Here is a 57671-nt window from a genome sequence, read left to right as displayed (position 1 = left end):
CGTGCATCAAGATTTTAATCAGTTAATCTCTGGTGTTCGAGTGATGACGACGCCTTCAACCTGTGTACAGTTTAAACCAAATTCTAAAGATTTTTTACTGGATACCCTTACTCCGGGGTGGAGAACATTAGAGTTGTTCGATGATGGCTCGTTAGAAACGAAGGTTGGACGGCTACGAAATGGTCAGTTTATACCAGATTTTAGTGCAGGAGGATATTGATGAAACCTTCATTATTGCTATATATCCATGGCTTTAATAGTTCTCCTCAATCGCTGAAAGCAAATGTTATAAAACAGTATTGCGAGGTTAATCGACCAGATATAAAAGTCGTTACGCCTCAAATGCCTTGTTTCCCGGAACAGGCTAAACAACGGTTGTTAGAACTCATTGGACGATACAAAGACGATTACCGCATTGGATTGGTTGGCAGCTCTCTTGGTGGGTATATGTCCACCTGGTTGAACAGTCTTTATGGTTTTCCCGCCGTTGTTGTAAACCCTGCAGTAAGACCCTATGAACTATTGCAAGACTATTTAGGCGAACAGACTAACCCGTATACAAACGAGACATATGTACTGCAAGAAAAGCATGTTGAGCAACTAAGAGAATTAGATGTGTTAACACTCGCGAAACCAGATAAATTTTGGTTACTTCAACAAGAAGATGATGAAGTTTTAGATTTTCGTCAGGCGGTAGAGAAATTTTCTGGCTCCAAGCAAACAGTAGAAAAAGGTGGCGATCATAGTTTCGTTGGCTTTGACCGATATCCAGAACAAATAATTGCATTTTTAGAGCTTTAATTACCTATATTCATGCGGGAAATGTCATAAAATTTCTAACCCGTGAGCAATGCGCTTGACAACGGAGCCCTTGTTCCAGACTATGTTCCCTTGTATTTACTCTGCGTGAACCCAACGTTTTTATATCTAAAACACCGTTAGTAGCGGGTTGTTACGAATTGAATTCAAAACGTGGTGTTTTCACGGCAAAGTACCCCTAAACTTATAAGACTATTTCCGTATTATGACTGAACAATATAATGCTGGGGCCATTGAAGTTCTTAATGGCCTAGAGCCGGTACGTCGCCGACCAGGGATGTATACAGATACCGTGCGCCCTAACCACTTAGGTCAGGAAGTTATCGATAATAGTGTCGATGAGGCACTGGCTGGCCATGCATCCAAAGTGCAAGTTATTCTTCATGCTGACCAATCATTAGAAGTTATTGATGATGGGCGAGGCATGCCTGTGGACATTCACCCCGAAGAGAAAATATCTGGCGTAGAGTTGATATTTTGTAAGCTTCACGCAGGTGGTAAGTTTTCTAACAAAAGCTATCAATTCTCCGGTGGTTTGCACGGTGTTGGTATCTCGGTTGTTAATGCACTCTCTAAGCGAGTTGATGTTACCGTTCGGCGTGATGGACAGGTGTATGAAATTGCCTTCGAGCATGGTGACAAGGTGTCTGATTTAGCGGTTACTGGGACGTGTGGTCGCCGAAATAGTGGTACTAGCGTGCATTTTTGGCCTGAACCAAAATATTTTGATTCAGGTAACTTTTCTGCCACTCGACTTATTAATAATCTTCGTGCGAAGGCTGTGCTTTGTCCCGGGCTAGAGATTGAATTTACAGATAAAATTAGCGGCAATGTACATCAATGGCTGTATGAAGATGGTCTTAAAGATTACCTTGTTGAAGGTGTTAAAGGTTATACCTTACTACCTGAATCACCACTCACGGGTGAATTTAAAGCAGAAACAGAAGGCGCGAGTTGGGCCTTAATCTGGCAACCTGAAGGCGGCGACCTCATCACAGAAAGCTATGTGAACCTGATACCAACGCCTCTAGGTGGTACTCATGTAAACGGATTACGCCAAGGGTTGTTGGATGCAATGCGTGAATTTTGTGAATTCCGTAACTTGCTTCCTCGTGGCGTAAAGCTAACCGGTGATGATGTTTTTGACCGCTGTTCATATGTGTTGTCAATAAAAATGCAAGACCCTCAATTTGCAGGGCAAACAAAAGAGCGTTTGTCGTCTCGTCAATGTGCTGCATTTGTTTCTGGTGTGGTTAAAGACTCTTTTAGCCTATGGCTCAATGAACGCCCTCAATTAGCTGAATTAATGGCTGAAATGTGCATCTCGAATGCGCATCGACGTATGCGTGCCAGCAAAAAAGTGGTACGTAAGAAAGTCGCTTCCGGCCCAGCGTTGCCGGGGAAACTTACCGATTGTTCCGTACAAGATTTAAGTCGTACTGAGATATTTTTTGTGGAAGGGGACTCTGCCGGTGGTTCAGCAAAACAGGCGAGAGATCGTGAGTTCCAAGCTATCATGCCGCTTCGAGGCAAAATATTGAATACGTGGGAAGTCTCAGCCGATCAGGTTTTGGCGTCTCAAGAGGTTCACGATATTTCCGTCGCATTGGGTATAGACCCGGATACGGATAGCCTTGAAACGTTACGCTATGGCAAGGTATGTATCTTAGCGGATGCGGATTCCGATGGACTTCACATTGCTACGTTGCTTTGTGCTTTGTTTACTCGTCATTTTAGATCCTTAGTTGCTCACGGCCATGTCTATGTTGCCATGCCTCCACTGTTTCGAATTGACTGTGGCAAAGAGGTTTTCTACGCACTCGATGAGCAAGAAAAAGAAGGCATTCTAGAGCGATTAAGCAAGAAAAAAGCGAAGATAAACGTGCAACGATTTAAAGGTCTGGGTGAGATGAACCCACTGCAACTTCGTGAAACTACAATGGATCCTAATACTCGTCGTTTGGTGCAACTTACCATTGACGATGATGATCTTACCGACGAAATGTTAGACATGTTACTAGGTAAAAAGAGAGCGGATGACCGCCGTACTTGGTTGCAAAGCAACGGCGATTTAGCAGAGGTTTAGAAAGATGTCCAATGAAATAACCTATGAAGGCATTGAGCAAATGCCGATGCGCAAGTTTACGGAAGATGCGTATCTGAATTATTCTATGTACGTGATTATGGATCGGGCATTGCCTTATATCGGTGATGGATTAAAACCGGTTCAAAGACGTATTATTTTTGCCATGTCCGAGTTAGGGCTATCTGCTTCCGCCAAATATAAAAAATCAGCTCGTACTGTTGGTGATGTACTCGGTAAGTACCACCCTCACGGGGATTCAGCGTGTTACGAAGCGATGGTATTGATGGCACAACCCTTTACTTACCGATATCCATTAGTTGATGGGCAGGGTAACTGGGGGGCACCGGATGATCCAAAATCCTTTGCGGCGATGCGTTATACCGAGTCAAAATTATCTAAATTCGCAGAAGTTTTATTAGGTGAGTTAGGTCAAGGTACCGTGGACTGGCAGCCAAACTTTGATGGTACAATGAAAGAACCATTAATGTTGCCTGCTCGATTACCACATATTTTGCTTAATGGTATCACCGGTATTGCCGTGGGGATGGCGACAGATATTCCGCCTCATAACGTTCGTGAAGTAGCCAATGCAGCTATACATATATTAGAAAACCCAAAAGCTGAACTGCTAGAGATAATGGATTACGTAAAAGGACCTGATTACCCGACAGAAGCGGAAATCATCTCTCCTAGTAGCGATATTCAAAAAATATATAAGACAGGCCGTGGTAGCATTAAGATGCGTGCAGTTTGGCATAAAGAAGCTTCCGATGTCGTCATTACAGCGTTACCTCATCAAGTTTCTGGTTCCAAATTGTTGGAACAAATAGCGGCTCAAATGCGAGCCAAAAAATTGCCAATGGTGGATGATCTCAGAGATGAGTCTGACCATGAAAATCCGACACGAATCGTCATTGTACCTCGCTCAAACCGAGTTGATTGTGATCAACTGATGAACCACCTTTTCGCCTCAACAGATCTAGAAAAAAACTTCCGAGTAAACTTGAACATGATTGGTTTAGACAATCGTCCACAAGTTAAAGGGTTAGTGCAGATACTGTCTGAATGGATAGAGTTTCGTCGTTTAACCGTACGTCGCAGGTTGCAGTATCGTTTGGATAAAATCCTTGCTCGACTGCACATCCTAGAAGGTTTGCTGGTTGCCTACCTAAACCTTGATGAAGTGATAGATATCATTCGTACCGAAGACCACCCAAAAGTGGTCTTGATGGAACGTTTTTCTATCACGGATATTCAAGCCGACGCTATTTTAGATATAAAACTTCGTAATCTCGCTAAGCTAGAAGAGATGAAGATACGTGGTGAGCAATCAGATTTAGAAAAAGAGCGTGATAAATTACAACTGCTACTCGGTTCTGAGCGACGTATGAACACTCTGCTTAAAAAAGAGATTCAAGCGGACGCAGAAAAGTATGGTGATGACAGACGCTCTCCGCTGATTGAGCGTGCTGAAGCCAAAGCATTAACAGAAAGAGATCTTGTACCGAGTGAGCCTATTACTGTTGTTCTTTCTGACAAAGGTTGGATACGACATGCGAAAGGCCATGATGTTGATGCCGCGAATTTGAACTATAAATCGGGCGATAGTTATCTTGCACAAGCATGCGGTAAGAGTAGTCAACAGGCGGTATTTTTAGGCTCAGATGGTCGTAGCTATTCTTTGGAATCACATTCGTTACCATCGGCTAGAAGTCAAGGAGAGCCCATAACAGGGCGTTTAAATGTCGCTGAAGGGACATCTATCCGTCAGGTTATTATGGGGGAAAACGAGCAACTATGGCTCGTTGGTTCCGATGCCGGATATGGCTTTGTGTGTAAAGGCGCCGATCTGCTTTCTAAGAATCGCAGTGGTAAGGCATTGGTTAGCCTGCCGACGAATTCTGAGGTGTTGACGCCGAAACCTGTGAGCAACCTTGATGAAGATGACATATTGGCAATAACCAACCAAGGTAGAATGTTGATCTTCCCAATTAAGGACTTACCTCAGTTGGGCAAAGGTAAGGGTAACAAGATAATCAATATTCCTGCGGCAAAAGCGAAAGTTAGAGAAGAGATTGTTTCTCATTTAATCGCTTTACCTCAGGGAGCAAAGGTTACGCTTCATGCTGGGAAACGTAAGTTGGGTCTGAAACCAGCCGATCTTGAAAATTTCAAAGGGGAAAGGGGACGCAGAGGTAACTTGTTACCTAGGGGCCTTCAGCGTGTGACCAATATCGAAATTGAAATAGGGCCAACAGTAGAAACATCTAGCCCTGAAGAATAACCCTTAAGCGACAGATGAAGATTAAAAAAGCCCAACTCGTCGAGTTGGGCTTTTTGTTGGTGTCTTTTCATGAAGAGAACGATGACCGACGGGTCACACTAAACAACTTATCAGATGAAATGTATTCGATAGAGCAGACAGCAAAGGGCATGGATGGCCTTTGCTAAGCGAACAAGGACGTCTTAATCGGTTTGTGAAATCGAGTTCATTTCGAACACATAATTAATGTAACTAGTATTACACTTTTATTCTGGGTCAGTTGATTCGCCAACTATAATCGGAATGGAAAGCGTTTTGCCATCTCTAAGGATGGTCACATTAACGGTGGTTCCTGGTCGAAGATCGGCCACGATGTCCATTACACTTTGGCGACCATGGATGGTTTGTTCATTGATACTCAGAAGAACATCGTTCTTCAGTAAACCTGCATCTGCCGCGGGACCTCCGGGGGCGATGCCCAAGATTATAATGGCCCCAACGTAATCGCCACCTAATAACCGTGATGTCATCGTATTAACATCTTGACCATCAGCTCCGATGTAACCTCGAATAACTCGTCCATCAGCAATGATTTTTTGCATAATACGATCTGCCAAGGCGTAAGGGATTGCAAAGGAGATTCCGTAGGTTTCCAGGTCGGTCGCCTGTTGGAACGACGCGGTATTAATACCAACCAACTCACCATAGGTATTAACCAAAGCACCACCAGAATTACCTTGGTTGATTGCTGCATCGGTTTGAATGAAGGCTTGTCTACCATCGGCGCTGATAGAAGAACGCCCAGTCGCTGAGATAATACCGAAGGTGGTGGTTTGACCTAGATTATAAGGGTTACCTATCGCCAATACGATATCACCTACATGAGCATCATAGTCTGAATTAAGCGGTATTGTCGGTAACTCTGTCATTTCAATACGCAATATAGCGATATCGGTACGACGGTCTTTGCCAACAAGTTGCGCGTTCGCTATTCGGCCATCTTGCAGTGCGACGATAATCTGATCGGCTTTTGCTATCACGTGGAAGTTAGTAATGATGTAGCCTTTGTCGCTAACAATAACGCCCGATCCAAGGCCCTGAGTTTTTAATGTAGTGCGATCTTCCGCCGTGTATTTTCTGCTATAGATATTGACGACAGCAGGCGCCGCTCGGAGAACTGCATCACTGAATGAAACTCGAAGCTCTTGAAAAGCACTCACGTTATCAACAATATTTTCTGGAATAATATTCGATCTTAGTGAGGGTACGGCGAGTAAAACAATCAACGCAGTTACTAAGCCTAAACCAACAGAACGTAACAAAAAATTCAGCATGTATCCCCTAATGCTGTAAAAGCACAACCACGATATTTAAGTATAGGTAAGATAAATCGTAAAAGATAAGGATACAGATAGGTGTTTGTAAAAGAAAGGGAAGATTACAAAGTAACCTTCCCGCTAGGATTGACGAAGAGTACTTCGTTATCGGACGACTAAGTATATGGTACGGTCGCCACGTTGAACGTTGAGTGCGAGTACGTTTGGTTTTTGTTCTAATACGGTTCTTAATTCACCAAGGTTGTGCACTCGTTGACGGTTTACGCCGACAATGATATCACCAAGTTGAAGTTGGAACGCCTCTGCAGAAGACCCTTTCTCAACCGAACTTACTTTTATACCTTCAACCGTGTCATCTGTCGTTGTGTTAGCAAGTTCAGCACCTTTAAGGCCGTCGTGTAAGGTTTCTGCCTTGGTTTTGCTATCAGAGGCTTCTCCGAGCGTTACGTCGAATTTTTTCTCTTTACCGTCGCGAATCACACTAAGGGTTATCTCTTTTCCTGCCCCAAGCGTAGCAACCTTGGCTCTAAGCCCACTAAAGGTTTTAATTTCCTTGCCATTGATTTTGACAATGATATCTCCTGCTTCTAAACCCGCTTTGTCGGCGGCACTATCCGGAACGACCTGGCTAATAAATGCGCCTTTACTCGCCTCATAACCCAGAGCTTCAGCTAACTCTGACGTCACTTCCCCACCTTGAACGCCCAACATGCCGCGTTTAACCTCTCCAAACTCTAGAATTTGATCAGTGAGATTAATAACCATATTGGAAGGAATCGCAAAGCCGATACCTATATTGCCACCATTAGGACCCAAAATTGCTGTATTGATACCGATAAGCTCGCCACGTAGGTTAACTAATGCACCACCAGAATTACCGCTGTTAATTGCGGCGTCGGTTTGAATGAAGTTTTCGAAGTTTTCAATGTTCAATCCGCTTCTGCCAAGAGCTGAAACGATACCTGATGTAACGGTTTGACCGAGACCAAACGGGTTGCCTATCGCGACGCTAAAATCACCAACTCGAAGTTTATCTGAATCGGCAACCTTAATCTGCGTAAGGTTTTTGGTAGATTCTAGTTTTAGCAGTGCGATATCGGACATCTGGTCACCGCCGACAAGTTCGGCGTCATACTCTCTACCGTCATGCAGTTTGACTTTAATTTCGTCAGCGCCATTAATGACATGGTAATTGGTAACGATATAACCTTTTTTCGCGTCAACAATGACACCTGAGCCTAATCCTCTAAACGGACGTTCTTGAAGTTGTTCTGATGGGAAATCGGGACCGAAGAAAAACCGAAAGGATTCCGGTAGTTGCTGCTTCGACGTTTGTTTTCCTTCTACAGCAATACTAACAACGGCCGGAGTAACATGTTCTAACATTGGAGCAAGACTCGGTAATTGTTCATTCCCTACACTGAGGGGAAGTGCTGCAAAAGCAGGTGCTGGGGTGATGACAGTGTTTAAACTTAGAGCCAATACACTTAAGGCAAGCATAGATTTTTTCATCGTTTACTCCTCTTTATTGTTATGGAGTTTATGACTCAAAAACTTGACTCTAGTTCAAATTAAACACGAAATAAAATTACCGTGAATATTAGACGACAATTAATTAGACGCTTTGACGGCTTCTGGAGCTTCAATTATTTCTTTCTTCTCTGGTGTCAGTAACCCCGTTGCACCCTTAGCGTAATCTTTAGGTTGTATATTGGTCTCTTGTTCTGAGCCCGATACTGTTTGGGTGAGTTTATTGGCAAAAGGTTGGTCTTGTTCAGGTACGTTAGCCAGCAATTCCGAAGATGTATTCGCCATATGCTGATACAGTTTGGTGTAATCTTTTCCTAATACATCAAGTAGTTCAGCCGTTTGTGAAAAATGGTCAGTCAATTCTTGTCGTTGTTGCTCCAGTTCGAACTTGGTTGTCGCGAGTTCCTTTTTCATTTGTTGATGTTTTTTGTACTGAGGGGTTTTGATTCGCGAAATGACAATACCCAAAATCGCCCCTACGAGAAGGCCTACAAGTCCGTAAATCCAAGGCATAACAGCTCCTTTCTAAATAGTCGGGGATAACATATTGTTTACATACGAATTACGCACGCTTATTTCTCATGTTACTATGAGTATGCGATTGGATAAAGAAGATACGTAATAGAATAGTGTTTTGTATAACAAGTAATAGTTTTAGGTAGCGAAGTAGATGACGCCAATAGAGAAGTATAGAAAGGATATTGAAGAGTTCGGTTTTCAAAAAGATGCGGCGCAAAGCAACGCTGTACAACAACTTGACCAACTTTTTTATCTTTATAAAGATTACTTGGAAAGCCCAAAACCGCAATTGAGCAGACTGCAACGTTTAATCGGAAAAAAGAACGAACCGCCAACACTGCCGCAAGGTATTTATATGTGGGGAGGCGTAGGTCGAGGAAAGACCTACTTGATGGATACTTTTTGCGAGACAATGTCAGACTCTAGAGTAATGAGGGTGCACTTTCATCGTTTTATGTTACGTGTTCACGATGAGATGAAAAATCTATCTGACGTCTCGGACCCACTTGAGAGGGTTGCGGACATATTTAAATCTGACACCGATATTATCTGTTTCGACGAGTTTTTTGTTTCAGATATTACTGATGCAATGATTTTAGGGACACTATTTCAAGCGTTGTTTAGAAGAGGGATTGTTTTAGTGGCAACCTCAAATATCCCACCTCAAGATTTGTATCGAAATGGATTGCAACGAGCTCGCTTCTTACCTGCAATCGATTTGATTGAAAAACATTGTCAAATTGTGAACGTCGATAGTGGTGTGGATTACCGATTAAGAACCTTAGAGCAAGCGGAGATCTACCATTATCCTCTTGATGATGTGGCTGAAAATAATCTGAATAGATATTATGGACAGTTGACGACCGACTGTAAAAATACTCTTTTTGAAATCGAAATCAATCATAGGAATATCCCGGTCAGACGAGCTTGCGACGGTGTGCTATTCGTTACGTTTGAGCAGTTGTGTCAGACAAGTCGAAGCCAGAATGATTATATTGAGATGTCACGTATTTATCACACCGTGTTGTTGTCCGGTATGGTTGCAATGAATGCTCAACTTGATGATGCCGCGAGACGATTTATTGCGTTAGTGGATGAGTTTTATGAAAGAAACGTCAAGCTGATAATCTCTGCTGAAGTAGACATGGATAATCTCTACTCTTCAGGCCAATTGGCGTTCGAATTCAGACGTTGTTTATCTCGTTTAGTTGAGATGCAAAGCCATGATTATTTGGCCAAAGAACATTTAGCTTAAAAGGCCGTTAAGAGTGTTCTGTGCTTTTTTTGATGTTTAGTCACAAAAAAGATGATTTTTTCCTCACACTTCTCTATAATCCTGCGACCCACCGTTACTGCAGGTCTATTTTTTCCAAAATATGGCCGAGAGTGCCAACACTCGAAGGGGTGATGATATGGGCTCTTAGACAGTGGGAGTATAACTACTCCTTGTGTGTAATATTTAATTAACGGGTTATTATTAGCATGAAAACTTTCGTTGCTAAACCAGCTACAGTAAAACGTGACTGGTATGTTGTAGACGCTGAAGGTAAAACTCTTGGTCGTCTTGCAAGTGAAATTGCGTCTCGCCTTCGTGGCAAGCATAAAGCTGAATACACACCTCACGTAGATACTGGTGATTACATCATCGTTATCAACGCTGAGAAAGTTGCCGTAACTGGTAACAAAGCTAAAGGTAAAGTGTATTACCGTCACTCTGAGTTCCCTGGTGGTCTAAAATCAATTACTTTCGAAAAATTGATTGATAAGAAACCAGAGATGGTTCTTGAACTTGCTGTTAAAGGTATGTTGCCACGTGGTCCTCTTGGCCGTGCTATGTACCGTAAGCTAAAAGTTTACGCTGGTACTGAGCATAACCATATTGCTCAACAACCAACAGTATTAGACATCTAATCGGGGATTATGACAATGGCAGAGAATCAATACTACGGCACTGGTCGTCGCAAAAGCTCAGCTGCTCGCGTTTTCATTAAACCAGGCAGTGGTAACATCGTAATCAACAAGCGTAGCCTTGATGTTTACTTTGGTCGTGAAACTTCTCGTATGGTTGTTCGTCAACCACTTGAGTTAGTTGATATGTTAGAAAAACTGGATCTTTACATCACTGTTAAAGGTGGTGGTATTTCTGGTCAAGCTGGCGCGATCCGTCACGGCATTACTCGTGCTCTTATGGAGCTCGATGAAACATTACGTCCTACTCTACGCGCTGCGGGTTATGTTACTCGTGATGCACGTAAAGTTGAGCGTAAGAAAGTCGGTCTACGTAAAGCACGTCGTCGCCCACAGTTCTCAAAGCGTTAATCTTCCTTCGGGATTTTACGTTCAGGCTTCGGCCGAATTGTGGCACCAAAAGCTCGGTTTTATACCGAGCTTTTTTGTATCAAAAATTCAGTTATTTCGTGCTGAATATTCGTTTACAACATCATTGGTTCATTACTCAAAGTTCAATTCAATAACCTTAACGAAGGATAAGCGACCTATTTCAATCACGCACTTTTCATCCTTCTCGCGTTAAGTTCGTTTGTGATAGCTCCCAATGCCTTCATTAATGTGCCGTGATAATGACAAAACAATTGACATTGAAGTGTCTGCCTTGATTCATTTAGAGGAATAATACTCACTGTTGGGGGCTCAGGTTAAATACAACAACTGTGAGACAAAACACTAACGTGATATTAATTCATAGCTAGATCTTGAATCTATTCAGTTTTTTGTGAACCAATGAGCGAATTTTTGTTATAAATGTTAACAAAAGGTGTAAATTTACTTATCATGCACCGTTATAAATACAATAATTTTAATTTCTGTTAGCCATGCCCTACTCAAAGCATAATGATAAAGTTGGGCAAATGGGAGATATGCTGGATATGAGCAATGCGCCTTTAAACAGTGGACGTAGGCGCTTCTTAACTGCAACAACAGCTGTTGTTGGTGGTTTGGGAGCTGCAGCCGTAGCTGTTCCTTTTATTAAATCTTGGAACCCAAGTGAAAAAGCGAAAGCAGCGGGTGCGCCCGTTGAAGTCGACATAAGTAAACTCGAAGAAGGCCAAATGGTCCGCGTCGAATGGCGTGGTAAACCTGTTTGGGTCGTTCGTCGAGCTGAATCTGTTGTGTCTGCATTGAAAGATGCTGACAGTCAACTTAGTGATCCTTCTTCAAACGAAGAGCAACAACCTTCTTATGCTCAGAATGAGTATCGCTCAATTAAGCCTGAGTATTTCATAGCGGTTGGAATATGTACCCACCTTGGTTGTTCACCAACCTATTTACCTGACAGTTTTAGTGAGCAAGTTCAAGGGGTGAGTTCTGGATTTTTCTGCCCATGTCACGGCTCTAAGTTCGATATGGCTGGACGAGTATTCCAAGGTGTACCTGCACCCTATAATTTGGTTATTCCGAAGCATATGTATTTGACGGATACCAGAATTATTATCGGTGTTGATGAAGAGGGAGAAGCCTAATGCAAGGATTAGCTGAGTGGTTTGAAAAGCGTCTGCCTTCAATAAATGCGTATAAAAAGCATTTGTCAGAATATCCGATGCCTAAAAACTTTAACTTCTGGTACTTATTTGGTTCGTTAGCCATGCTCGTGCTGGTTAATCAACTTGTTACCGGTATATGGTTAACAATGAGCTACGAACCATCAGGTGATGGTGCGTTCGCTTCTGTAGAATACATCATGCGCGATGTCGACTACGGATGGCTGCTGCGTTATATGCACTCTACAGGTGCATCAGCGTTCTTTATTGTTATTTATCTGCATATGTTCCGCGGGCTTATTTATGGTTCATACCAAAAGCCACGTGAATTAGTGTGGATCTTCGGTATGTTAATCTTCCTCGTGCTGATGGCAGAAGCCTTTATGGGATACCTACTTCCTTGGGGACAAATGTCTTATTGGGGAGCGCAGGTTATTATTTCCCTATTTGGTGCGATACCCGTTATAGGTGATGATTTAACCTTGTGGATTCGTGGAGATTATGTGATCTCTGGGGTGACATTGAATCGCTTCTTTGCACTTCACGTTGTTGCACTACCTATTGTTCTGCTTCTTTTGATTGTATTGCATCTCCTAGCACTACACGAAGTAGGCTCAAATAATCCAGATGGCATTGAAACAAAACTGCCTAAAGGAACCATGGGCGACGATTACGAAAGTTCATTTAAATTCCATGAGTATTACACAAAGAAATACGACATTATCGATTCCATTCCATTTCATCCTTATGGAACGGTAAAAGACTTTATTGGTATTGCTGGGTTCTTATTCCTGTTTTGTTATGTGTTGTTTTTTAACCCTGAAATGGGCGGCTATTTCCTTGAGCCACCTAACTTTGAGGCAGCAAATCCACTAAAAACTCCAGAGCATATTGCCCCGGTATGGTATTTCACACCATTCTACGCGATTCTTCGTGCTGTGCCTGACAAGCTATTAGGTGTTGTCGCAATGGGTGGCGCTATTATTGTGTTGTTCTTGCTACCATGGTTAGACCGTTGCAAGGTGCGTTCATATCGCTATCGTAGTAAGTTCCACTTATTTAACATCGCTCAATTCACGGTGAGCTTCATAGCCCTTGGTGTCTTAGGTGCGTTGCCTGTTACAGATTTGTATACGTTCTTGGCTCGCTTATTCTCATTAGGATATTTCATGTTCTTTGTATTGCTGTTCATTTACAGTAAACGTGAAGCAACGAAACCATTACCAGAAAGGGTGACATTCAAATGAAGAAGTGGATTGTAGTACTTTTTGCATTGTTACCATCTTTGGCTCTAGCGAGCGGTGGCAGTGTTCATTTAGATAAAGCAAATAACGACATTAGTGATAAAGCGTCTCTACAAAATGGCGCCAAGCTATTTATGAATTACTGTTTTGGGTGTCACTCAACACAATATCAACGTTATCAACGTGTTGCTACGGATCTGGATATTCCATTGGATCTGATGAAACAAAATATGGTGTTTGATCCTGAAGCGAAAATAGGTCAGTTAATGGAGAATGCCATTCCCGATGATTCAGCGGCTAAATGGTTTGGTGCTCCACCTCCAGACCTATCACTTGTTGCTCGTGTGCGTGGTGCGGATTGGTTATATACCTACTTGCGTTCGTTTTACGCCGATCCATCTCGTCCGTTTGGTGTGAACAATATTGTTTTTCCAAGCGTAGGTATGCCACATGTACTTGAAGAACTTCAAGGCATCCCAACAGCAATAGTTGAGACGCATAGTATTGATGGTGTCGAGAAAACATCTGTTGTTGGTGTTGAGACAGATGGCAGCGGTGAAATGAGTACAAGTGAATATGATAGCGCTGTACGCGATATCGTAAACTTCCTTGACTATTCAGGTGACCCAGTGAAGTTAGAGCGTGAAGCCCTAGGTTGGTGGGTGATGGGATTCCTTGTTCTGTTTACCATTGTCGTGGTTCTACTTAAGAAAGAGTATTGGCGCGATGTGCACTAAATGTGCTACCATACCGTGCTAATTTTCATGTAATGGAGACAACAGTCTCCATTCTTTTTTCTGTTTGTAAGTGTACTGGAGTTCTCGATGGCTGTAGCTGCCAATAAACGTTCTGTAATGACTCTTTTTTCAAGCGCATCTGACCTTTATAGTCATCAGGTTCGTATCGTTTTAGCTGAAAAAGGGGTAAGTGTTGAAGTCGAATTGGTTGATGATGCCAATTTGCCTAATGAACTCATTGAGCTTAACCCGTATAAGTCAGTACCAACTCTAATTGATCGCGAGTTAGCACTTTATGACTCGAAGATCATTATGGAATATCTAGACGAACGCTTTCCTCACCCACCGCTGATGCCTGTGTATCCAGTGGCGCGTGGTAATAGCCGTCTAATGATCTACCGTATTGAGCGTAATTGGTATTCACTAGCGAAGAAAATCGTTGCTGGTAGCCCTGAGCAAGCAGAATCTGCTCGTCAAAAGCTACGTAATGATCTACTGACTCTTGGACCTGTTTTTGCTGAATATGAATACTTCATGAGTGAAGAATTTAGCCTTATTGATTGCTATTTGGCTCCATTATTGTGGCGTCTACCAACCTACGGTATCGAGTTAACTGGTCCTGGTTCTAAAGAGCTTAAGATATACATGAGTCGTGTATTTGAACGTGATTCATTTTTGGCTTCTTTAACGGAAGCTGAACGCGAGATGCGTTTGGTTCAATAGTAAAGGCTGATTCGAAATATATGGATAGCAGCAATATGACCCCTCGGCGCCCTTATATGTTAAGGGCGTTTTATGAGTGGTTGGTTGATAATGATTTGACCCCCCATTTAGTTGTGGAGGCCGATCTCCCCGGTGTACGTGTACCAGATCAGTTCGTTCAAGATGGTCAGATTATATTGAATGTAGCGCCGCGAGCCGTTGGTAATTTAGAAATGAGTAACGAAGCGGTTACCTTCAGTGCTAGATTTGGTGGTAAGCCTCATTCTGTTATCGTTCCTTTATATGCGGTTCAAGCTATATACGCCAGAGAAAATGGCGCAGGCACTATGTTTGAACCTGAAGATGCATATACAGGAGCTATCGAAGAGGGCATTGTTGACGAACCTTTTGAGATTGAAGAAAGTGGACCAATAATCGGCCTAGCTGAATCTTTTGATGGAGATAACGAACCTGATAATGACCCTGATAATGATCCGCCTACACCTAAAAAGCGACCAAGCTTGAGAGTTGTTAAATAATTAAAAAGCCGTTTCATATGAAACGGCTTTTTTGACTCTGGTGTATCTAATTAGTCTAAGCAAGTCAGTATCGATTACTCTTCTGTTGGTTCGATAAAAGGTACGTCCTCTTCAAATACTGCAGTATCAACCTGAGATTCGCTAACATCAACCACCTCTGCTTTGATCTCCTGTTGCTGTTCTTTCTGAACGTCTTTAGCATCAGGCTCTTCACCATAATAGAATGCTCGTACAACCTTACTTACCCCTGAAATATTTCTAGCAATATCAACTGCTTTATCAGCATGATACGGCGACATAGAGCCTGTTAAGAAGACTTCAGTATCCTCTGTGTAAACGGTGATTTTTATTTCTCTTAGCTCGCTGTCAGCGATAATAGCTGACTTGACCTTAGTGGTTATCCACGTATCGTTACTTATCGCACCGATGGAAAGTAAAGGTTTTACTTTCATCTGGTTGTAGACAACTTTAACGCCTTTGATTTTACGAACGTCTGCTTCAACAGAGTTCATTAACTCTTGAGATACCGCTTGTCCCATCAGAAGCACTTTGCCTTTAAATGTATTTGCGGTGATACGGATGTTAAATTGATATGGTGCTTTGTTGCCAAGAGCGCCGACTTGCAAAGAGATATTTTGATCCGTTGCTAATTCGCGGCTGTCTCTCGGATCAGTGACGACATATACCGCTGTTGCTGCCCCTGCAATAAATAAACCTGCGCAACCAGAAAGTAGAATAGTGATGAGTGGAACCAGCAAAAAACGCATTTTCTTCATGTTGTTATTCCTCATGAGCAGGGAAAAGTACTTGGTCAATCAAATCACACAGGCAGTGGAGTGTCACCATATGTACTTCATGAATACGCGCGGTTCTATGTGAGGGAATGCGAATTTCCACATCATGCTCACCAAGTAAACCTGCCATCTCGCCACCATCTTTTCCTGTCAGCGCAATGATCGTCATATCGCGTGTTACTGCCGCTTCCATCGCTTTAACTATATTTTGACTGTTACCGCTGGTGGATATAGCCAACAATAGATCACCAGCTTGTCCAAAGGCTCTAACTTGATTGGAAAAAATTTGTTGGTAGTCATAGTCATTTGCGACAGCCGTTAAGGTCGTATTATCTGCGGTGAGAGCCATTGCAGGTAAGCTTGGTCTTTCTGTTTCAAAGCGATTGACCATGCAGGAAACGAATTGTTGGGCGTTGGCTGCAGAACCGCCATTACCGCAACAAAGTATTTTATTGCCGTTGAGTAGGCTTGTAACCATGGCCTGCGCGGCATGAGTGATCGCATCTGGTAACGCCTCAGCAGCGGCGATTTGGATCTGAATACTCTCGGTAAAACTTGCTTTGATACTTTCTTGCATGGTTATGTTAATCCTGCGTTATAGCGTTCTTTATCCAATTAATGTCTGTTCCATCTTGATGAATAGCAACAACATCAAATCTAAAACTAGTTGAATGAGGTGAGCGATTTTGGCGACTTAACCACACGTAAGCAGTCTTAATGAGTTTAAGACGCTTAGAGTGGTTGACGAACTCAGCAGCGTCGCCAAATTTGTTATGTTTTCGGTATTTCACCTCAACAAAGACGGTTGTGTCTTTGTCTCGCATTATTAGGTCAATTTCGCCAAATTTGGTGGTGAAATTATGTTCTATTAAATTTAAGCCTTGGCGACTCAGGTATTGATTCGCCAAGGCCTCATACTTGTTCCCGATCTCTCTTTTATTAAAGAGCGTCATGCTCCGCCCAACTGATCTCTCGTTGTACGACGCATTGTTCATCTATGCTCAGTGTACCTGTTTTACCTTGTACTTTGTGATCTTGTACTACCTTCATTTGAGGCAATTCATTGATCAATTTATAAGCGTCCATTCCTAGTGCCTGTAAACGCTTTTGACCGTTACTTTGTTTTGGCCACAGTTCATCTATTTGTGATAGTAGATCTGTATTATTCTCTATTAGCATAGGAATATCACTGAAGATAACACCGGATAGGTCTTCAAACTGTCGTTTCCCATGGTTATTGCTTCTAGAATTTGCAAATAGCTTAGGTGGCTTGGCTTCCGGGTTAATCGCAACCTCGATAAATGGTTTGATGAGCGTAAGTTCAGAGCTATTTGCGACAATATACACTGAATCGATGTCTCTTCGACTTCTCGCTTGATGTTCCAACTCCATGCCTGTTAAGTTTTCCATCTGCACGATTCGACTTTGACTTGCATTAATACCAAAAACGGAATTTATGTTTTTTTGCAACTGAGCCTTAGTTCCAAAGTAGCTTACTACGGCTAGGTTGTTGCTGTATTTCTTCCATTCGTTTTGAAACGCAGTTGCTACGCGAGTGCCTAAAGTACCTTTAGGTGCCAAGATTAATGGGTATTGAAAGCCTTGAGCAAAGAGATGCTTGGCTGCTTGCTCTACTTCTTGTTCCGGAGACAAAGTTAAGTAGCAAGTGTTTAACGTTGTATCTAACTCATCAGGGATATTAAGGGCTAGCATAGGGATTTTTTGTTCACGAAGAGCTTGAGTTTCTGTCACTTCTTCTATTTTTTTCTTCATCAGAGGGCCAACGATGAAATCAATATTCTTATTGTCCAAAGTTTGAGCTAACGCCTCATTTGTTACTTTATTCGTATCAATGACCGTAAGAATAGCATCGTCTGCTCTATTTGAATCATTCATTAGTGCCATCAAAAAGCCGTCGCGCACTAATTTAGCCTGCTTTTCATATTTTCCAGACAAAGGTAACAATAAAGCCGTGCTTTTAGGTTGAATGATTTCAAGATCAAGTATGATTTGAACATCCGTTGGTATATAAAGCGCGGCTAAATGATCTGGATTTTCAAGCATCCAAGTCTCTAGTGCATTTTTAAGCTGACCAACATCTGTGTCGAGTGTTTTCATATAAACGGTGAGCTGTAACCATGCTGCTAAGTCTTGTTCGCCTTCCTGTGCAGACAGCCTACTGATTTCAAACTGAGAGTATTGAGAAAGATTTCGCCATACTTGCTCGGAAATCGCAGCTTGTTCTGCTGGTTCTGCATACTTGCCAAGTAGGATAGTTTCGCGACTGGCATTAATATAGTCTTGAAGTTGGGAAAACAATTGAGCGCGTGTAGCGTGGTAATCTTTCCACTGCTCTTGAGGGAGTGTCCACCATTGAGTGAAGTTAAGCTGCTGTAACGCTTCGTTTGGTTGCTTCATTAATATAAGGTGGTTGGCTCTAGCAAGTTGCCACTCAGCCTGTTGTACTTCGGATAACTGTTGTTTTTCAAGTCTAGTTATTAAGAAGCCGGCCTGTTCTGTGTTCCCTTCTGCTAACGCTGCTTTCAATGCCATAATTAGCCAGTCGTTTTGAATGCTGCCTTGGATAGAGTCCGCCTTGACGATATAAGCTTGAGCCGACAGCGTAGGATCTAAGGTAATATCAATCTTTTCTGGTGCGTTTGGTTGAGAAGAACACGCTGCAAGGACAATTGCTAGTGCAATTGGAGTTACAAGGCGTGGTACACTGATTCGTTGCTGGTTCTTTCTAGCCATAAGTTATTATTCAACTATGTGTAAAATTATCTCTATATTAATCGCTGAAGTGATGGTAAACAAATGACAGATAACAAAACTTTCCCGTCAGAGATCCCAACTCTCTACATTGTACCCACCCCAATTGGAAATTTGGGAGATATAACTCAGCGTGCCATTGAGGTCTTGTCCCGTGTAGATGTCATTGCCGCGGAAGATACTCGACATACAGGCAGGTTACTTTCCCATTTTAACATCCCAACGAAGACCTATGCCCTACATGATCATAACGAACAACAAAAAGCGCAAGTATTAGTTGATAGATTATTGCAAGGACAGTCAATTGCGCTTGTTTCTGACGCTGGTACACCACTAATAAGTGACCCAGGGTATCATTTAGTCAATAAATGTCGTCAAGCTGGTGTAAAAGTTGTTCCTCTACCAGGGGCATGTGCTTTTGTGACGGCGTTAAGTGCATCGGGTTTGCCTTCTGATAGGTTTAGTTTTGAGGGGTTTCTTCCCGCAAAAAGTAAAGGTCGTCAAGACAAGTTCAGGGAAATAGAGCGGGCTGAGCGAACCTGTATTTTTTATGAATCACCTCACCGTATAATGGATTCCCTCCAAGATATGCTTACGGTATTAGGGCCAGAGCGCATAGTGGTATTGGCCCGTGAACTGACGAAAACCTTTGAAACAATTCAAGGAATGCCTTTAGGGGATCTTATACCGTGGATCGAAGAAGATGATAATCGTAAGAGAGGTGAGATGGTTCTGCTTATCCATGGTTATCGAGAAGATGTTAAAGATGAAATTCCTGCAGAAGCATTGCGATTGTTGACATTACTCGTGGCTGAACTGCCTTTGAAGAAGGCCGCAGCTATCGTGGCTGAGACCCATGGATTGAAGAAAAATTTACTGTACAAATGGGGTTTGGAGAATTTCAGCTCATAATTTGGATTCTAAAATTCATTCGATTAAGAATTTGCTGTGCTATAAGCTCGACATCTCTAGTGGCTTCCGCTACAATCCGCGCCGGAGTTGACTGGGTAGTCGCCGCTTCGTTGATGTCCTACGGTTTATCCTGTGGAGACTGACGAAGGGGAGGAAAGTCCGGGCTCCATAGAGCAGGGTGCCAGGTAACGCCTGGGGGGCGCAAGCCCACGACAAGTGCAGCAGAGAGAAAACCGCCGATGGCTTTTCTTTTCGAAAGAAGAGACAAGCACAGGTAAGGGTGAAAGGGTGCGGTAAGAGCGCACCGTGCGTCTGGCAACAGTTCGTAGCAAGGTAAACTCCACCCGGAGCAAGACCAAATAGGCTTCCACATAGCGCGGCTCGTGTTAGGGAGCGGGTAGGTTGCTTGAGCCAGTGAGTGATTGCTGGCCTAGACGAATGGCTATCACCGCGCAAGCGGATACAGAACCCGGCTTACAGGTCGACTCCAACCATTTGTATTCACAAGGCCTCGCAGCTAATGCGAGGTCTTTGTGAAACAATCCCAATTGATACCTACCTTCGCATTTTGTCTAATTTAACCATTCAAAAAATTATGAATTAGTATTTAAAGACTTGTCTGTAATAATCACGACTCGACCATCTGAATAGTAATCATGTTGTTCGTCAAGAACCGTTGCTGCTATTGGCTTGATATAATTCGCCCCCCATCGCTCCGAGACCTGATGTATTCGCATTGCTATGGCGTCACGTTCCTGATCAACATTCGGTTCTATTTTGTGTAACACAGTGATTATTCCAGAGTAAGGCGTGATTTTTAATCCGTTGTCATAGCTAGCCGCTCCAACCCATATGGTTTGATTCGTTTTACTATCGATGCCAGCAAGCCACCATCGAATATGGTTGCGTTTCATTAAATCGCCGGGTAACTGAAAAGCCATGAGTTGTGGTGAACCTTGCCAAAATAGGTCCGATACAGGTGGCGTTTGGGCCTTAAGCAGTTCGAGGTAATCCGTCCATTCGATTTCATTACGTGAGAAAGTTTTGTTTTCTATCCAACCCAACGACAGCATCATTGGTTTTGGAGAGGACCCTATGTACACAATATTGATGGCTTGGGCATTGAAGTACGAGGATTTTCCTGGATAAGCTTTGTAGTCAAATTTGATTAATTCAATTTTTTCTGGTGGCTCACTGATTTTTTTCGATTGTTCTAAATCATCGGAGAACCAAAAAAAGTGACTGTAATTTGTAAACAGTAATGCCGCGGAAAAAATGGAAAATGACTTGATAGCCAAATATCGCCATTTTCTTTTATAACCGAAGTATAGAGTACCAATGAACAACATTAATGCGAGTATGCTGTATTTATGTTCAGCAATAAATATTTGTACGTCTTGTAGTATAGATAACTTCTCTAACCCATACGCTGCAAGGTAACCCCAAAGGACAAATTGTCCAACACCCAATAATAAACCAATCATGGAAAATAAAGTAAAACGTGGCCAAGTTATTCTGTTGCTCCCTGCCATAAATGGTACGACCCAAGCGATAGGTCCAAGTAAGCGAGCAAATGCCAATATGACATTCCCTTTTTTATACATCAAGCGTCGACAGCGGGCAAAAGCACGACGAGTCTTAGGAACGCATCGTATTAGTTTTTTTTGAACGGGCGAACCTACTTGATGACCAATAAAAAAACTAATCTGGTCGCCAATAAAGCCTCCGAGTAAAACAGCGATCACGCCTGACCAAACTCCTTGATGAAGTTGATAGCCCGCTGCCAACATGAAAGGCTCTCCGGGCACAAGTAGATTGGGGCCGATTACCGCATCTAGTAGTGCGCCAATAAAAAGGGTTGTTCCTTCAAACATTGTGCTGTCCTGACGTTATACACTTTCTTTGTAATGGCCGAATTTGTATTCCATTTCATTATTACGCATTTCGCCAAAGAAAAAACGACGTAGGTTGGCTTTCAAATAGGTTAAGCCCGTTTTGAAAGCACCATCTTGATCTAGTCGACGGGGGTCAAAATGAAATGTTAAAGGCAGAAGGCGGTAACGCCATGTTTTGCTAGCTTTTTTTACGTATTCACAATCTTCACAGAGTGTAATTTGCTCATCAAACCCTCCGATCTCTTGATGTACGCGTTTTGTCGCGAAAAGGCATGCCCCTACCGCTGTCGGGAAAAAAAACTGTGTGATGAATAAACCAAAATTAAAGCAGTAGTAGCCTAGTTTATATATCATCGGTAGGTCCTTGGCTCCCATATAGAATCCTGCTACCTCCAGTTTTTTTGTCTCTAGCTGATACAATGTGCGACTTAAAAAATCGGGTGGTAGCCTTACGTCTGCATCCAAAAAAAGCAACCGATTGTGCTTCGCTATTGATGCACCAGTATTCCTACCGAGGCTCACGCCTCTGGTTTCCATCTTGTGGATGGTAAGGTCGGGTAGGGTTTCTTCGTATGAACTTGCGATTTCTCTGGTTGTATCATCACTGTTTGAGTCGACTAGAATGACTTCGAAATCTTGATGACATTGTTTGCCAAGGTCTTCTAATAAATGACCAATTCGTTTTTCTTCATTAAGTGTAATGACGACGATGCTGATTGAGCTCATTGTTAACCCCATAGATATTGTTAATGACTATGGGAACAAAGGTACACCCCTATTCGTTAATGATTGTTGAACAGCTTATTCAGGTTAGGTTCATCTAGAAAATAGCGCAAAGAGGTTGTGATAGAAGCGGGTAGGATGGTTGAGCTCGGAAATAGACGAATAGTCATTACCTCGCGGTATTTTGCGAGGTCTTACCTTTACGAATTATATTACTGTTCTTGTGACTTTTTACTATCCAATATTGCCTGGATTCGGGGATTGATTTGGTTGCCGTGCTCTTGTCGATATTCTTCTTGTTTCTCATCGTTAAGGTTTCTAACCGAATTGGCGGCAAGAGCTTTAGGCATCTCTGTTCTAAGTTTACCTTTCTCCTGAAGCTTCATTGCCTCTAGGTAGAATTCTTTAAATCGTTTCGCTAGTTGGGTTTGTGAGAGCCGGCGTAGTTCGAAGCCTTTGTTCTGAATTATCCATTTTTCTATCTGACTTTGAGGTTCTTTATTGATGACTCTCATCTGAGCATCCATAAGTTCTGAAACGGTTAATTGGCCTTTTAATATGGTTAATTCACCCATAATAGGTGGCCAAGTCTCACCTCCTTGAAGGCGTTCGCGACAGTGCTGAATAATGCGCATTAACTCTTCTTCACTGAGACTATCAGCGAAATCAAGAAAGCGGCCAGTAGGACGTCCACCATAAGATTTTATCCATGTCGATTCATAAATACTTAGAAGTGTACCAAATATGTAGTTGCACCAATCGCTGGGTACTCTATCGCTTTCGTCTTGAATCGCGAGTTGACTTGGTACTTGACGAGCTTTACCCGGTGTTTTTTTAGATGGAGTGACCGGATGTTGCTTGCCTGAATCAGACGAAATGGCGGTATTTTTAGCTTTGCTAAGATGACTAATGCCATTATCAATACCGAGTTCACGCAGCTTTTTTTCCATCGAGGAAAAATCCATATTTTCAGGTTTTTTTGATTTGTTCATATTCTCGTCCGTAAACTGGCTTGGGTTAACTAGCCTTAGCAGCTAACTTGGTGTCGTGGCACCAATAATTGATGGCTAAAAATTTGGTTTTTTGCCTTGTGCTCTTAGGTACTCTCTAAACTCTTCTGAGGGACTTAAGTTTTTCCGCTGATTATTATTTTGATAGGTAAGCTGGCGGCGTTCTTCTGATTGCTTGCGATTTTCAACCGACTGCTTTTCGTTCACTATCCAGTATCGCAGCTTATTTAATAATTGGGTAATGGAGATATATTCATTGGCTCTAGACTTGTAGTAAACCACAAATTTTTCCCAAAAAAGCTTAGGATCAATCTGAAGACCTGCATGCATCAGCGTTTGTTGTGCCCATTCCGGAATATCATATTCATCTAGGTCATGTGTAGATAGGTAATTACTACCGCTATGCTTCGGTTTCGCTACCTTACTTCGTTTTTGAATAGGTTTAACATCGCCAACAAACGTTTTTAAATCGCCCGCTTGCTTAGCCTGATCAAGCCAGCCTTCAAAGTCACGTTCCAGTCTAATTAAGTTTGTGGTTTGAGTGTTGTTTTCTCGAGCAAATTTCTGCCAAATAGAGTCACGACTTGCCATTGGAATATTGTAAAGGCCAAAAAATCGACCAGTCCAACTAGGTGCGTTAGATTGCTCCATTGGTTTAATTGTTGCGGGGGCGTTTTGAACCATATCTGTCGGAGTATAAACGGGTAATTGAACAGTCGTTGAATTATCCGAAAGAAGCAATTTAAACCAATGAACCTCACGGCCCATTCTTCTCTCTACTTGGGTTTTTTCTAGGAAACCTTGATTGGCGATTGAAGTAAGAGTGTTGGCCAACTTAAATTCGTTGGAAAGACATTCTTGGGCAATGTCCTTTAGTTCAAACGAGACCATGCCCTCATTATTGGCCATATCTGCCAATTTCAATAACACCAATTTTTCATCGGTAGATTCTAGGGATTTGTCCCATGCATAAAACGTGTATTTTGAACTCAAAAAATATCTCCTCGGCAGAGTTCTAATTCTAACCTCTGAGCTCAATATAAACAAACTTACATGGCTCCTCACAACCTCTATTATTTAGGTATAAATATGTATCATTGGAATGAGGCTCGTGACCGTATCTGTTTGCGGGACAAAGGAGATCGTTGTTATACTCTGGCCTTTGCTGTTGTTAGCTATACTATTAGCAGGCATTAGATATAAAGGTGAAAAACCGTTCTGAAAAGTCTGTTTTGAGCCGTTAGACTCACAACTCAATAGTGAGTTACCCATATATAGTGATTTATTGCAGAGAATTTACTTTAATAAACGTATTGTTACTGGCTAGAACAGAGCAATTCGGTACACTATAACGTTAACACTCCAAACTGAAGCCCCAAGGAAACGAGCACCTGTCATGACCGAACCATTCCAACATATTTCTGTATTACTTAATGAATCTATCGATGGTTTAGCGATTAAACCAGACGGCGTATATATCGATGGTACATTTGGTCGTGGAGGGCATAGCCGCACTATTTTGTCTAAACTAGGTGGAAACGGCCGTCTTTTTAGTATTGACCGAGATCCAACGGCTATAGCGGAAGCGAATAAAATAAATGACCCGCGCTTTACCATCATTCATGGGCCTTTTTCTAAAATGGCCGATTATGCTGAAGATTTCGGCCTTACCGGTAAGGTCGATGGTGTTTTGCTTGATCTTGGTGTCTCTTCACCACAGTTAGATGACGCTGAACGTGGCTTCAGCTTTATGAAAGATGGTCCGCTAGATATGAGAATGGATCCGACGACAGGTATTTCTGCGTCTCAGTGGTTAATGCAAGCCGATGTCGATGATATATCCTGGGTATTAAAAGAATTTGGTGAAGAGAGATTTGCAAAGCGTATTGCCCGCGCCATTATTGCGCATCGTGAAGATGATGAAAAAGAACCGCTAAGCCGTACTAGCCATTTGGCTAAACTTATTTCAGATGCCTCTCCGTCAAGAGAGAAAAAGAAACATCCTGCCACACGAAGCTTTCAAGCAATTAGAATCTATATCAATAGTGAGCTTGAAGAAATTGATACCGCACTTAAAGGTGCACTGAGCGTTTTGGCTCCAGAGGGAAGACTTTCTGTTATCAGTTTTCATTCTCTAGAAGATCGAATGGTTAAACGCTTTATGAGAAAAGAGAGTCGAGGACCTGAAGTTCCACACGGGATACCACTGACTGAAGACCAAATAAAAAAATTGGGCAGTGCTGCACTTAAAACGGTCAGCAAGGCGATTAAACCATCGAGTCAAGAAGTAGAAGTAAATAACCGTTCTCGTAGTTCAATGCTAAGGATTGCAGAGAAATTATAATGGAGAACAAGCCTAATCTTGCCAAGCTTATTGTATTCGATATATTCAGGATTGGAGTAGTCCCCTTTATTTTGCTGGTGGCGATATTTATCACCGCCATGGGGGTGGTATTCAATACCCATGAAACTCGACGCTCTATAACAGAGAAAGATCAGGCCTACGAAGAGCGGGAACGTCTCGATAATGAATGGCGAAATTTGATATTGGAAGAAAATGCACTTGCGGAACATAGCCGGGTTCAAAAAATGGCGGTTGAAGACCTAGAAATGAAACGTCCTGATGCGGATAAAGAAGTGGTGATTTCTTCCAAATGAATACAAAAAAAGTGGTAAAGCGAGCGAAAAGTTCTGCGAATAAAAAGCCAATAAATAAACGCATAGAAAAAAAAGAAGAGGTACTTCTGATACCTTGGCGTTTTTATATCGTTATCGCTTTTGTGTTTATCGTGTTTTCTGCGCTTGTAGCGCGAGTGGCTTATATTCAGGTTATTAAGCCAGATGATCTGATTAGACAAGGTGACTTACGTTCAGTCCGTGTTAAATCCATTCCTTCAGCCCGAGGCATCATATCCGATAAAAATGGTGAACAACTAGCGGTAAGCGTGCCCGTACAGGCTGTTTGGGCCGATCCTGTCGCCATTTTTAAAGCGGGTGGTTTTGAAGAATTAAACCGATGGTATGCCTTAGCTGATGTGCTGGGGATAAAACGCGACGTGTTACTGAAAAAAATAGAGGGCAACAAGAAAAGGCGCTTTATCTATTTGCAGCGGCAAGTAAGCTCAGCGATGGCAAATTATATAAGTGAACTTAAGTTGACGGGAGTTGGCTTAAACAAAGAATCTCGTCGTTATTATCCCACCGGTGAAGTGAGTGCTCACGTTATTGGTGTAACTGGTATTGATGACCATGGTTTAGAGGGTGTTGAACGTAGTTACGACTCATACTTGACGGGTGAGGCGGGTAAGAAAACGATACGGAAAGACAGACACGGTAGGGTGGTTGAAAATATTGCTCTCAATGAGCGAAAACAAGGTAAACCAATACAGCTAACCATAGACCAACGTCTTCAGGCTATATCCTATCAAGCGATCAAACAAGCGGTTGCAGATTACCGTGCAACATCAGGTTCAATTATTATTTTAGACGTTGATACTGGTGGGGTCTTGGCGATGGTGAATGCACCATCCTATAATCCCAACAATAAAGGTCAGTTGCAAAGCTTTAAGATGCGAAATCGAACCATTACGGATTCTATGGAACCGGGTTCCACCATGAAGCCATTTGTCGTATTGGCTGCGCTAGAAAACGGTACCGCAGACTATGAAACGGTTGTTGATACCGGTAACGGTCTTATGCAGATTGGCGGCAGTCGCGTTAGGGATAGCTCTAAAGTTGGTAAAGCGAACCTTGCTACTATACTGAAAAAATCAAGTAATATAGGTGTCGCAAAACTGGCGTTAGATATGCCATTGGATGCCCTATTAGGAATGTACAGCTCTGTCGGTTTTGGATCGGTAAGTGGTGTTGATCTTATCGGTGAAACCGAGGGGCTTTTTCCTGATCGCCGCCGTTGGTCGAAATTTGAGATCGCCACATTAGCATTCGGCTACGGTATTGCCGTTACGCCCATTCAACTAGCACATGCCTATGCTACGCTTGGTAGCCATGGCCTGTACCGAGCGCTTCATATCGTCAACGATAATAAATTTGAACACTCTCAACGTGTGATGAGTGAAGAGCATTCTATGAGGGTATTAGAAATGCTCGAAGGTGTGACACAACAAGGTGGCACCGCCACTCGAGCCGCTGTGTCAGGTTACCGAATTGCTGCGAAAACAGGTACCTCTAGAAAAGCAATCGCTGGTGGTTACAGTGATGAGTATGTGGCAATCGTAGCGGGTGTCGCACCTGTCAGTAACCCGAGAGTTGCCATGGTTGTTGTCGTTAATGAACCTCAGGGCGACCAATACTATGGCGGTACTGTTGCAGGACCAGTGTTCTCGGATGTAATGAGGTCAACACTGCAAATTCTAAACGTGGCTCCGGATGCCAAATAAGCGGTAGGGTTTCGTTGTAAAATTTAGACTAAATATTGAAGGACAAACTTTATGCTTAACAAGCAAAGTTTACTGTCGCTTTTATCTCCTTGGTTAGAGAGTCATGAGAAAGAGAATAAAGAGTCAGCGAGTAAAGTGTTTGATGATAAGAATGACTTTTTGCAAGGAATAGAAGTCGTTAACTTGGAGTTAGATAGTCGCAAAGTTCGCAAAGGTGATACCTTTGTTGCGATCTTAGGGCATGCAATCGACGGTAGAGCGTTTATTGATAAAGCGGTCGAAAAAGGCGCGAATGCTGTGATCGCTCAGGCCTGTCAAGAGCATGTTCATGGTACGGTGGAGTATCATAATGGCTGCCCAATTATCTACATTGAACAACTTAATCTTCATTTATCTGATTTGTCTAGTCGGATTTATTTGTGTAATTCAAAACTGATTGCTGTGACTGGGACGAATGGAAAAACAACCATTACTCAGCTTATTGCCCAGTGGATCGAATTAGTAGAAAAACGTGCGGCGGTGATGGGTACGACAGGGAATGGTTTTCTAGAAAACCTGCAAGTATCAGCCAATACGACAGGCAGTGCGATTGATATCCATAGAACATTAGCACAACTTTCCGATTTAGGTGCCGATTATGCAGCACTTGAAGTTTCCTCCCATGGATTGGTTCAAGGACGAGTAAAGGCCTTACCTTTTTCAGCTGGCGTATTTACCAATCTAAGTAGAGACCACCTTGATTACCATGGGACGATGGAAGCGTACGCAGAGGCTAAACTGGCGCTTTTTACACAGCACCATTGTAACAAAGCAATCATCAATGCTGACGACGAAGTTGGTGTTCAATGGTTGACTCAACTTCCGCAAGCCGTTGCCGTTTCTATTGAAAGTCAGCCATCTCATGTGCTTTCTTTATGGGCGAGAAGTGTTGAGTATTCTGACTCTGGGATCCGATTGTCTATTGACGGCAGCTGGGGGGACGGTGAGTTTACCGTACCATTGATAGGTGAGTTCAACGCCTCTAATGTATTACTCAGTTTAGCTACCTTGCTGTCGTTAGGTTTTGACAAGCAAGTGTTATTAGATTGCGCTAAAAACCTGCAACCCGTCATCGGAAGGATGGAGCTTTTTCAGGCTGAAAATAGAGCCAAAATAGTGGTTGATTATGCACATACTCCAGATGCCTTAGAAAAGGCATTGATGGCACTTCGAGTGCACTGTGTAGGCCAACTATGGGTTATTTTTGGTTGTGGTGGAGATAGAGATACTGGTAAACGACCTATGATGGCCGAGATAGCGGAACGTTTGGCAGACCATGTGATTTTAACTGACGATAACCCACGTAATGAAGATCCTAGAAGTATATTTAAAGACATGCTTGCTGGGCTAAATACTCCTCATCTTGTTCAGACAGAGCATGACCGATATCAGGCGTTACTATTGGCAAGTGACAACGCCAATAGTAACGACATTATTCTTTTAGCAGGTAAAGGGCACGAAGATTATCAAGTGCTCGAGAATGAAACCATACACTATTCTGATCGCGAATCTGCTTTTAAGATATTAGGAATAAATCAATGATTGCTACCTCATTAAGAGCCATTGCTGACGCCTTAAATACAGAAACAATAGGGGGAGATACGCTCATAAATTCGGTATCTACGGATACGAGAACGATTCATCCAGGATCGTTATTTATTGCATTAGTGGGTGAAAACTTTGATGCACATAATTTTTGTCAAAAAGCGAAGGAAAGCGGAGCCAGCGCGCTTTTAGTGGAAAGGAAATTACCTGTAGAACTACCTCAAATAGTGGTTCAAGATACCCGGTTGGCGTTAGGTAGATTGGCGTCTTGGGTTCATAAACAGTGCGATATAAAAACTGTTGCGATTACAGGAAGCTGTGGAAAAACGACCGTTAAGGAAATGGCTTCTTCCATCTTAAGTTTAAAAGGTAAGGTCCTAGCTACCGCTGGAAACTTTAATAACGACATTGGTGTCCCATTAACATTATTACGTTCTCAGCCAGATTTTGACTATGCAGTTATTGAATTAGGCGCTAATCATCTTGGTGAAATTGCCTATACCACCGATCTGGTTAGGCCAAGTGTTGCACTAGTAAATAATGTAGCTGCAGCGCATTTAGAAGGCTTTGGTTCTATAGATGGTGTTAAGGAGGCGAAAGGCGAGATATATAACGGTCTTTCTGCTGGTGATATCGCCATCGTTAATTTAGATAGCCAGGGAGAGGAGCTATGGGAACAGGTGCTATCAAATAAGCGCATTCTCTCTTTTTCCATGTCGAATATCTCGGCAAATTACTATGCGAAAAATTGTCAATTAAACAACCAAGGGTATGCGAGTTTTACAATGCATACTCCTGTGGGGGAGATTGACGTTCAGCTCTCGGTTGTTGGTGAACATAATGTACCCAATGCTTTAGCAGCAACAGCGTTAACTATGGCATTGGGCTCTTCACTTACAGATGTGGCTAAGGGTTTGGCTACGGTAGTGAACGTGAAAGGCCGTGTAGAAATCATCCAACTAAGTGATGCAATTAGGTTAATAGATGATAGCTATAACGCGAGTGTTCCTGCTATGAGAGCCGCCGTTAAGCTGCTTTCTTCATATATGGGCACTCGTTGGCTTGTTCTCGGTTATATGGCTGAATTAGGTCAAGAAAGTCTTGAATTTCATCGTCAACTCGGAGAATATGCAGCTCAATTTAATTTTGAGAATGTGCTGACCTTTGGTGATGAAGCAAAAGTGATTAGTGATATTTGCCAAGGCCTACATTTTTCTACACACAGTGAGTTGATTGATTATATGTGGCAGCAGTTGCAAAAAACACCGAAGCACGTTCATACTGTGTTGATAAAAGGAGCAAACGGCGCACATATGAGTGCTGTGGCCGAAGCTTTAAAGGAGAAGCATAAATGATCATCTGGCTTGCGGAATTACTACAGCCATATTTCTCGTTCTTTCGACTATTTGAATATCTATCGTTTAGATCAATCTTAAGTGTAATCACCGCTCTCAGTCTCTCTTTGTGGATGGGACCTAGGTTGATAGCACGGTTACAGCTGTTGCAGATAGGTCAAATAGTTAGAAATGATGGGCCTGAATCTCATTTCAGCAAACGTGGTACACCAACAATGGGCGGCATAATGATTTTGGCCTCCATTATCATCACTGTTCTTTTATGGGCCGATCTTTCCAATATCTATGTTTGGGCTGTGATATCAGTACTTTTAGGTTATGGTGCAGTAGGGTTTGTCGACGACTACCGCAAGGTAGTAAGGAAAGACCCGGCAGGTTTAATCGCGAGATGGAAGTATTTTTGGCAATCTGCCATTGCTTTGGTTGTTGCTTTTGCACTTTATGCACACGGCAAAGATACATCTGCTACCCAGCTTGTTGTTCCATTTTTTAAAGATGTTATGCCTCAATTAGGGTTGCTTTATATTGTTTTGACCTATTTTGTGATCGTTGGCACCAGTAATGCGGTGAACCTTACTGATGGTCTAGATGGTTTGGCAATTATGCCTACGGTGTTGGTGTCTGGTGGATTTGCCGCCATCGCTTGGGCAACAGGTAATGTTAATTTTTCTCAATACTTACATATACCTCATATTCCATTGGCCAGTGAGTTAGTCATAGTATGCACTGCGATGGTTGGTGCTGGTTTAGGTTTTCTTTGGTTCAATACCTACCCAGCGCAAGTATTTATGGGTGATGTTGGTTCATTAGCATTAGGTGGTGCGTTAGGTACTATTGCTGTGTTGGTTCGCCAAGAGTTCATCCTTGTCATCATGGGTGGCGTTTTTGTGATGGAAACCTTGTCTGTTATTTTGCAAGTGGGCTCCTACAAATTGCGTGGCCAAAGGGTCTTTAGAATGGCACCAATACACCATCACTATGAACTTAAAGGCTGGCCTGAACCTCGTGTTATCGTTCGGTTTTGGATTATATCCATTGTTTTAGTTTTAGTTGGTTTGGCCACACTGAAGGTTCGATAAGAAATGGATCATTGGAACGGAATTAAAAACGTCGTTGTTGTAGGGCTCGGTATTACCGGGCTCTCTGTCGTTAAGCACCTATTGAAACTGAATAAAGCTCTAAATATTAAGGTAATAGATACAAGAATAAACCCTCCAGGCAAAGATAAACTTACCAGCAATATTGAACTGCATACGGCAAGTTGGAATATTGATTGGTTACTTGCTGCGGAACTAGTGGTTGTTAATCCTGGGATCGCGTTGGCGACACCTGAAATACAGCAAGTGATTAATAAAGGCATACCTGTAGTTGGAGATATTGAACTGTTTGCTTGGTCTGTTGAAGCCCCAGTTATTGCAATTACAGGTTCAAATGGTAAAAGCACAGTTACGGATCTGGCGGGTGTGCTTGCACAAACCTCAGATATGAAGGTCGGTGTTGGTGGTAACATTGGTGTTCCAGCTTTAGAGTTACTTAATGAACCATGTGATTTATATATTCTTGAATTATCGAGTTTTCAGCTAGAAACGACTTCTAATCTAGATCTTGTTGCTGCTGCATTTCTTAATCTGTCTGAGGACCATATGGATCGCTATGATGGAATGGCTTCGTACAGAGGTGCAAAATTAAGAATATTCGATCATGCCAAGAATTTAGTGGTGAATGAAGGTGATAGTCAAACGTATCCAGATCATCTTGCTCCAGATCAAAATCTGGTTAGTTTTGGACTGGAGTCTGGGCAATTTACTATCTTATCTATTGATGGCGTTGATTGGTTGTCTAATGGCTCCGCCGCTATTATGCCTGTGAGTGAACTGTCTTTGGTCGGTAAACATAACGTGGTGAACGTATTGACCGTTCTTGCTCTGTTAGACTGTGTCGGTATTGAAAATAAAAAAGTGTTACCAGCACTTAAGTCTTACAATGGTTTGACACACAGATGCCAGGTAGTGATGGATAATCGAAATATTCAGTGGGTTAATGATTCTAAAGCAACAAACGTTGCCAGCACATTAGCGGCACTTTCAGGGTTAGCTATTCAAGGGACGCTTCATCTGTTAGTCGGTGGCATTGGAAAGGGAGCTGACTTTTCAGAGCTTGCTCCAGAATTAGCCAAGTTGAACGTGAAACTTTACTGTTTTGGTCAAGACGGCGATCAATTGATGGTGTTACATTCATCTGCCACTCGTTGGAATAGTATCGATGAAATTATTGAGGCAATTGTACCGAAATTAGAGAGTGGTGATATGGTGATGCTCTCTCCAGCTTGCGCGAGCCTGGATCAGTATAAAAATTTTATGGCTAGAGGGGATGCGTTTACCCAGTTAGCGAAACGATACGCTTAGGAAGAGTGATTGGTGTCGAGATTAGGGTTTATTAAAGAGAGAATAAGAAACTTAGGACGCTCTAACGCTCCAGAGGTTTTATTTGATCGTCAATTGGTCTGGATTTCTCTTTGCTTAATGCTTGTGGGACTGGTAATGGTGACCTCTGCGTCATTTCCAATTAGTACGCGTTTAACCGAGCAGCCTTTTCATTTTATGCTCCGCCATGGTGTTTTTCTCTGCTTAGCGCTGTCGGTTTCCGCTGTGGTATTGCAGATCCCTTTAGAAAAATGGCTTAGGTATAGCACGCTGTTGCTTTCCGCCTCAATAGTACTTTTGGTTATCGTATTAATAGCTGGCAAGTCGGTGAATGGCGCGTCGAGATGGATTTCTCTTGGTATATTTAATTTACAGCCAGCTGAGGTAGCAAAACTCTCTTTATTTATCTTTATGGCTGGGTATTTTGTTCGAAAAGGTGATGAGATAAGACGCACCTTTTTTAGCGGGTTTATGAAGCCGCTTATTATTTTTGGTGTGCTAGCCGTGTTGCTTTTAGGGCAGCCAGATCTCGGTACTGTCGTTGTTATGCTGGTTACTTTGTTCGCAATGTTATTTATAGCAGGAGCGAAGTTATGGCAATTTATTGCGTTAATGATGGTTGGGATTGGTGGTGTCGCACTGCTTATTTTTATAGAACCTTATCGAATGCGCCGAGTCACCTCTTTTTGGGACCCGTGGGATGACCCGTTTGGCAGTGGTTACCAACTAACTCAGTCACTAATGGCCTTTGGGCGTGGTAACTGGTTTGGACAAGGGCTCGGTAATTCTGTTCAAAAGTTGGAGTACCTTCCGGAGGCTCATACCGATTTTGTTTTTGCAGTTATAGCCGAAGAGCTAGGATTTGTTGGTGTTACTATCATTCTAATATTGATCTTCGCTCTAGTGGTTAAGGCCATTTTGATTGGTAAAAAAGCCCTAGAAGCGAATGAACAATTTGGCGGCTACCTTGCTTTTGGAATTGGTGTGTGGTTTGCGTTTCAATCTATGGTTAATGTGGGGGCTTCGGCGGGAATCGTTCCAACTAAAGGATTGACGTTACCACTGATTAGTTACGGTGGTTCGAGTCTAATTATTATGTCTATCGCGGTATCTATATTATTGCGTATCGATCACGAATGTCGCCTCTCGGCGCTAGACACACAAAATAAAGAACAGATTAATAATGAAGAAGAATAGTAAACGATTACTTGTTATGGCCGGTGGTACTGGCGGCCATGTTTTTCCTGGACTAGCGGTTGCAAAACAGTTACAGCAACAAGGTTGGGAAATCCGTTGGTTAGGTACGGCTGATCGCATGGAGGCCGATTTGGTGCCTCAACATGGTATTGAGATTGACTTTATTAAAGTAAAAGGTCTACGCGGGCAAGGGGTCAGTAAGCTACTCAAAGCGCCGTTTCAGATCGTGAACGCTATCATTCAAGCCAGACGTCATATTAAGAAATGGCAACCTGATGTCGTGTTAGGTATGGGCGGTTACGTTAGTGGGCCGGGTGGTATCGCGGCATGGCTTTCTGGCATCCCAGTTGTCCTGCATGAACAGAATGCCGTTGCCGGATTAACGAATCAATGGCTATCCAAGATCGCCAAAAAAGTCTTTCAAGCCTTTCCTGGCGCATTTAGCCAGGCTGAAGTGGTTGGAAATCCAGTAAGAGAAGACGTCACGGAACTAGTAAGCCCTGAAGAGCGGTTTTCTGCACGCTCAGGGCCATTAAGAATCTTAGTTATGGGTGGCAGTCAAGGTGCACAAATTCTCAACACGACACTACCCGAAGTAATGAAAAATCTTGGTAATGACTATACAATTTGCCACCAAGTAGGTAAAAAAAATAAAGAAAAGGTTCAGTTAGCTTATCGGGACATGGGCGTAACGCAAGCGGAGGTGACCGAGTTTATCGATGATGTTGCCGCTGTTTACGCATGGGCTGACATTGTCGTTTGTCGATCAGGGGCTTTGACGGTCTCAGAGGTATCTGCCGCAGGCGTAGGTGCTATCTTCATTCCTTTTATGCATAAAGACCGACAACAAGCTTTGAATGCTGACCACTTAATCGAGTGTGGTGCAGCAAAAATGATAGAACAACCTGATTTAAGCGTTGGTAGCTTAACAGAGGTTATATCAACACTGGACAGAAATGATTTGTTAACAATGGCTATCAATGCAAGACGAGCTGCCAAGCTCAATGCAGATAAAACCGTTGCAAAGGCAATCGTCGCCTTAACTGAATAATGAGAAAGATTTAATGACCCTAGACCATACTCAAGACCTATCAAAAATTAGAGCTGTTGTCCCTGAAATGCGCAGAGTGAAATGTATTCACTTTGTTGGCATCGGGGGAGCCGGAATGAGTGGTATTGCTGAAGTTCTTCTTAACGAAGGCTATCAAATTACTGGTTCTGACTTAGCCGCCAATCAAGTGACTGAGAGATTAAGTAGTAAAGGTGCGGAAATTTTCTTTGGTCATTCCGAATCGAATATTGCAAAAGCGAGTGTTGTCGTTGTTTCTACTGCAATTACAAAAGACAATCCAGAACTTGTAGCCGCGAAACAAAAACGTATACCAGTGGTTCAGCGAGCGGAAATGCTTGCCGAACTTATGCGCTTTCGACATGGTATTGCCGTTGCGGGTACACATGGTAAAACAACCACAACCGCGTTGGTCACTCAGATTTATTTTGAAGCAGGGATGGACCCTACTTTTGTTAATGGTGGCTTGGTGAAAAGTGCTGGTACTAACGCTCGTCTTGGTTCAAGCCGAATCTTGATTGCAGAAGCGGATGAAAGCGATGCTTCCTTTCTTTACCTTCAACCAATGGTCAGTATTGTGACCAATATAGAAGCTGACCATATGGACACATATGGCGGTGACTTTGAGGTTCTCAAGCAGACCTTTATCGATTTTTTGCACAATCTTCCCTTTTATGGACAAGCGATTGTTTGTATTGATGACCCGGTCGTACGCGACCTTATTCCTCAGATTAGCCGCCAAGTGATTACCTATGGCTTCTCTGAAGATGCCGACGTCCGTATAGAAAATTATTCCCAAGAAGGTCAACAAGGAAAGTTTACAGTTAAACGTGAAGGAAAAGCGCCTTTGCGTATTACTCTAAATATGCCTGGTAAACACAATGCCTTGAACGCATCAGCCGCCATTGCAGTTGCAACAGAGGACGATATATCTGACGAAGCAATTATGAATGCAATGGTCGATACGGAAGGAACCGGTCGTCGATTTGAACATCTAGGTGAATTCAACACGGGTAACGGCAATGTAATGCTTGTTGATGATTATGGTCATCATCCAAGTGAAGTCGATGTTACGATTCAAGCTGCACGAGCAGGCTGGACAGATAAACGATTAGTTATGATTTTCCAACCACATCGCTATAGCCGTACCCGAGATCTATATGACGACTTTGCAAATGTTTTGGAAAATGTGGATCTTCTTATCATGCTTGATGTTTATTCGGCCGGTGAGAAACCAATTAATGGTGCCGATAGCCGGGCTTTGTGTAGGACGATTCGTTCTAGAGGGAAAATCGACCCTGTTTTTGTCGCAAATCAGAACGCATTACCATCAGTATTAGCGAACCTAATGCAAGATGGAGATTTGATTTTAACTCAAGGTGCTGGTGATGTAGGTAAAGTAGCCAAGAGTCTGGCCGCGTTAAAACTTGATATAAACGACATGCAAAGTAATAAGTCGTCTTAGATTTGTTCCAAATGCTATTTTTTAAGGCAGTAAGATCGAATATTCTTCTGCTAAGGGTAGATACTTTGGGCAGTCTAAGTATAATTTGTTAGTTAAATTATACGCATTATTAGTTAAGTCTATTGATATGGATATCACTTATTAAAGCTAATGAATTAAATTTGATGAATAAAGCGGTAAGTGAATTTGACTATGAAGGTCTAAATACCACCAGTCAAATAAGTAAAACAAAAAAGCATGCTGTTGGTGGCATGTTCTTGCTGTTAGTATTGTTGTCCATAGGTTTATTGTTGCAATCAACCATAAGTTGGATGCTTGATGAACAACGTCTCCCCTTATCAAAATTAGTGCTGCAGGGTGAACTTGAATACGTTTCAGGTAAAGATGTACAGCTTGCGTTACGAAGTATGGATAACGTGGGCACGTTCATGTCGCAAGATGTAGATGTATTGCAACAAGTCATTGTTGCAATACCATGGGTTGCTCAGGCTTCAATTAGAAAACAATGGCCGGATTTAGTTAAAATATATTTGGTAGAGCACAAGGCTTCTGCTATTTGGAATGGCAATTCGCTACTGAATACGTCTGGTGATGTATTTAACGCTGACATTGCTGAGTTGAAAGAGGATAGAGTCAAGCTCTATGGTCCAGAAGGTAGTAGTCGCGGTGTACTGGATACATGGCGGCAAGTTAGCCCGATGTTCGCACCTTTAGGTCTCAAAATTACCTCTTTGGTGCTTAACGACCGTCATGCTTGGCAAATTATATTAGATAATGGTATTCGTCTTGAATTAGGCAAAGAATCATTGATTGAACGGGTGGCGCGTTTTACGTCACTTTATTATCGGTTAGGTAATGAGTCTCAGCGCGTTAGCTATGTCGATCTTAGATATGATACCGGGGCGGCAGTTGGCTGGTTTCCGGATAATGAATTAGAAGAAGAGCAAGAGAAATTAAATGACTAAAAATGCAGACGATAATATTATTGTTGGTCTAGATATTGGCACTGCAAGCGTATCTGCATTAGTTGGTGAATTATTACCCGACGGTCAAGTTAACATTATAGGCGCGGGTAGTAGTCCTTCTCGTGGAATGGATAAGGGCGGAGTCAATGATCTAGAATCCGTTGTGAAGTCAGTACAAAGAGCGGTAGATCAAGCCGAGCTTATGGCTGAGTGTAAAATTAGCAACGTATTTATCTCGTTGTCGGGCAGACATATTGCCAGTCGGATAGAAAAAGGAATGGGGACAATCGCTGATGAAGAGGTTTCCCAAGATGACATGGACAGAGCAATTCATACGGCTAAGTCGATTAAAATTGGTGAAGAACAGCGAATTTTACATGTCATACCTCAAGAGTTTACGATTGACTACCAAGAAGGGATTAAAAACCCACTAGGTTTGTCTGGTGTACGCATGGAAGTTAGCGTTCACTTGATTTCTTGCCATAATGATATGGCAAGAAATATTATAAAAGCCGTTGAGCGATGCGACTTGAAGGTTGATCAACTGGTTTTTTCTGGTTTAGCGTCAAGTAATGCAGTGATTACTGAAGATGAAAGAGAGTTAGGCGTCTGTGTTGTTGATATCGGAGCTGGTACTATGGATGTATCCATATGGACTGGCGGCGCATTGAGACACACTGAAGTATTTTCTTACGCGGGTAACTCAGTAACGAGTGATATAGCTTTTGCTTTTGGTACGCCGGTTGGTGACGCTGAAGAGATTAAAGTAAAATATGGCTGTGCATTGAGCGAGTTAGTGAGCAAAGATGACACGGTTAATGTACCAAGCGTTGGTGGGAGACCATCAAGAATTTTAAAGCGTCAGGAACTTTCTGGCGTTATTGAAGCACGTTATGCTGAATTAATGGGCTTCATCAATCAGTCTGTTAATACCGTTCAAGCTCAATTAAGAGAAGATGGTATCAAGCATCACCTAGCGGCAGGCATTGTATTAACCGGTGGTGCTTCGCAAATGGAAGGTCTGGTTGAATGCGCTGAACGAATTTTTGGCGCAAATCGAGTTAGAGTCGGTAAGCCTATAGAGGTTAGCGGACTTACAGACTATGTTAAAGAGCCGTATCATTCTACGGCTGTGGGATTACTTCATTACGCAAAAGATAGCCAAATGAATGACGATGGTGAATATAGTGAACCAAAACGTTCCTCATTTACTTCATTCTTTAGTAGAATGCGTAATTGGATACAAAAAGAGTTTTAACCTGATAGCAGGAAAAACGGAGACAACACATGTTTGAACCGATGATGGAAATGTCTGACGATGCTGTAATTAAAGTCGTTGGTGTTGGTGGTGGTGGCGGTAACGCATTAGAACACATGGTTCGAGAATCCATCGAAGGTGTGGAGTTTATTAGTATTAATACTGATGCTCAAGCCTTACGCAAAGCTAGTGTGAGTACTGTTATCCAAATTGGCGGTGACATTACTAAAGGACTAGGCGCAGGTGCTAACCCTCAAGTTGGCCGTGATTCAGCTATTGAAGACAAAGAAAAACTTAAAGAAATCCTTAGTGGCGCCGATATGGTATTTATCGCTGCTGGTATGGGTGGTGGAACGGGTACAGGTGCAGCACCAGTCATTGCTGAAGTTGCAAAGGAACTAAATATCCTAACTGTTGCCGTAGTAACGAAGCCATTTGGGTTTGAAGGTAAAAAGCGTCTTGCTTTTGCTGAGCAAGGTATTGAAGAGCTTTCTAAACATGTTGACTCTTTGATAACAATACCAAATGAAAAATTACTTAAAGTATATGGTAGAAGCGTAACGCTATTAGAAGCATTTGGTTATGCGAACGATGTTCTAAAGAATGCCGTTCAAGGTATCGCAGAGCTAATTACGCGACCTGGTATGATCAACGTCGACTTTGCAGATGTAAGAACAGTTATGTCTGAAATGGGTCATGCAATGATGGGTAGTGGCGTTGCAAGCGGTGAAGAACGTGCAGAAGAAGCGGCAGAAGCAGCAATATCGTCACCACTTTTAGAGGATATTGATTTAGCGGGTGCTCGTGGAGTATTGGTTAACATTACTGCTGGTTTAGACATGCGTTTGGATGAGTTCGAAACGGTAGGTAATACAGTTAAAGCATTTGCATCGGATAATGCAACGGTTGTTATTGGTACTTCTCTTGACCCAGATATGACAGAAGAGTTCCGCGTAACAGTGGTAGCAACAGGCATCGGTGCAGAGAAGAAACCTGAAATCACATTAGTTGCAGGTTCTGCGGCAAAACCGAAACCAGCAATGGCGGCAACCCCGGTTTCACAACCAGTTGCAGCAAAAGTGGATGAAAAAACGGCACAACCTTTGCATAAAAAAGAAGGGGTGAAGCCGCAAGCGACAGCACCGTCAAATAGTGGTCAGTCGCAAGGCAGTTCAAACCAAAGCACGGCTCCTAAGACGGAAAAAGAAAGTGGCTATTTGGATATACCAGCATTTCTTCGTCGTCAAGCCGATTAAGAAATAGTCATAATTTGACAGAAGTCTTATTTATGATAGTATCCGCGGTCAGTTTCAACGCTGACCGTGATAAATAACACTAATTAGAGGCAAGGTAGATGATCAGACAACGTACTCTGAAAGAGATCGTAAAAACGACTGGAGTTGGTTTACACTCTGGGCGTAAAGTTACGCTTACCTTGCGTCCAGCAGCAGCAAACACTGGTGTTATCTATCGTCGTACCGATTTAGAACCTGCGGTTGATTTCCCAGCAGATCCCGCCTCTGTTCGTGACACAATGCTCTGTACTGCGCTTGTAAACGACGAAGGTGTACGAATTTCCACTGTTGAGCACTTAAATGCTGCTTTAGCGGGCATGGGAATCGATAATGTTATCGTAGAAGTTGATGCTCCAGAAATACCGATTATGGATGGTAGTGCGAGTCCCTTTGTGTACTTGTTACAATCAGCGGGTATTGAAACACTGAATGCACCAAAAAAATTCATACGCATTAAGAAACCAGTGCGCTTCGAAGATGGTGATAAATGGGCAGAGCTTGTTCCTTATAACGGTTTCCGTATGGATTTCGAAATTGAGTTTGAACACCCTGCTATTGACGCTGATGAACAACGTCTTCTGTTTGATTTTTCTTCAAACGCATTTATTAAAGATATTTCGCGGGCTCGTACATTCGGGTTTATGCATGATATCGAATATTTGCAATCGCAGAACTTATGCTTAGGTGGCAGTTTCGATTGTGCAATAGTGCTAGACGAATACCGCATCCTTAATGAAGAAGGTCTTCGATTTGACAATGAATTTGTCACCCATAAAGTTCTTGATGCCATCGGCGATCTTTATATGTGTGGTCATAGCATTGTCGGTGAGCTTCGTGCCTATAAGTCAGGTCATGCATTAAATAACCAATTGTTGCGTGCTGTTCTTGCTGATCAAGAAGCGTGGGAATGGGCGACATTTGAAGAAGAAGCTGGTTCACCTGTTGCATTTGCTGAACCCAATATGGTTCTAGCATAATAAAATACAATTATTCGTTTTGAAAAAACCAGACATGAAGTCTGGTTTTTTTTTATCCTAATTTAATCGTGTATTTCGTGATCTTATCTTATTTTTTGCGAGTTTACGGCGGCTTCGAAAGTGACAAAAATTGCCGCATGGCAATTTTTTGTTATCTTAATTTCCATATTTGATGATCTATCACATTCGCGTTGATATGAAAGAACCAGTACACTTGTTCGCTTAGTGACCATCAAGGGACAAAAAAGTCAATCTTGGTCAAATTAATATAAATGCTAATGGAATAAAAAAAATTATCGCTTAAAATGTTGAGAACTTTTAAAACATAACTTGAATTTCATTAGGTAAGCCACAATATCTGACCATATAATATTGTTTCAGTTTTCTTGTTTTAAATAAGACTCATCGGTCTATAAGAGACTAAAAGCATTGGAAAGGCTTAAAGCCAAACAACATGAGATAAGCAAAAAATGATAAGTAAGATACTGACTAAAGTTGTTGGCAGTCGTAATGATCGAACTCTGCGTCGATTACGAAAGATTGTAAAACAAATTAATAATTTTGAACCAGATTTTGAAGCTTTTTCAGATGAAGAGCTACAAGCTAAAACCGTTGAATTTCGTGAGCGCTTAGATAAGGGTGAATCACTAGACCAGCTCCTTCCGGAAGCTTTTGCGACGGTTCGTGAAGCGTCTAAACGTGTTTTTGGCATGCGTCATTTCGATGTTCAGCTTATTGGTGGTATGGTCCTCAACTCAGGACAGATTGCCGAGATGCGTACTGGTGAAGGTAAGACACTTACTGCGACCCTGTCAGCCTATTTGAATGCGTTACCTGGAAGAGGTGTTCATATCGTAACGGTGAACGATTACCTTGCGAGCCGCGACGCAGAAACAAACAGAGCACTTTTTGAATTCTTAGGTATGACCGTTGGTGTCAATATTCCCAATATGGCACCACCAGAGAAACAACAAGCGTATCAGTGCGATATTCTTTACGGAACAAACAATGAGTTTGGCTTTGATTATCTTCGCGATAACATGGCATTCCGTAAGGAAGATCGCGTACAAAGAGATCGTTTCTTTGCGGTTGTCGATGAAGTTGACTCCATCCTTATTGATGAAGCACGTACACCACTCATTATTTCTGGTCCGGCTGAAGATAGTTCAGAACTCTATTCAAAAATTAACACCTTAATTCCTTCTCTCAAGCTGCAAGATCAGGAAGATACAGAAGAGTATCGAGGGGATGGACACTACACGCTTGATGAAAAATCTAAGCAGGTTCACCTGACTGAAACAGGGCAAGAGTTTGTAGAAGAACTACTCGTTAATAATGCCATGATGGAAGAGGGAGACACCCTCTATTCTCCAACCAATATTAGCCTACTTCATCATGTCAATGCAGCACTTCGTGCCCATGTATTGTTCGAAAGAGATGTTGATTACATCGTAAAAGATGATGAAGTCATTATAGTCGATGAACATACGGGTCGTTCTATGCCGGGACGTCGCTGGTCTGAAGGTTTGCATCAGGCGGTTGAAGCAAAAGAAGGCGTTAAGATTCAGAATGAAAACCAAACATTAGCTTCTATTACTTTCCAGAACTATTTCCGCTTGTATGAAAAACTGTCAGGTATGACTGGTACTGCGGATACAGAAGCGTTTGAGTTTCAATCTATTTACAATCTAGAGACTGTTGTTCTTCCAACGAATCAACCTATGGTTCGTGATGATATGCCGGATGTGGTGTATCGTACAGAAGAAGAAAAATTTGCAGCGATCATTGAAGACATTAAAGAGCGAGTGATAAAAGGCCAACCGATACTTGTTGGTACTGTTTCAATTGAGAAATCTGAACTACTCTCTAATGCCCTCAAAAAGTCTAAAATCAAACATAACGTTTTGAACGCTAAGTTCCACGAGCAGGAAGCGGATATCGTTGCCTTTGCAGGGGCCCCTGAAGCCGTGACGATTGCTACCAACATGGCGGGTCGTGGTACAGATATCGTATTGGGCGGTAGCTGGTTAGCGGAATTGAATAAGATAGAAAACCCAAGCGAAGAACAGATTCAGAAAATAAAAGATAACTGGCAGATGGAGCACGACAAAGTACTTGCGTCTGGAGGTTTACACATCATTGGTACAGAGCGTCACGAATCTCGTCGTATCGATAACCAGTTGCGTGGCCGTTCAGGTCGTCAAGGTGATGCTGGTTCTTCTCGTTTTTATCTATCAATGGAAGATTCACTCCTTCGTATCTTCACTTCTGATCGTATGGCTGGTTTGATACAAAGCGGTATGGATGAAGGTGAAGCGATAGAAAGTCGTATGCTTTCTCGTTCTATTGAAAAAGCTCAGCGTAAAGTAGAAGGCCGTAACTTTGACATTCGTAAGCAGCTTCTCGATTACGATGATGTTGCTAATGACCAACGTAAGGTCGTCTATGAACTACGTGACGAGCTTATGGAAGTGGACGATATTAGTGAAATGATCGACCACAACCGCCAAGATGTATTTGATGCGGTCATGGATGAATATATTCCACATCAATCACTTGAAGATATGTGGAATATAGAAGGCTTGCAAGATCGTCTTAAAAACGACTTTGATCTTGATCTACCAATTCAAACTTGGTTAGATGAGGACGACAAGCTTTACGAAGAAGCACTTCGTGAACGTATCCACAATACAGCAGTAGAAGTTTATAGATCAAAAGAAGATACGGTGGGGGAGCAAGTCCTTCGTAACTTTGAAAAATCTGTCATGTTACAGACACTTGATAACCTATGGAAAGAACACCTAGCCGCAATGGATCACCTTCGTCAAGGTATTCACTTGCGTGGCTATGCACAGAAGAACCCAAAACAAGAATACAAACGTGAGTCGTTCGAACTGTTTGAAAACTTGTTAGATATGCTTAAAGTTGATGTGATTATGATCTTGAGTAAAGTACGTGTTCAACAACAAGAAGAAGTTGAACGTATGGAAGCGCAACGTCAGGCTCAAGCAGAAGAATCTGCCCGTAGACAACAGTTTGAACACCAGTCAGCGGAAAACCAATTAGGCGATGATTCCGAAGGTAGTGAAGGTGCGCAGCAGCCAATGGTGCGTGAAGAACGTAAAGTAGGCAGAAATGAACCTTGTCCATGTGGTTCAGGTAAAAAATATAAGCAATGCCACGGTAAAATTGGTTGATTTTATAAAGTGAAAAATTTATAAAATGAAAGAAGGGCCGCGTGAAGCGGCCTTTTTTATACACAAAATATTTAAAATTATAACAAGAGTCAGATATGAAACGCTTACACATAGTTGCAGCAATCATCCTTAACGGTGAGAAAGATAAAATCTTTATTACTAAGCGCCATAAAGATGCGCATAAAGGAGGGTTTTGGGAGTTTCCTGGCGGTAAAGTCGAGTTAAATGAGACCCCAGAGAATGCAATGAGCAGAGAATTGTTTGAAGAGATAGGCATTGAAGTGACTCAGCAATCACTCTTTGAGCATTTGGAATATGATTATCCAGACAAATCTCTGAAGTTTGATTTTTTTACTGTGACGGGGTTTGAACATGAACCTTACGGTAAAGAAGGTCAGCTAGGAGAATGGGTGGAAATAGGACTATTAGAAGATTATGCTTTTCCTGAAGCCAATATTTCTATTCTAAAAAAAGTAATGAAACAATACGGATAAATAAGTGAGATTAATAAGATTCAAGTAACCCATAAGGTGAGTGGTTTCACTCTCGCCTTAAAAACAAGATTAAAAAAATCAATTTTTAAGATACCTTGAAGCGATTACTCATTTCAGTTAAATTGGATTTCACTCAAATGTACGGAGATTTACGCAATGGTTCGAATTGCGATTGCAGGAGCAGCGGGTCGAATGGGCCGCAATTTAGTGAAAGCTACCCACCATAACTTAAACTCATCAGTTGGTGCTGCCTCTGAGAGGCCAGAATCCTCACTTGTTGGCGTTGATGTTGGAGAGTTATGTGGCGAAGGGCATTTAGATATTTCTCTTGTAGATAATCTTGAAAAATCGATATCTGATTTTGATGTAATTGTCGACTTTACCGTGCCAAAAAGTACGCTAGCGAATATTGAACTTTGTAAGCGGCACAATAAAAAGATGGTTATTGGTACGACGGGTTTTACTGAAGAAGAAAAAGAAATCATCGATGAAGCGGCTAAGCATATCTCAATCATTATGGCCCCTAACTACAGTGTTGGCGTAAATCTAGTCTTTAAGTTGCTAGAAAAAGCAGCAAAAGTAATGGGCGACTACTGCGATATAGAAATAGTGGAAGCTCACCATCGATTTAAAATAGATGCACCTTCTGGTACTGCTATTGGAATGGGTGAAGCAATCGCGGACGCTATGGATAACAAGCTGAGCGATGTTGCTGTCTATGCACGTGAAGGGATAACTGGCGAACGAACGAAAGACGAAATCGGCTTCGCCACTATTCGAGCTGGCGATATTATCGGTGAGCATACGGCTATGTTTGCAGATATTGGTGAGCGAGTTGAGATTACCCATAAAGCAACAGATCGAATGACTTTTGCTAATGGTGCTGTAAAAGCTGCAATCTGGTTGAATCAAAAGCAAGCGGGTTTTTATACCATGTCCGATGTGTTAGGGCTAAACGAGCTTTAACTACATAATTATGCGCCAACACTGGTTGGCGCAATTCAAATTCCTTCTTTGTGATTGAATTTTATGCTGGTGATTAATTCACCTTTATCCTCTTTTTTACCGTTCCTTTTTAGGCTTCTAGCTCATAAGTAGATAATTCCCTCCAAAAATCACACTTAAGTCGATAGCGTTAACGTTTGCTATTCTAATTTAATGTTGAATTAGCGAAACTAGCGTTGAACACGTATTCGTTTGAGTTTTGATGAATGTATTTGTGTTTAAACATGGACTTAACTTGGTTTTTTAAGCCTTCTGGCTAACTTGTGCCTCATGTGGTTGAAAAAAGACAGAGTAGTTGTCGGTATGTTGTTGACACATATCACACCGATCTCTAGAATACCGCCAATTTGTCTAAATTCCATAATGCTGTTGTAATCAGCGGTAAGGAAGGTAGAATTGCAAATTAATACATAATTTATGCATTTTTATTCTGGAGGTTGTCTTGAGTAAGTCAGCAATGCTCGTCCTAGAAGATGGGACAATTTTTAACGGAGTTTCCATTGGGGCACAAGGTTCTGCAGTCGGAGAAGTCGTTTTTAATACCTCGATGACGGGGTATCAAGAAATCCTCACTGATCCTTCCTATTCCCAACAAATCGTCACCTTAACTTATCCTCACATTGGTAATACTGGCACTAACTCAGAAGACGAAGAATCTTCTTTGATTCATGCACAAGGCCTTGTGATTCGTGACCTTCCTCTTATCGTTTCTAACTTTCGTAGTGAGCAGACTCTGTCTGATTATCTGAAGTCACAAAATATCGTCGGCATCGCGGATATAGATACGCGTAAATTAACGCGTATCTTGCGAGAAAAAGGCGCACAACATGGTTGTATCGTTGCCGGTGACAGTCTTGATGAGTCACTCGCTTTAGCGAAAGCAAAAGCGTTTCCCGGCCTCAAAGGCATGGATTTAGCCAAAGAAGTAACAACGAAAGAACCATTCTCTTGGAAGCAGGGCTCTTGGCAATTAATTGGTGGGCTACCTGAAGCGAAAGATGATAGTGAACTCCCTTACCACGTAGTGGCATACGATTTCGGGGCAAAACGAAACATACTGAGAATGTTGGTGGATAGAGGCTGTCGTTTAACGGTTGTTCCTGCACAAACATCAGCTGAAGAAGTGTTAGCCATGAATCCTGATGGTATTTTCCTATCTAACGGTCCTGGTGATCCTGAACCATGTACCTACGCGATAGAAGCGACGAAAATTTTTCTTGAAAAGGGTTTGCCAATATTTGGTATCTGTTTAGGACATCAAATCCTTGCGTTGGCGTCTGGTGCAAAGACTAAAAAAATGAAATTTGGGCACCATGGTGCAAACCATCCAGTTAAAGATTTGGATAGAGACGTAGTCATGATTACCTCTCAAAACCATGGTTTTTCTGCTGACGAAGCAACATTGCCTGAAAACCTCAGAGCAACACACGTTTCGCTTTTTGATGGCTCTTTACAGGGTATACATCGTACAGATAAACCCGCATTTAGCTTTCAAGGTCACCCAGAAGCAAGCCCTGGTCCAGCAGATGCTGCACCATTGTTTGACCACTTTATTGAACTTATTGAACAGCACAGCGCATAAACGGAGTCGAGAAGAATGCCAAAACGTAATGACATCAAAAGTGTTCTAATCCTAGGTGCTGGGCCGATTGTTATCGGTCAGGCGTGCGAATTTGATTATTCTGGCGCACAAGCTTGTAAAGCGCTAAGAGAAGAGGGTTATCGAGTTGTTCTTGTTAACTCTAATCCTGCAACAATAATGACTGACCCAGATATGGCGGACGCAACATATATTGAGCCGATTCATTGGGAAGTCGTTCGCAACATTATTGAAAAAGAGCGTCCAGACGCGGTATTGCCTACTATGGGTGGTCAGACGGCGCTTAACTGTGCGTTGGATTTAGAAAAACACGGAGTTCTGGCAGAGTTCGGTGTTGAGATGATAGGCGCGACAGCTGACGCGATTGATAAGGCAGAAGACCGTTCTCGCTTTGATAAAGCAATGAAATCTATTGGATTAGAATGTCCAAGAGCGGATACCGCTAAAACGATGGACGAAGCACATAAAGTCCAAGAAATGGTCGGTTTTCCATGTATTATCCGCCCTTCTTTTACCATGGGTGGTTCGGGCGGCGGTATTGCTTATAACAAAGAAGAATTTGAAGAGATTTGCCGTCGTGGCTTGGATCTCTCTCCAACCAACGAACTCTTAATCGATGAATCTCTTATCGGTTGGAAAGAGTACGAAATGGAAGTAGTTCGAGATAAGAATGACAACTGTATCATTGTTTGTACCATTGAGAATATTGATCCAATGGGTATTCATACAGGTGACTCAATAACCGTTGCTCCGGCTCAAACATTAACGGATAAAGAGTATCAGTTAATGAGAAATGCGTCTTTAGCCGTACTTCGTGAAATTGGTGTTGAAACGGGCGGTTCTAACGTACAGTTTGGTATTGACCCTAAAGATGGCCGCATGGTCATCATCGAAATGAACCCTCGTGTATCTCGCTCTTCTGCTCTCGCTTCAAAAGCAACAGGGTTCCCAATTGCGAAAGTCGCCGCAAAGCTTGCAATCGGTTATACCCTAGATGAGTTAATGAACGATATCACGGGAGGAGCAACTCCGGCTTCTTTCGAACCAACCATCGATTATGTCGTGACGAAAATCCCTCGTTTCAATTTTGAAAAATTTGCTGGTGCGAACGACCGCCTAACCACCCAAATGAAGTCGGTTGGTGAGGTTATGGCAATAGGTCGTAACCAACAAGAGTCTTTGCAAAAAGCGCTTCGTGGATTGGAAGTTGGTGTAAACGGCTTAGATGAAATGGTCGATCTTGATGCACCTGATGCACTCACGACTATTCGTCATGAATTGAAAGAAGCGGGTTGCGACCGTATTTGGTATATCGCCGATGCATTCCGTGCTGGTTTATCGGTAGATGGTGTATTTAATCTTACGTCGATTGACCGCTGGTTCTTAGCCCAGATTGAAGAGCTGGTTAAAATCGAAGAGCGAATTAAAGCAGGTGGATTTGCTGGATTAAATAAAGATTTACTTCGTCAAGTAAAACGCAAAGGTTTCGCTGATGCTCGCTTGTCTGCTTTACTTGGCGTTGCTGAAAGCGAAATCCGTCGATTACGTTACCAACATGATATACACCCAGTGTATAAACGCGTTGATACTTGTGCTGCCGAGTTTTCTTCGGATACCGCATATATGTACTCTACGTATGATGAAGAGTGCGAAGCAAGACCGACGGATAAAGAAAAGATCATGATTATTGGTGGTGGTCCTAACCGTATTGGTCAGGGTATTGAGTTTGACTACTGCTGTGTGCACGCTTCTCTTGCGCTTAGAGAAGATGGTTATGAAACCATTATGGTTAACTGTAACCCTGAAACCGTATCAACCGATTACGATACGTCAGACCGACTTTATTTTGAACCCATAACCCTCGAAGATGTGCTTGCGATCGTTCGTGTCGAAAAGCCGAAAGGTGTCATTGTTCAGTATGGTGGTCAAACGCCACTGAAACTTGCTCGTGCTCTCGAAGCGGCAGGTGTGCCAATTATTGGTACCAGTCCTGATGCTATAGACCGAGCGGAAGACCGTGAACGTTTTCAAACGGCGGTTGACCGTTTAGGACTTAAGCAACCTGAAAACGCCACAGTAACGGCAATGGAACATGCCATCGAGAAGTCGAAAGATATCGGTTTTCCACTCGTTGTACGTCCGTCTTATGTACTGGGTGGTCGTGCAATGGAAATCGTCTACGATGAAATTGACTTACGACGTTATTTTAATGAAGCGGTAAGTGTCTCAAATGAATCTCCAGTTCTTTTAGACCGCTTCTTAGATGATGCTGTCGAAGTCGATGTTGACGCTATTTGTGATGGTGAGCGTGTTGTTATCGGCGGTATTATGGAACATATAGAGCAAGCGGGTGTTCACTCTGGTGATTCTGCATGTTCATTACCTGCTTATACGTTAAGCCAAGAAATACAAGATGTGATGCGTGAACAGGTAGAAAAACTGGCTTTCGAACTCGGCGTTCGCGGTTTGATGAATACCCAGTTTGCGGTAAAAGATAACGAAGTTTACCTTATTGAGGTAAACCCTCGCGCGGCTCGGACTGTACCATTTGTATCTAAAGCAACGGGAGCTCCACTGGCTAAAATTGCCGCTCGTGTTATGGCCGGGCAATCTCTTGAATCACAGGGGTTTACTAAAGAGATTATACCACCGTATTATTCGGTCAAAGAAGTCGTGTTGCCGTTTGATAAATTCCCTGGTGTTGATCCCCTACTTGGACCAGAGATGCGCTCTACTGGTGAAGTAATGGGCGTTGGTGCCTCCTTTGCCGAAGCGTTTGCTAAAGCAGAGCTTGGCTGTGGCAAGGAGTACCCGGAAGGTGGACGAGCTCTACTTTCTGTACGTAATGATGATAAGCAGCGTGTTGTTGACCTTGCTTCTAAGTTGACCAAGCTTGGTTATCAATTAGACGCGACCCACGGCACAGCCGTTATCCTTGGCGAAGCGGGTATTAACCCTCGCTTAGTAAATAAGGTGCATGAAGGGCGTCCTCATATTCTTGACCGAATCAAGAACAATGAATATACCTATATCATCAATACAGCTGCGGGTCGCCAAGCGATTGAAGACTCAAAGGTCTTACGACGTGGCGCATTACAAGAGAAAGTGAACTACACAACCACGCTTAATGCTGCGTTTGCGACTTGTATGGCGCATACGGCAGATGATCGTCAGACGGTCACTTCTGTACAAGAGTTACATGCAAAGATAAAAGAAAGCCTAGCTTAAACGCTTTTGTAAACGAATTCACAAAGGTTTATTCGTTTACAAAGATGCGATAGAACGCTGTTAAAGCTGAATAAAGAGTCGTCGTAACGTTCGTTTCGGCGACTCTTTTTAATGTTGAGTAACGACAACTTTATATCCAACATTCTGTTCATCAGGAACAAAATCCACGAAGTTATGGATGTTTTCTAATGTGTCTTGTTGATAATGGGATACGTACAAAAGTTGGCTTAGATTCTCTTTTGCTATCATATCTAAGGTATTCATGACCAGTCTTCGCCCAAGATTATCTAAACCTTGGTATGGTTCATCGAGAATAAGGAGGGCAGGTTGTTTTACCAATGCTCTAGCGATCAAGAGTAGTCGTTGTTGCCCATATTCCAACTGCTTAAACGGCGTCTTAATGAACGTGGTCATGTGCAGTATTTCAAGCCACTCTTTTGCTATCTCTATCTGCTTTCTTGAAGGTTGGCTATACAGGCCAATTGAGTCATAAAATCCAGACAAAACGACTTCTAAAGCGGTGCAACCTACTCGATATTGAAGGTGGATTGCAGATGAAACCATGCCGATATTTTGTTTTATCTCCCAGATAGTTTCTCCCGATCCTCGTTTTTTACCAAAAATATGAATTACGTTGCTATAACATTGAGGGTGGTCACCAAAAATCAGGCCTAGTAAGGTGCTCTTCCCGCATCCGTTAGGGCCTCTAATCTGCCAATGTTCGCCGTTATTAATGCGCCAATTTACACCGGTAAAAATGACCGAATCACTGTAAGCGACTTTTCCGTCTTCCAGCTCAAAGAGTGGGTTGTCAAAATAACTGGTATGTTGGTGTTTATGTATCAGTGCTATGACTTGTTCACTCTGTTTTTGTGATTGAGCGGTTATCTGACTTATAATGGGGTGCCCGTCCCATTCTGACTTACTCATAATCTCACAGAGTTTACCTGAAGAAAATAAAGCCACTTTGTCAATCCAAGTGGGCATCTCATCTTCTCGTGATACCACAATAATCAATTGTATTGATGCGCTTAGGTGCTCAAGATAGCGAGTGAGGTGCTTTCTGTGTTCAACATCTAAGCCTGCATAAGGTTCATCGAGCAGAAGTCGTGTTGGTTTAGACGCGAGAACACGCGCCAGCATTAATCGGCGCGTTTCTCCGGTAGACAAAACTCGAAAGCCAGTGTCTTTTAAATGGGTCAGGTCGAGTTCAAACATAAGTTCAAGGGTTTGTTCATCATCATGGCATTGTTGATAAATAAGAGAATAAACAGGCGTGCCGGTGTCTATCTTGTCTATAAAATCCGTATCGTCATCGGCGAGTTCTGATTCTAACAAACGTTGTTGTTCGACAAGTGAAACCTGAGCAATGTTTTGAGATAGCCCCTCTATAGTCCCTGCACCTGGATGCCGTTCTTGGCAGAGTAAATCACCAAGTATTGAACCTATATCACCTTCGGTACTAAATATGCCCCATGATTGGTTAGAAAATATATGCCAATCTTCTATTTCTAAATAGGTACCTGTAGTTTGAAGTGTAACTTGGTGAAAAGTAATATCCATATCCATTTGTTTCCTTAATGTTCTATTGCGCATCTTTATTAGAGCATGAGTTACGGTAGTATTAGGAAAAAACTTTCACATAGCTATAGACACTGTATGAATCTACAGTATAATTAACCTTAATTAAGAAGTAACACGCGAATAATCAAATAGTGCGGAGAAAGTAATGGATGAGAACAAAAAGAAGGCGCTTTCAGCGGCTCTAGGTCAGATTGAAAAACAATTTGGTAAAGGTTCAATTATGCGTCTTGGCGATAACCGCACTATGGACGTAGAGACCATCTCAACAGGTTCTCTAGCTCTGGATATAGCGCTAGGCGCTGGTGGGCTTCCTATGGGGCGTATCGTAGAAGTCTATGGTCCTGAATCATCAGGTAAAACAACCCTAACACTTGAAGCAATTTCTGCGGCGCAAAAACAAGGTAAAACTTGTGCATTTATTGATGCTGAACATGCCCTAGACCCAATTTACGCTAAGGCGTTAGGTGTAAATATTGATGAGTTACTTGTGTCACAACCAGATACTGGTGAGCAAGCCTTAGAAATTGTTGATGCACTTGCTCGTTCTGGTGCTGTTGATGTTGTTGTTGTCGATTCCGTCGCGGCGTTGACACCTAAAGCTGAAATTGAAGGTGAGATGGGTGACAGCCACATGGGCCTTCAGGCTCGTATGCTTTCTCAAGCAATGCGTAAGTTAACGGGTAACCTTAAACAGTCAAATTGCATGTGTATTTTCATCAACCAAATCCGTATGAAGATCGGTGTTATGTTTGGCTCTCCAGAGACGACAACGGGTGGTAATGCCCTTAAATTTTATGCTTCTGTTCGCCTCGATATCCGCCGTACTGGCGCCATTAAAGATGGTGATGAAGTTATTGGTAACGAAACACGTATCAAGGTTGTTAAAAACAAAATAGCAGCACCATTTAAACAAGCTGAAACACAGATTCTTTACGGTAAGGGTTTCAATCGTGAAGGTGAATTGATTGATTTGGGTGTTAAGAGCAAAATTGTTGAAAAAGCAGGAGCTTGGTACAGCTATAAAGGCGATAAAATTGGTCAAGGTAAGGCTAACGCAGGTAAATACATGCGTGAGAACCCTGCGACTGCACTAGAAATTGATACGAGACTACGAGAGCTTCTTTTAGCGCCAGTTGTTGAAGAAGTCGTAGAAAAGCAAGTTCCTCAGGAAGAGTTGTAAAAGCAACTAAACGCTTAAGTATCATGAATAAAGCCTCGCTAATGCGGGGTTTTTTTATGAGTGAGAGTGACAGATTAAAGCGGAAGCTATGCCCTATGCTTATGAGCAATCGAATCTGAACGAGCAATCCAATATCGTGCTGGCATCCATTATTGAGGCGAACGAGTATAGGCTAAAGTAGCGTATGACAACATAATACCAAGAAGCATGGATAAATCAGAGATCTTGATTTAATCTTGATCTTGAGTGCCTCCTCGTAACTGTTTAACTCCTTTTTGGATCGGATTTTCCCACTGACGCAATGTCGGTGGCTTTTCATCTGATGTTACGGGCATTTTCGTTGTATTGCACATCAGGGCGTAGAAAGTGTGGTCATCGATAGTAGCGGAAATAGGCGCATTACCAAAATGAATAAGTTCTTTTGACACTCTACCTTTTCGTGCTCTTTCCGATACAACTTTAGAATTTTGAAAGTAGAGCGCACCATTGGTAGGGTCGGACAAATAACCATTTTTGGCCAGATCTAAAATGGTCTCGATGCGAGCGAATTGATCGGAACTTGGTTCAGGAAGTTGCTGCCAAGTCCCTACCTTAGACACAGGTTCGAACTGATTTTTTGCGTTGACAATCGTCTCAATAGAGTTTGAGAATTGTTCACTAATTTTACGGTTAAGAATGACAAATACGACAGCGCTTAACCCGATAGAACCTTGATTAGAAGCCTCTGCATAGGCAGTCCGTGTTATTGCATCGATATCGGTCACTGATAACGCTATTCCAGCTATTTCATTTTTGTAGGCAAGGTGGACTGCATCACAATCTACTGTTGTAGGTGAGTTTGCAGAGGCACAAAGTGCCAACATGGAAAACCAATTCATACCCGTGTACTCATTAAAAACTCCCGCTCTATATCGTCGATTTAGATTCTTATCTGTTCTACATTAATCAAACCTAAAGACTATCGCTGGCAATTATCATTAAGATTAGCGTAATCATGTCTAAATTATTCAAAAATTTGATAAATTTGATATTATATCGGTCATATTAATCATGTAATTGAAATCTACTCGATGTTATAGAAAGCGTTCGGTTTCTAAATAGGCCTAATTATGAGATCAGTACCAATTAACTTTTACATGAAAAGCACATTTAATTTGACCAGATGTTTAGTAGGATTGGCGTTATTCTTTTGATGAAGAAAACTAGGCGAAATCCTAACCTTGATTTACAATACTCGCCAAATATCTGTTAGTGGGCAATATTTGTCCTAAATTCATATCGAAAGTTTCAGGAAGAGTCGCATGTTTATGAGCACCGACGAGATACGCCGTGCGTTTCTAGAGTTCTTTGAAAGCAAAGGACATCAGATTGTAGAAAGTTCATCATTGGTACCAGCAAATGATCCAACTTTGCTGTTTAACAATGCTGGAATGAACCAGTTTAAAGATTGTTTCTTAGGTATCGACAAACGAGCCTATACGCGAGCGACAAGTGCACAACGATGTGTTCGTGCTGGTGGTAAACATAATGACCTAGAGAATGTCGGTTTTACTGCCCGTCACCATACCTTTTTTGAAATGTTAGGGAACTTTAGTTTCGGTGACTATTTCAAAAATGATGCCATTGGTTACGCGTGGGAATTCTTAACGGTAGTGCTTGAGTTACCTCAGGAAAAATTGCTCGTTACTGTTTATGAAACTGACGATGAAGCATTCGAGATTTGGAATAAAGATGTAGGCATCCCTGCTGACCGTATTGTTCGAATTGGCGACAAGAAAGGTGGCAAGCCTTACGAATCCGATAACTTCTGGCAAATGGGCGATACAGGCCCTTGTGGACCATGTACTGAAATCTTTTATGATCATGGTGAACATATCTGGGGTGGTCGACCAGGCACCCCTGAAGAAGATGGTGATCGCTTCATCGAGATCTGGAATAACGTATTCATGCAGTTTAACCGTCAGAGTGACGGGACTATGGAGCCTTTACCTAAGCCTTCTGTTGATACTGGTATGGGTATCGAACGTATTGCGGCAATCATGCAAGGTGTTCACTCAAATTATGAAACGGATATCTTTCAGACACTAATTAAAGCGTCTAGTGAAGTGATTGGATATAAAGATCTATCAAACCAATCTTTACGTGTTGTTGCAGACCATATTCGTTCTTGTGCCTTCTTGATTGTTGATGGCGTTATGCCATCGAATGAAGGCCGTGGATATGTTCTTCGTCGTATTATTCGCCGCGCGGTTCGCCACGGCAATAAACTAGGCGCGCAAGGCGTGTTCTTCTATAAGCTTGTGGGTGTTCTCGCCGACGTTATGGGAACCGCAGGTACTGAACTTAAGAAACAACAAGCGCTGGTAGAAAAAGTACTTCGAATCGAAGAAGAGAACTTCAGCCGTACTCTTGAACGCGGCATGGCAATATTGAATGATGCGTTGAATATGCTTGAAGGAAAAGAACTCGACGGTGAAACCGTATTTAAACTATATGACACCTATGGTTTTCCAGCGGATCTGACTAACGACGTTGCACGTGAACGTGAGTACACAATCGACGAAGCTGGCTTTAAAAAAGCGATGGAAGCTCAGCGTAAGCGAGCTCGCGAAGCGGGTCAGTTTAAGACTGACTACAATCAAGTGATAAAGGTTGATGCTACAACTGATTTTCTTGGCTATGGTGGAACAGAAGGACAATCAAACGTAGTGGCAATGTTTGTTGATGGTGATGAAGTCGAATCACTTTCTGCAGGCGATAAAGCGATCATTGTTTTAGACCAAACGCCATTTTACGCAGAATCTGGTGGCCAGTGCGGCGATGCTGGTTATCTGAACATTGCTTCTGGTCTATTCAAGGTTGAAGATACTCAAAAATTGGGCGGTGCCATTGCACATCATGGTGAGCTTATTGAAGGCGTATTTGCGAAAGAAGATTCAGTTTCTGCTCAGGTAGATTCCGAACGCCGTACTGCGATCACTCTCAACCATTCAGCAACACACTTATTGCATGCAGCATTGCGTCAAGTCTTAGGTGACCACGTTACTCAGAAAGGCTCATTGGTTCGGGCTGAGAACCTACGTTTTGACTTCTCACATCTTGAAGCGGTTAAGCCTCAAGAGTTGCGTGAAGTCGAGCGTTTGGTGAATAGCCAAGTACGTGTTAACCATGTGATAGAAACTAATGTCACAGATATTGAATCAGCTAAACAAAAAGGCGCTATGGCGCTGTTTGGCGAAAAATATGATGAAGAAGTACGCGTGCTGAGTATGGGTGAGTTTTCTACTGAACTTTGTGGTGGTATTCACGCAAAAAATACGGGTGATATTGGTCTATTCAAAGTGGTATCAGAAGGTGGTATCGCTGCCGGTATTCGCCGTATTGAAGCGGTAACGGGGGAAGCCGCTCTGGACGCAATTGATGCTCAGCAAACTCAATATGAAGTGAAGTTGAGTGATGCTGCAAATAAATCAAAAGCTCTAGAGAAAGAAATGCAACAGCTTAGAGATAAGTTGGCTGCGGTCGAAAGCGCTAACGTTATGGGTAAGGTTGAAACTATCGCTGGTCACCGAGTTTTAGTCGCCGCTCTTGAAGGGGGCGATAACAAAAACTTACGAGTGATGGTCGATGATATTAAGAACCAAATGGGCAGTTGTATTGTTTTTCTAGCCAATGTTAATGATGGAAAAATCAGCTTAATAGCAGGTGTGACTAAAGACCTTATTGGCAAAGTTAAGGCCGGTGAACTGGTGAATATGGTAGCACAGCAGGTTGGTGGTAAAGGTGGGGGTCGTCCTGATATGGCTCAAGCTGGTGGTACAGATATTGCTGCATTGCCGGAAGCGATTAAATCGGTTCATGGATGGTTAGAAGAACGTCTTTAACCGCTGATTATGTTAACTGAAAAAAAACCAACTAATGACAATTAGTTGGTTTTTTTGTTGTTAAGTAATCTGAACTTGCGATAAGCCATTATTTTGGTTTATTCGCAATGAACCAGTATCAAGCTAAGTCAA

General features: G+C 42.3%; 48 protein-coding genes and 1 other RNA gene (1 of these 49 running past the window's edge). 36 read left to right on the top strand and 13 right to left on the bottom strand.

Annotated features, from left to right (window positions below):
- The 5 genes from cpdA to IUZ65_RS14170 form a co-directional block, all read left to right on the top strand.
- A protein-coding gene (gene cpdA, locus IUZ65_RS14190) for a 3',5'-cyclic-AMP phosphodiesterase (RefSeq protein ID WP_195704330.1) crosses the window boundary here: on the top strand, positions 1-220 show its final stretch. The gene continues 596 nt to the left of window position 1, outside the view; only the last 220 of its 816 coding nucleotides appear in the window; its start codon lies beyond the left edge, outside the window; it ends in the stop codon at positions 218-220.
- Complete coding sequence (yqiA, locus tag IUZ65_RS14185) at positions 217-801, top strand: esterase YqiA (protein WP_195704329.1); 585 nt, start codon at positions 217-219, stop codon at positions 799-801. Before cpdA ends, yqiA begins: the two co-directional genes overlap by 4 nt.
- 223 nt (positions 802-1024) lie before the next feature.
- Positions 1025-2905 carry a DNA topoisomerase IV subunit B gene (gene parE / locus IUZ65_RS14180; RefSeq protein ID WP_195704328.1) on the top strand — a complete coding sequence of 627 codons (1881 nt, stop codon included), beginning with the start codon at positions 1025-1027 and terminating at the stop codon, positions 2903-2905.
- A gap of 4 nt (positions 2906-2909) precedes the next feature.
- Positions 2910-5189 carry a DNA topoisomerase IV subunit A gene (parC, locus tag IUZ65_RS14175; protein WP_195704327.1) on the top strand — a complete coding sequence of 760 codons (2280 nt, stop codon included), beginning with the start codon at positions 2910-2912 and terminating at the stop codon, positions 5187-5189.
- A 14-nt stretch (positions 5190-5203) separates the two neighbouring features.
- Positions 5204-5356 (top strand): hypothetical protein, encoded by a 153-nt coding sequence (locus IUZ65_RS14170; RefSeq protein WP_195704326.1) that lies wholly within the window; start codon positions 5204-5206, stop codon positions 5354-5356.
- Between the two features lie 78 nt (positions 5357-5434).
- Here the strand turns inward: IUZ65_RS14170 and degS are convergent, their stop codons facing one another.
- The 3 genes from degS to zapG form a co-directional block, all read right to left on the bottom strand.
- Positions 5435-6502: an outer membrane-stress sensor serine endopeptidase DegS gene (degS, locus tag IUZ65_RS14165; protein WP_195704325.1), complete on the bottom strand. Its 1068-nt coding sequence runs from the start codon at positions 6500-6502 to the stop codon at positions 5435-5437.
- Positions 6503-6649: 147 nt separating this feature from the next.
- Positions 6650-8017 carry a DegQ family serine endoprotease gene (locus IUZ65_RS14160; RefSeq protein WP_195704324.1) on the bottom strand — a complete coding sequence of 456 codons (1368 nt, stop codon included), beginning with the start codon at positions 8015-8017 and terminating at the stop codon, positions 6650-6652.
- A gap of 99 nt (positions 8018-8116) precedes the next feature.
- Positions 8117-8548 (bottom strand): Z-ring associated protein ZapG, encoded by a 432-nt coding sequence (zapG, locus tag IUZ65_RS14155; protein ID WP_195704323.1) that lies wholly within the window; start codon positions 8546-8548, stop codon positions 8117-8119.
- Between the two features lie 157 nt (positions 8549-8705).
- Here zapG and zapE point away from each other — a divergent pair, with 157 nt between their 5' ends.
- The 8 genes from zapE (at position 8706) to sspB (ending at position 15273) form a co-directional block, all read left to right on the top strand.
- On the top strand, positions 8706-9809 hold the full coding sequence (gene zapE / locus IUZ65_RS14150) for a cell division protein ZapE (RefSeq protein WP_195704322.1): 1104 nt from the start codon (positions 8706-8708) through the stop codon (positions 9807-9809).
- Between the two features lie 227 nt (positions 9810-10036).
- Positions 10037-10465, top strand: coding sequence for a 50S ribosomal protein L13 (rplM, locus tag IUZ65_RS14145; protein ID WP_195704321.1), 429 nt, complete (start codon positions 10037-10039; stop codon positions 10463-10465).
- A 15-nt stretch (positions 10466-10480) separates the two neighbouring features.
- Positions 10481-10873 (top strand): 30S ribosomal protein S9, encoded by a 393-nt coding sequence (gene rpsI, locus IUZ65_RS14140; protein WP_195704320.1) that lies wholly within the window; start codon positions 10481-10483, stop codon positions 10871-10873.
- 566 nt (positions 10874-11439) lie between these two features.
- Entirely contained in the window at positions 11440-12033 is a 594-nt protein-coding gene (gene petA, locus IUZ65_RS14135) for a ubiquinol-cytochrome c reductase iron-sulfur subunit (protein WP_195705127.1), read from the top strand.
- Positions 12033-13298: a cytochrome b gene (locus IUZ65_RS14130; RefSeq protein ID WP_195704319.1), complete on the top strand. Its 1266-nt coding sequence runs from the start codon at positions 12033-12035 to the stop codon at positions 13296-13298. Before petA ends, IUZ65_RS14130 begins: the two co-directional genes overlap by 1 nt.
- Positions 13295-14032: a cytochrome c1 gene (locus IUZ65_RS14125; protein WP_195704318.1), complete on the top strand. Its 738-nt coding sequence runs from the start codon at positions 13295-13297 to the stop codon at positions 14030-14032. The genes IUZ65_RS14130 and IUZ65_RS14125 overlap by 4 nt, the downstream gene beginning before the upstream one ends.
- Positions 14033-14119: 87 nt before the next feature.
- A complete protein-coding gene (gene sspA, locus IUZ65_RS14120) occupies positions 14120-14755 on the top strand; it encodes a stringent starvation protein SspA (protein ID WP_195704317.1) in 636 nt (211 codons plus the stop codon).
- A 35-nt stretch (positions 14756-14790) separates the two neighbouring features.
- Positions 14791-15273, top strand: coding sequence for a ClpXP protease specificity-enhancing factor (gene sspB / locus IUZ65_RS14115; RefSeq protein WP_195704316.1), 483 nt, complete (start codon positions 14791-14793; stop codon positions 15271-15273).
- A gap of 74 nt (positions 15274-15347) precedes the next feature.
- Here sspB and IUZ65_RS14110 read toward each other — a convergent pair whose 3' ends face one another.
- The 4 genes from IUZ65_RS14110 to IUZ65_RS14095 are packed head-to-tail and all read right to left on the bottom strand — an operon-like array spanning position 15348 to position 18821.
- The gene (locus tag IUZ65_RS14110; RefSeq protein WP_195704315.1) at positions 15348-16049 is read right to left on the bottom strand and encodes a BON domain-containing protein; all 702 of its coding nucleotides are present in this window, start codon (positions 16047-16049) and stop codon (positions 15348-15350) included.
- A gap of 4 nt (positions 16050-16053) precedes the next feature.
- Positions 16054-16644 carry a phosphoheptose isomerase gene (locus tag IUZ65_RS14105; RefSeq protein ID WP_195704314.1) on the bottom strand — a complete coding sequence of 197 codons (591 nt, stop codon included), beginning with the start codon at positions 16642-16644 and terminating at the stop codon, positions 16054-16056.
- A 7-nt stretch (positions 16645-16651) separates the two neighbouring features.
- Positions 16652-17020 carry a YraN family protein gene (locus tag IUZ65_RS14100; protein ID WP_195704313.1) on the bottom strand — a complete coding sequence of 123 codons (369 nt, stop codon included), beginning with the start codon at positions 17018-17020 and terminating at the stop codon, positions 16652-16654.
- Entirely contained in the window at positions 17007-18821 is a 1815-nt protein-coding gene (locus tag IUZ65_RS14095; protein ID WP_195704312.1) for a penicillin-binding protein activator, read from the bottom strand. The genes IUZ65_RS14100 and IUZ65_RS14095 overlap by 14 nt, the downstream gene beginning before the upstream one ends.
- 63 nt (positions 18822-18884) lie before the next feature.
- Here IUZ65_RS14095 and rsmI point away from each other — a divergent pair, with 63 nt between their 5' ends.
- Together rsmI and rnpB are read left to right on the top strand one after the other, a co-directional pair.
- Positions 18885-19751 carry a 16S rRNA (cytidine(1402)-2'-O)-methyltransferase gene (rsmI, locus tag IUZ65_RS14090; protein WP_195704311.1) on the top strand — a complete coding sequence of 289 codons (867 nt, stop codon included), beginning with the start codon at positions 18885-18887 and terminating at the stop codon, positions 19749-19751.
- A gap of 83 nt (positions 19752-19834) precedes the next feature.
- Positions 19835-20244: RNase P RNA component class A (gene rnpB / locus IUZ65_RS14085), an RNA gene on the top strand.
- Positions 20245-20344: 100 nt separating this feature from the next.
- Here rnpB and IUZ65_RS14080 read toward each other — a convergent pair.
- The 4 genes from IUZ65_RS14080 to IUZ65_RS14065 all read right to left on the bottom strand — a co-directional run bounded on the left by IUZ65_RS14080 (position 20345) and on the right by IUZ65_RS14065 (position 24372).
- Positions 20345-21625, bottom strand: coding sequence for an LssY C-terminal domain-containing protein (locus IUZ65_RS14080; RefSeq protein ID WP_195704310.1), 1281 nt, complete (start codon positions 21623-21625; stop codon positions 20345-20347).
- A gap of 15 nt (positions 21626-21640) precedes the next feature.
- Complete coding sequence (locus tag IUZ65_RS14075; protein WP_195704309.1) at positions 21641-22372, bottom strand: glycosyltransferase; 732 nt, start codon at positions 22370-22372, stop codon at positions 21641-21643.
- Between the two features lie 209 nt (positions 22373-22581).
- A complete protein-coding gene (locus tag IUZ65_RS14070; RefSeq protein WP_195704308.1) occupies positions 22582-23361 on the bottom strand; it encodes a hypothetical protein in 780 nt (259 codons plus the stop codon).
- A 75-nt stretch (positions 23362-23436) separates the two neighbouring features.
- The gene (locus IUZ65_RS14065) at positions 23437-24372 is read right to left on the bottom strand and encodes a hypothetical protein (protein WP_195704307.1); all 936 of its coding nucleotides are present in this window, start codon (positions 24370-24372) and stop codon (positions 23437-23439) included.
- 403 nt (positions 24373-24775) lie between these two features.
- On the opposite strand from IUZ65_RS14065, the gene rsmH reads away from it, so the two are divergent.
- The 19 genes from rsmH to carB all read left to right on the top strand — a co-directional run bounded on the left by rsmH (position 24776) and on the right by carB (position 50891).
- On the top strand, positions 24776-25723 hold the full coding sequence (gene rsmH / locus IUZ65_RS14060) for a 16S rRNA (cytosine(1402)-N(4))-methyltransferase RsmH (protein ID WP_195704306.1): 948 nt from the start codon (positions 24776-24778) through the stop codon (positions 25721-25723).
- A complete protein-coding gene (gene ftsL / locus IUZ65_RS14055) occupies positions 25723-26037 on the top strand; it encodes a cell division protein FtsL (protein ID WP_229638064.1) in 315 nt (104 codons plus the stop codon). Before rsmH ends, ftsL begins: the two co-directional genes overlap by 1 nt.
- Before the next feature lie 50 nt (positions 26038-26087).
- Entirely contained in the window at positions 26088-27779 is a 1692-nt protein-coding gene (locus IUZ65_RS14050; RefSeq protein ID WP_443083745.1) for a penicillin-binding transpeptidase domain-containing protein, read from the top strand.
- A 51-nt stretch (positions 27780-27830) separates the two neighbouring features.
- A complete protein-coding gene (murE, locus tag IUZ65_RS14045; RefSeq protein ID WP_195704304.1) occupies positions 27831-29360 on the top strand; it encodes a UDP-N-acetylmuramoyl-L-alanyl-D-glutamate--2,6-diaminopimelate ligase in 1530 nt (509 codons plus the stop codon).
- Positions 29357-30718 carry a UDP-N-acetylmuramoyl-tripeptide--D-alanyl-D-alanine ligase gene (locus IUZ65_RS14040; RefSeq protein WP_195704303.1) on the top strand — a complete coding sequence of 454 codons (1362 nt, stop codon included), beginning with the start codon at positions 29357-29359 and terminating at the stop codon, positions 30716-30718. Before murE ends, IUZ65_RS14040 begins: the two co-directional genes overlap by 4 nt.
- Positions 30715-31797, top strand: coding sequence for a phospho-N-acetylmuramoyl-pentapeptide-transferase (mraY, locus tag IUZ65_RS14035; RefSeq protein ID WP_195704302.1), 1083 nt, complete (start codon positions 30715-30717; stop codon positions 31795-31797). Before IUZ65_RS14040 ends, mraY begins: the two co-directional genes overlap by 4 nt.
- Positions 31798-31800: 3 nt before the next feature.
- A complete protein-coding gene (murD, locus tag IUZ65_RS14030) occupies positions 31801-33123 on the top strand; it encodes a UDP-N-acetylmuramoyl-L-alanine--D-glutamate ligase (protein WP_195704301.1) in 1323 nt (440 codons plus the stop codon).
- A gap of 12 nt (positions 33124-33135) precedes the next feature.
- Positions 33136-34338 carry a cell division protein FtsW gene (gene ftsW, locus IUZ65_RS14025; protein WP_195704300.1) on the top strand — a complete coding sequence of 401 codons (1203 nt, stop codon included), beginning with the start codon at positions 33136-33138 and terminating at the stop codon, positions 34336-34338.
- Positions 34325-35389, top strand: coding sequence for an undecaprenyldiphospho-muramoylpentapeptide beta-N-acetylglucosaminyltransferase (murG, locus tag IUZ65_RS14020; protein WP_195704299.1), 1065 nt, complete (start codon positions 34325-34327; stop codon positions 35387-35389). The genes ftsW and murG overlap by 14 nt, the downstream gene beginning before the upstream one ends.
- Before the next feature lie 13 nt (positions 35390-35402).
- Complete coding sequence (gene murC, locus IUZ65_RS14015; RefSeq protein WP_195704298.1) at positions 35403-36872, top strand: UDP-N-acetylmuramate--L-alanine ligase; 1470 nt, start codon at positions 35403-35405, stop codon at positions 36870-36872.
- 161 nt (positions 36873-37033) lie between these two features.
- Positions 37034-37837 (top strand): cell division protein FtsQ/DivIB, encoded by an 804-nt coding sequence (locus tag IUZ65_RS14010; protein WP_229638063.1) that lies wholly within the window; start codon positions 37034-37036, stop codon positions 37835-37837.
- Positions 37830-39095: a cell division protein FtsA gene (ftsA, locus tag IUZ65_RS14005; protein WP_195704296.1), complete on the top strand. Its 1266-nt coding sequence runs from the start codon at positions 37830-37832 to the stop codon at positions 39093-39095. Before IUZ65_RS14010 ends, ftsA begins: the two co-directional genes overlap by 8 nt.
- A 29-nt stretch (positions 39096-39124) precedes the next feature.
- A complete protein-coding gene (ftsZ, locus tag IUZ65_RS14000; protein WP_195704295.1) occupies positions 39125-40351 on the top strand; it encodes a cell division protein FtsZ in 1227 nt (408 codons plus the stop codon).
- A 98-nt stretch (positions 40352-40449) separates the two neighbouring features.
- Positions 40450-41367, top strand: coding sequence for a UDP-3-O-acyl-N-acetylglucosamine deacetylase (gene lpxC / locus IUZ65_RS13995; RefSeq protein ID WP_195704294.1), 918 nt, complete (start codon positions 40450-40452; stop codon positions 41365-41367).
- A gap of 470 nt (positions 41368-41837) precedes the next feature.
- Positions 41838-44564 (top strand): preprotein translocase subunit SecA, encoded by a 2727-nt coding sequence (secA, locus tag IUZ65_RS13990; RefSeq protein ID WP_195704293.1) that lies wholly within the window; start codon positions 41838-41840, stop codon positions 44562-44564.
- 95 nt (positions 44565-44659) lie between these two features.
- Positions 44660-45058 carry an 8-oxo-dGTP diphosphatase MutT gene (mutT, locus tag IUZ65_RS13985; protein WP_195704292.1) on the top strand — a complete coding sequence of 133 codons (399 nt, stop codon included), beginning with the start codon at positions 44660-44662 and terminating at the stop codon, positions 45056-45058.
- Positions 45059-45214: 156 nt separating this feature from the next.
- Positions 45215-46024: a 4-hydroxy-tetrahydrodipicolinate reductase gene (dapB, locus tag IUZ65_RS13980; RefSeq protein WP_195704291.1), complete on the top strand. Its 810-nt coding sequence runs from the start codon at positions 45215-45217 to the stop codon at positions 46022-46024.
- A 481-nt stretch (positions 46025-46505) separates the two neighbouring features.
- The gene (carA, locus tag IUZ65_RS13975; protein ID WP_195704290.1) at positions 46506-47645 is read left to right on the top strand and encodes a glutamine-hydrolyzing carbamoyl-phosphate synthase small subunit; all 1140 of its coding nucleotides are present in this window, start codon (positions 46506-46508) and stop codon (positions 47643-47645) included.
- 15 nt (positions 47646-47660) lie between these two features.
- Positions 47661-50891 (top strand): carbamoyl-phosphate synthase large subunit, encoded by a 3231-nt coding sequence (carB, locus tag IUZ65_RS13970; protein ID WP_195704289.1) that lies wholly within the window; start codon positions 47661-47663, stop codon positions 50889-50891.
- 108 nt (positions 50892-50999) lie between these two features.
- Here carB and IUZ65_RS13965 read toward each other — a convergent pair whose 3' ends face one another.
- Positions 51000-52454 (bottom strand): ATP-binding cassette domain-containing protein, encoded by a 1455-nt coding sequence (locus IUZ65_RS13965; RefSeq protein WP_195704288.1) that lies wholly within the window; start codon positions 52452-52454, stop codon positions 51000-51002.
- Between the two features lie 166 nt (positions 52455-52620).
- On the opposite strand from IUZ65_RS13965, the gene recA reads away from it, so the two are divergent.
- A complete protein-coding gene (gene recA, locus IUZ65_RS13960) occupies positions 52621-53655 on the top strand; it encodes a recombinase RecA (RefSeq protein WP_195704287.1) in 1035 nt (344 codons plus the stop codon).
- Positions 53656-53885: 230 nt separating this feature from the next.
- On the opposite strand, the gene IUZ65_RS13955 is transcribed toward recA, so the two are convergent.
- Positions 53886-54533, bottom strand: a complete 648-nt coding sequence (locus IUZ65_RS13955) for a cell wall hydrolase (RefSeq protein ID WP_195704286.1) — start codon at positions 54531-54533, stop codon at positions 53886-53888.
- A gap of 423 nt (positions 54534-54956) precedes the next feature.
- Here IUZ65_RS13955 and alaS point away from each other — a divergent pair, with 423 nt between their 5' ends.
- Positions 54957-57539 carry an alanine--tRNA ligase gene (gene alaS / locus IUZ65_RS13950; RefSeq protein ID WP_195704285.1) on the top strand — a complete coding sequence of 861 codons (2583 nt, stop codon included), beginning with the start codon at positions 54957-54959 and terminating at the stop codon, positions 57537-57539.
- Positions 57540-57671 lie beyond the last annotated feature (132 nt).

This window comes from Vibrio sp. VB16, from assembly GCF_015594925.2.
GTDB lineage: Bacteria > Pseudomonadota > Gammaproteobacteria > Enterobacterales > Vibrionaceae > Vibrio.
This window is presented reverse-complemented; position numbering and strand designations above follow the sequence as displayed.

Excerpts from the sequence above, each read along its gene's own strand:
- rplM (WP_195704321.1), top strand. The coding sequence starts at position 10,037 with ATGAAAACTTTCGTTGCTAAACCAGCTACAGTAAAACGTGACTGGTAT.
- IUZ65_RS13955 (WP_195704286.1), bottom strand. The coding sequence starts at position 54,533 with ATGAATTGGTTTTCCATGTTGGCACTTTGTGCCTCTGCAAACTCACCT.
- parE (WP_195704328.1), top strand. The coding sequence starts at position 1,025 with ATGACTGAACAATATAATGCTGGGGCCATTGAAGTTCTTAATGGCCTA.
- IUZ65_RS14070 (WP_195704308.1), bottom strand. The coding sequence starts at position 23,361 with ATGAACAAATCAAAAAAACCTGAAAATATGGATTTTTCCTCGATGGAA.
- rsmH (WP_195704306.1), top strand. The coding sequence starts at position 24,776 with ATGACCGAACCATTCCAACATATTTCTGTATTACTTAATGAATCTATC.
- ftsL (WP_229638064.1), top strand. The coding sequence starts at position 25,723 with ATGGAGAACAAGCCTAATCTTGCCAAGCTTATTGTATTCGATATATTC.
- IUZ65_RS14105 (WP_195704314.1), bottom strand. The coding sequence starts at position 16,644 with ATGCAAGAAAGTATCAAAGCAAGTTTTACCGAGAGTATTCAGATCCAA.
- alaS (WP_195704285.1), top strand. The coding sequence starts at position 54,957 with ATGTTTATGAGCACCGACGAGATACGCCGTGCGTTTCTAGAGTTCTTT.
- rpsI (WP_195704320.1), top strand. The coding sequence starts at position 10,481 with ATGGCAGAGAATCAATACTACGGCACTGGTCGTCGCAAAAGCTCAGCT.
- IUZ65_RS14075 (WP_195704309.1), bottom strand. The coding sequence starts at position 22,372 with ATGAGCTCAATCAGCATCGTCGTCATTACACTTAATGAAGAAAAACGA.
- murE (WP_195704304.1), top strand. The coding sequence starts at position 27,831 with ATGCTTAACAAGCAAAGTTTACTGTCGCTTTTATCTCCTTGGTTAGAG.
- mraY (WP_195704302.1), top strand. The coding sequence starts at position 30,715 with ATGATCATCTGGCTTGCGGAATTACTACAGCCATATTTCTCGTTCTTT.
- zapE (WP_195704322.1), top strand. The coding sequence starts at position 8,706 with ATGACGCCAATAGAGAAGTATAGAAAGGATATTGAAGAGTTCGGTTTT.
- IUZ65_RS14170 (WP_195704326.1), top strand. The coding sequence starts at position 5,204 with ATGAAGATTAAAAAAGCCCAACTCGTCGAGTTGGGCTTTTTGTTGGTG.
- IUZ65_RS14160 (WP_195704324.1), bottom strand. The coding sequence starts at position 8,017 with ATGAAAAAATCTATGCTTGCCTTAAGTGTATTGGCTCTAAGTTTAAAC.
- IUZ65_RS14040 (WP_195704303.1), top strand. The coding sequence starts at position 29,357 with ATGATTGCTACCTCATTAAGAGCCATTGCTGACGCCTTAAATACAGAA.
- recA (WP_195704287.1), top strand. The coding sequence starts at position 52,621 with ATGGATGAGAACAAAAAGAAGGCGCTTTCAGCGGCTCTAGGTCAGATT.
- murC (WP_195704298.1), top strand. The coding sequence starts at position 35,403 with ATGACCCTAGACCATACTCAAGACCTATCAAAAATTAGAGCTGTTGTC.
- IUZ65_RS14110 (WP_195704315.1), bottom strand. The coding sequence starts at position 16,049 with ATGAAGAAAATGCGTTTTTTGCTGGTTCCACTCATCACTATTCTACTT.
- dapB (WP_195704291.1), top strand. The coding sequence starts at position 45,215 with ATGGTTCGAATTGCGATTGCAGGAGCAGCGGGTCGAATGGGCCGCAAT.
- IUZ65_RS14095 (WP_195704312.1), bottom strand. The coding sequence starts at position 18,821 with ATGGCTAGAAAGAACCAGCAACGAATCAGTGTACCACGCCTTGTAACT.
- IUZ65_RS14080 (WP_195704310.1), bottom strand. The coding sequence starts at position 21,625 with ATGTTTGAAGGAACAACCCTTTTTATTGGCGCACTACTAGATGCGGTA.
- IUZ65_RS13965 (WP_195704288.1), bottom strand. The coding sequence starts at position 52,454 with ATGGATATTACTTTTCACCAAGTTACACTTCAAACTACAGGTACCTAT.
- carB (WP_195704289.1), top strand. The coding sequence starts at position 47,661 with ATGCCAAAACGTAATGACATCAAAAGTGTTCTAATCCTAGGTGCTGGG.
- secA (WP_195704293.1), top strand. The coding sequence starts at position 41,838 with ATGATAAGTAAGATACTGACTAAAGTTGTTGGCAGTCGTAATGATCGA.
- lpxC (WP_195704294.1), top strand. The coding sequence starts at position 40,450 with ATGATCAGACAACGTACTCTGAAAGAGATCGTAAAAACGACTGGAGTT.
- IUZ65_RS14125 (WP_195704318.1), top strand. The coding sequence starts at position 13,295 with ATGAAGAAGTGGATTGTAGTACTTTTTGCATTGTTACCATCTTTGGCT.
- petA (WP_195705127.1), top strand. The coding sequence starts at position 11,440 with ATGAGCAATGCGCCTTTAAACAGTGGACGTAGGCGCTTCTTAACTGCA.
- parC (WP_195704327.1), top strand. The coding sequence starts at position 2,910 with ATGTCCAATGAAATAACCTATGAAGGCATTGAGCAAATGCCGATGCGC.
- IUZ65_RS14130 (WP_195704319.1), top strand. The coding sequence starts at position 12,033 with ATGCAAGGATTAGCTGAGTGGTTTGAAAAGCGTCTGCCTTCAATAAAT.
- IUZ65_RS14100 (WP_195704313.1), bottom strand. The coding sequence starts at position 17,020 with ATGACGCTCTTTAATAAAAGAGAGATCGGGAACAAGTATGAGGCCTTG.
- sspB (WP_195704316.1), top strand. The coding sequence starts at position 14,791 with ATGACCCCTCGGCGCCCTTATATGTTAAGGGCGTTTTATGAGTGGTTG.
- sspA (WP_195704317.1), top strand. The coding sequence starts at position 14,120 with ATGGCTGTAGCTGCCAATAAACGTTCTGTAATGACTCTTTTTTCAAGC.
- ftsA (WP_195704296.1), top strand. The coding sequence starts at position 37,830 with ATGACTAAAAATGCAGACGATAATATTATTGTTGGTCTAGATATTGGC.
- mutT (WP_195704292.1), top strand. The coding sequence starts at position 44,660 with ATGAAACGCTTACACATAGTTGCAGCAATCATCCTTAACGGTGAGAAA.
- degS (WP_195704325.1), bottom strand. The coding sequence starts at position 6,502 with ATGCTGAATTTTTTGTTACGTTCTGTTGGTTTAGGCTTAGTAACTGCG.
- ftsZ (WP_195704295.1), top strand. The coding sequence starts at position 39,125 with ATGTTTGAACCGATGATGGAAATGTCTGACGATGCTGTAATTAAAGTC.
- rsmI (WP_195704311.1), top strand. The coding sequence starts at position 18,885 with ATGACAGATAACAAAACTTTCCCGTCAGAGATCCCAACTCTCTACATT.
- murD (WP_195704301.1), top strand. The coding sequence starts at position 31,801 with ATGGATCATTGGAACGGAATTAAAAACGTCGTTGTTGTAGGGCTCGGT.
- zapG (WP_195704323.1), bottom strand. The coding sequence starts at position 8,548 with ATGCCTTGGATTTACGGACTTGTAGGCCTTCTCGTAGGGGCGATTTTG.
- murG (WP_195704299.1), top strand. The coding sequence starts at position 34,325 with ATGAAGAAGAATAGTAAACGATTACTTGTTATGGCCGGTGGTACTGGC.